Source organism: Psychrobacter sp. NPDC078631 (assembly GCF_050268165.1).
GTDB lineage: Bacteria > Pseudomonadota > Gammaproteobacteria > Pseudomonadales > Moraxellaceae > Psychrobacter.
In genome coordinates this window covers 1-57,671 of sequence record NZ_JBNNGG010000007.1, presented here as the reverse complement: position 1 = coordinate 57,671, position 57,671 = coordinate 1, and the positions used below count along the sequence as shown (strand labels likewise).

At 43.7% G+C, this 57,671-nt stretch carries 46 protein-coding genes and 2 tRNA genes (1 of these 48 running past the window's edge); 21 read left to right on the top strand and 27 right to left on the bottom strand.

Annotated elements, in window-relative coordinates:
• The 7 genes from ACQKCP_RS12930 to rsmH all read right to left on the bottom strand — a co-directional run.
• Nucleotides 1–305 carry the 5' end (the start) of a putative RNA methyltransferase gene (locus ACQKCP_RS12930; protein WP_427612604.1) on the bottom strand. Its footprint begins 643 nt before the window's first position, so only the first 305 of its 948 coding nucleotides appear in the window; the start codon lies at nt 303–305; its stop codon lies off the left edge, out of view.
• Between the two features lie 128 nt (nt 306–433).
• The gene (mraY, locus tag ACQKCP_RS12925; protein ID WP_427612603.1) at nt 434–1,552 is read right to left on the bottom strand and encodes a phospho-N-acetylmuramoyl-pentapeptide-transferase; all 1,119 of its coding nucleotides are present in this window, start codon (nt 1,550–1,552) and stop codon (nt 434–436) included.
• A 3-nt stretch (nt 1,553–1,555) separates the two neighbouring features.
• Nucleotides 1,556–3,004 (bottom strand): UDP-N-acetylmuramoyl-tripeptide--D-alanyl-D-alanine ligase, encoded by a 1,449-nt coding sequence (locus ACQKCP_RS12920; protein ID WP_427612602.1) that lies wholly within the window; start codon nt 3,002–3,004, stop codon nt 1,556–1,558.
• 83 nt (nt 3,005–3,087) lie between these two features.
• Complete coding sequence (locus ACQKCP_RS12915) at nt 3,088–4,800, bottom strand: UDP-N-acetylmuramoyl-L-alanyl-D-glutamate--2,6-diaminopimelate ligase (RefSeq protein WP_427612601.1); 1,713 nt, start codon at nt 4,798–4,800, stop codon at nt 3,088–3,090.
• 66 nt (nt 4,801–4,866) lie between these two features.
• Nucleotides 4,867–6,957 carry a peptidoglycan D,D-transpeptidase FtsI family protein gene (locus ACQKCP_RS12910; RefSeq protein WP_427612600.1) on the bottom strand — a complete coding sequence of 697 codons (2,091 nt, stop codon included), beginning with the start codon at nt 6,955–6,957 and terminating at the stop codon, nt 4,867–4,869.
• Nucleotides 6,954–7,436, bottom strand: coding sequence for a cell division protein FtsL (gene ftsL / locus ACQKCP_RS12905; RefSeq protein ID WP_394125029.1), 483 nt, complete (start codon nt 7,434–7,436; stop codon nt 6,954–6,956). Before ftsL ends, ACQKCP_RS12910 begins: the two co-directional genes overlap by 4 nt.
• 429 nt (nt 7,437–7,865) lie before the next feature.
• Nucleotides 7,866–8,900, bottom strand: a complete 1,035-nt coding sequence (gene rsmH / locus ACQKCP_RS12900; protein WP_427612619.1) for a 16S rRNA (cytosine(1402)-N(4))-methyltransferase RsmH — start codon at nt 8,898–8,900, stop codon at nt 7,866–7,868.
• A gap of 364 nt (nt 8,901–9,264) precedes the next feature.
• Between rsmH and gltX the strand changes: the two genes are divergently transcribed.
• The 5 genes from gltX to ACQKCP_RS12875 all read left to right on the top strand — a co-directional run bounded on the left by gltX (nt 9,265) and on the right by ACQKCP_RS12875 (nt 12,683).
• Nucleotides 9,265–10,791, top strand: a complete 1,527-nt coding sequence (gene gltX, locus ACQKCP_RS12895) for a glutamate--tRNA ligase (protein WP_427612618.1) — start codon at nt 9,265–9,267, stop codon at nt 10,789–10,791.
• Nucleotides 10,792–10,950: 159 nt separating this feature from the next.
• The gene (locus tag ACQKCP_RS12890; protein WP_427612599.1) at nt 10,951–11,316 is read left to right on the top strand and encodes a hypothetical protein; all 366 of its coding nucleotides are present in this window, start codon (nt 10,951–10,953) and stop codon (nt 11,314–11,316) included.
• Between the two features lie 122 nt (nt 11,317–11,438).
• Nucleotides 11,439–11,514 (top strand) — tRNA-Ala (locus ACQKCP_RS12885).
• A 148-nt stretch (nt 11,515–11,662) separates the two neighbouring features.
• Nucleotides 11,663–11,738: transfer RNA gene (locus ACQKCP_RS12880), tRNA-Glu, on the top strand.
• 291 nt (nt 11,739–12,029) lie between these two features.
• Complete coding sequence (locus ACQKCP_RS12875) at nt 12,030–12,683, top strand: LysE family translocator (protein ID WP_427612598.1); 654 nt, start codon at nt 12,030–12,032, stop codon at nt 12,681–12,683.
• A 100-nt stretch (nt 12,684–12,783) separates the two neighbouring features.
• Here the strand turns inward: ACQKCP_RS12875 and ACQKCP_RS12870 are convergent, their stop codons facing one another.
• Together ACQKCP_RS12870 and ACQKCP_RS12865 are read right to left on the bottom strand one after the other, a co-directional pair.
• Nucleotides 12,784–15,621, bottom strand: coding sequence for an aconitate hydratase (locus ACQKCP_RS12870; protein ID WP_427612597.1), 2,838 nt, complete (start codon nt 15,619–15,621; stop codon nt 12,784–12,786).
• A 296-nt stretch (nt 15,622–15,917) separates the two neighbouring features.
• Nucleotides 15,918–16,988: a DUF3025 domain-containing protein gene (locus ACQKCP_RS12865; protein ID WP_427612596.1), complete on the bottom strand. Its 1,071-nt coding sequence runs from the start codon at nt 16,986–16,988 to the stop codon at nt 15,918–15,920.
• Between the two features lie 126 nt (nt 16,989–17,114).
• On the opposite strand from ACQKCP_RS12865, the gene ACQKCP_RS12860 reads away from it, so the two are divergent.
• Both ACQKCP_RS12860 and ACQKCP_RS12855 read left to right on the top strand, forming a co-directional pair.
• Nucleotides 17,115–17,831 (top strand): metal-dependent hydrolase, encoded by a 717-nt coding sequence (locus ACQKCP_RS12860; protein WP_427612595.1) that lies wholly within the window; start codon nt 17,115–17,117, stop codon nt 17,829–17,831.
• Nucleotides 17,832–17,890: 59 nt separating this feature from the next.
• Nucleotides 17,891–18,481, top strand: coding sequence for a YchJ family protein (locus tag ACQKCP_RS12855; protein ID WP_427612594.1), 591 nt, complete (start codon nt 17,891–17,893; stop codon nt 18,479–18,481).
• Nucleotides 18,482–18,505: 24 nt separating this feature from the next.
• On the opposite strand, the gene ACQKCP_RS12850 is transcribed toward ACQKCP_RS12855, so the two are convergent.
• The 3 genes from ACQKCP_RS12850 to ACQKCP_RS12840 all read right to left on the bottom strand — a co-directional run bounded on the left by ACQKCP_RS12850 (nt 18,506) and on the right by ACQKCP_RS12840 (nt 20,989).
• Nucleotides 18,506–19,423: a class II glutamine amidotransferase gene (locus ACQKCP_RS12850; RefSeq protein WP_427612593.1), complete on the bottom strand. Its 918-nt coding sequence runs from the start codon at nt 19,421–19,423 to the stop codon at nt 18,506–18,508.
• Nucleotides 19,424–19,753: a hypothetical protein gene (locus ACQKCP_RS12845; RefSeq protein ID WP_339726770.1), complete on the bottom strand. Its 330-nt coding sequence runs from the start codon at nt 19,751–19,753 to the stop codon at nt 19,424–19,426. It lies immediately after the preceding gene.
• Nucleotides 19,754–19,825: 72 nt separating this feature from the next.
• Nucleotides 19,826–20,989: a homoserine kinase gene (locus tag ACQKCP_RS12840; protein ID WP_427612592.1), complete on the bottom strand. Its 1,164-nt coding sequence runs from the start codon at nt 20,987–20,989 to the stop codon at nt 19,826–19,828.
• Between the two features lie 185 nt (nt 20,990–21,174).
• On the opposite strand from ACQKCP_RS12840, the gene hisF reads away from it, so the two are divergent.
• The 7 genes from hisF to glmS all read left to right on the top strand — a co-directional run bounded on the left by hisF (nt 21,175) and on the right by glmS (nt 28,958).
• A complete protein-coding gene (gene hisF, locus ACQKCP_RS12835; protein ID WP_427612591.1) occupies nt 21,175–21,957 on the top strand; it encodes an imidazole glycerol phosphate synthase subunit HisF in 783 nt (260 codons plus the stop codon).
• Nucleotides 21,958–22,142: 185 nt separating this feature from the next.
• Nucleotides 22,143–22,664 carry a 6,7-dimethyl-8-ribityllumazine synthase gene (gene ribH, locus ACQKCP_RS12830; protein ID WP_075106501.1) on the top strand — a complete coding sequence of 174 codons (522 nt, stop codon included), beginning with the start codon at nt 22,143–22,145 and terminating at the stop codon, nt 22,662–22,664.
• A 216-nt stretch (nt 22,665–22,880) separates the two neighbouring features.
• Complete coding sequence (gene nusB, locus ACQKCP_RS12825) at nt 22,881–23,723, top strand: transcription antitermination factor NusB (RefSeq protein WP_427612590.1); 843 nt, start codon at nt 22,881–22,883, stop codon at nt 23,721–23,723.
• Between the two features lie 8 nt (nt 23,724–23,731).
• Nucleotides 23,732–24,763: a thiamine-phosphate kinase gene (thiL, locus tag ACQKCP_RS12820; protein ID WP_427612589.1), complete on the top strand. Its 1,032-nt coding sequence runs from the start codon at nt 23,732–23,734 to the stop codon at nt 24,761–24,763.
• 3 nt (nt 24,764–24,766) lie between these two features.
• Nucleotides 24,767–25,348: a phosphatidylglycerophosphatase A family protein gene (locus tag ACQKCP_RS12815; RefSeq protein ID WP_427612588.1), complete on the top strand. Its 582-nt coding sequence runs from the start codon at nt 24,767–24,769 to the stop codon at nt 25,346–25,348.
• A gap of 206 nt (nt 25,349–25,554) precedes the next feature.
• Nucleotides 25,555–26,931, top strand: coding sequence for a bifunctional UDP-N-acetylglucosamine diphosphorylase/glucosamine-1-phosphate N-acetyltransferase GlmU (gene glmU / locus ACQKCP_RS12810; protein WP_427612587.1), 1,377 nt, complete (start codon nt 25,555–25,557; stop codon nt 26,929–26,931).
• A gap of 182 nt (nt 26,932–27,113) precedes the next feature.
• The gene (gene glmS, locus ACQKCP_RS12805; protein WP_427612586.1) at nt 27,114–28,958 is read left to right on the top strand and encodes a glutamine--fructose-6-phosphate transaminase (isomerizing); all 1,845 of its coding nucleotides are present in this window, start codon (nt 27,114–27,116) and stop codon (nt 28,956–28,958) included.
• A 379-nt stretch (nt 28,959–29,337) separates the two neighbouring features.
• Here the strand turns inward: glmS and ACQKCP_RS12800 are convergent, their stop codons facing one another.
• Together ACQKCP_RS12800 and ACQKCP_RS12795 are read right to left on the bottom strand one after the other, a co-directional pair.
• A complete protein-coding gene (locus ACQKCP_RS12800; RefSeq protein ID WP_427612585.1) occupies nt 29,338–30,621 on the bottom strand; it encodes a dicarboxylate/amino acid:cation symporter in 1,284 nt (427 codons plus the stop codon).
• 75 nt (nt 30,622–30,696) lie between these two features.
• A complete protein-coding gene (locus ACQKCP_RS12795) occupies nt 30,697–31,392 on the bottom strand; it encodes an aspartate/glutamate racemase family protein (RefSeq protein WP_427612584.1) in 696 nt (231 codons plus the stop codon).
• A 115-nt stretch (nt 31,393–31,507) separates the two neighbouring features.
• Between ACQKCP_RS12795 and ACQKCP_RS12790 the strand changes: the two genes are divergently transcribed.
• Together ACQKCP_RS12790 and ACQKCP_RS12785 are read left to right on the top strand one after the other, a co-directional pair.
• On the top strand, nt 31,508–32,395 hold the full coding sequence (locus ACQKCP_RS12790) for a LysR family transcriptional regulator (protein ID WP_427612583.1): 888 nt from the start codon (nt 31,508–31,510) through the stop codon (nt 32,393–32,395).
• A 148-nt stretch (nt 32,396–32,543) separates the two neighbouring features.
• Nucleotides 32,544–32,708 carry a TIR domain-containing protein gene (locus tag ACQKCP_RS12785; RefSeq protein ID WP_427612617.1) on the top strand — a complete coding sequence of 55 codons (165 nt, stop codon included), beginning with the start codon at nt 32,544–32,546 and terminating at the stop codon, nt 32,706–32,708.
• Between the two features lie 537 nt (nt 32,709–33,245).
• Here the strand turns inward: ACQKCP_RS12785 and ahr are convergent.
• From ahr to recG, 6 genes are all read right to left on the bottom strand, one after another.
• On the bottom strand, nt 33,246–34,247 hold the full coding sequence (ahr, locus tag ACQKCP_RS12780) for an NADPH-dependent aldehyde reductase Ahr (RefSeq protein ID WP_427612582.1): 1,002 nt from the start codon (nt 34,245–34,247) through the stop codon (nt 33,246–33,248).
• Nucleotides 34,248–34,530: 283 nt separating this feature from the next.
• Nucleotides 34,531–35,466, bottom strand: a complete 936-nt coding sequence (locus tag ACQKCP_RS12775; RefSeq protein ID WP_427612581.1) for a DMT family transporter — start codon at nt 35,464–35,466, stop codon at nt 34,531–34,533.
• Nucleotides 35,467–35,555: 89 nt separating this feature from the next.
• A complete protein-coding gene (locus ACQKCP_RS12770; protein ID WP_427612580.1) occupies nt 35,556–36,266 on the bottom strand; it encodes a helix-turn-helix domain-containing protein in 711 nt (236 codons plus the stop codon).
• Between the two features lie 81 nt (nt 36,267–36,347).
• The gene (locus tag ACQKCP_RS12765; protein WP_427612579.1) at nt 36,348–39,440 is read right to left on the bottom strand and encodes an efflux RND transporter permease subunit; all 3,093 of its coding nucleotides are present in this window, start codon (nt 39,438–39,440) and stop codon (nt 36,348–36,350) included.
• Entirely contained in the window at nt 39,437–40,729 is a 1,293-nt protein-coding gene (locus tag ACQKCP_RS12760; RefSeq protein WP_427612578.1) for an efflux RND transporter periplasmic adaptor subunit, read from the bottom strand. Before ACQKCP_RS12760 ends, ACQKCP_RS12765 begins: the two co-directional genes overlap by 4 nt.
• Before the next feature lie 410 nt (nt 40,730–41,139).
• Nucleotides 41,140–43,491, bottom strand: a complete 2,352-nt coding sequence (gene recG, locus ACQKCP_RS12755) for an ATP-dependent DNA helicase RecG (protein WP_427612577.1) — start codon at nt 43,489–43,491, stop codon at nt 41,140–41,142.
• Nucleotides 43,492–43,770: 279 nt separating this feature from the next.
• Between recG and ACQKCP_RS12750 the strand changes: the two genes are divergently transcribed.
• Nucleotides 43,771–44,775, top strand: coding sequence for a patatin-like phospholipase family protein (locus tag ACQKCP_RS12750; protein WP_427612576.1), 1,005 nt, complete (start codon nt 43,771–43,773; stop codon nt 44,773–44,775).
• Between the two features lie 174 nt (nt 44,776–44,949).
• Here the strand turns inward: ACQKCP_RS12750 and ACQKCP_RS12745 are convergent, their stop codons facing one another.
• On the bottom strand, nt 44,950–45,537 hold the full coding sequence (locus tag ACQKCP_RS12745; protein ID WP_427612575.1) for a hypothetical protein: 588 nt from the start codon (nt 45,535–45,537) through the stop codon (nt 44,950–44,952).
• A 398-nt stretch (nt 45,538–45,935) separates the two neighbouring features.
• Here ACQKCP_RS12745 and argA point away from each other — a divergent pair, with 398 nt between their 5' ends.
• The gene (argA, locus tag ACQKCP_RS12740; protein ID WP_057762129.1) at nt 45,936–47,258 is read left to right on the top strand and encodes an amino-acid N-acetyltransferase; all 1,323 of its coding nucleotides are present in this window, start codon (nt 45,936–45,938) and stop codon (nt 47,256–47,258) included.
• A gap of 134 nt (nt 47,259–47,392) precedes the next feature.
• On the opposite strand, the gene ACQKCP_RS12735 is transcribed toward argA, so the two are convergent.
• Complete coding sequence (locus tag ACQKCP_RS12735; protein ID WP_427612574.1) at nt 47,393–48,124, bottom strand: FKBP-type peptidyl-prolyl cis-trans isomerase; 732 nt, start codon at nt 48,122–48,124, stop codon at nt 47,393–47,395.
• Between the two features lie 456 nt (nt 48,125–48,580).
• Here ACQKCP_RS12735 and ACQKCP_RS12730 point away from each other — a divergent pair, with 456 nt between their 5' ends.
• Nucleotides 48,581–50,245 (top strand): mechanosensitive ion channel, encoded by a 1,665-nt coding sequence (locus ACQKCP_RS12730; protein WP_101205998.1) that lies wholly within the window; start codon nt 48,581–48,583, stop codon nt 50,243–50,245.
• A 128-nt stretch (nt 50,246–50,373) separates the two neighbouring features.
• On the opposite strand, the gene ACQKCP_RS12725 is transcribed toward ACQKCP_RS12730, so the two are convergent.
• Entirely contained in the window at nt 50,374–51,825 is a 1,452-nt protein-coding gene (locus ACQKCP_RS12725; protein WP_427612573.1) for a hypothetical protein, read from the bottom strand.
• Nucleotides 51,826–52,123: 298 nt separating this feature from the next.
• Between ACQKCP_RS12725 and ACQKCP_RS12720 the strand changes: the two genes are divergently transcribed.
• Nucleotides 52,124–52,906, top strand: coding sequence for an SDR family NAD(P)-dependent oxidoreductase (locus tag ACQKCP_RS12720; RefSeq protein ID WP_057762139.1), 783 nt, complete (start codon nt 52,124–52,126; stop codon nt 52,904–52,906).
• Nucleotides 52,907–53,084: 178 nt separating this feature from the next.
• On the opposite strand, the gene ACQKCP_RS12715 is transcribed toward ACQKCP_RS12720, so the two are convergent.
• From ACQKCP_RS12715 to ACQKCP_RS12705, 3 genes are all read right to left on the bottom strand, one after another.
• Nucleotides 53,085–53,780 carry a lysophospholipid acyltransferase family protein gene (locus tag ACQKCP_RS12715; protein WP_057762140.1) on the bottom strand — a complete coding sequence of 232 codons (696 nt, stop codon included), beginning with the start codon at nt 53,778–53,780 and terminating at the stop codon, nt 53,085–53,087.
• Nucleotides 53,781–53,945: 165 nt separating this feature from the next.
• The gene (parE, locus tag ACQKCP_RS12710; protein ID WP_427612572.1) at nt 53,946–55,832 is read right to left on the bottom strand and encodes a DNA topoisomerase IV subunit B; all 1,887 of its coding nucleotides are present in this window, start codon (nt 55,830–55,832) and stop codon (nt 53,946–53,948) included.
• Nucleotides 55,833–55,924: 92 nt separating this feature from the next.
• Nucleotides 55,925–56,611 carry a YqiA/YcfP family alpha/beta fold hydrolase gene (locus ACQKCP_RS12705; RefSeq protein WP_427612571.1) on the bottom strand — a complete coding sequence of 229 codons (687 nt, stop codon included), beginning with the start codon at nt 56,609–56,611 and terminating at the stop codon, nt 55,925–55,927.
• Nucleotides 56,612–56,798: 187 nt separating this feature from the next.
• Here ACQKCP_RS12705 and ACQKCP_RS12700 point away from each other — a divergent pair, with 187 nt between their 5' ends.
• Nucleotides 56,799–57,059, top strand: coding sequence for a DUF1289 domain-containing protein (locus ACQKCP_RS12700; protein WP_427612570.1), 261 nt, complete (start codon nt 56,799–56,801; stop codon nt 57,057–57,059).
• Between the two features lie 397 nt (nt 57,060–57,456).
• On the opposite strand, the gene ACQKCP_RS12695 is transcribed toward ACQKCP_RS12700, so the two are convergent.
• Nucleotides 57,457–57,671 (bottom strand): hypothetical protein (locus ACQKCP_RS12695; RefSeq protein WP_427612569.1); only part of this gene is annotated, 215 nt, incomplete at its 5' end.

Genomic DNA, 57,671 nt, shown 5'->3' with positions numbered 1-57,671 from the left:
TCTTGCCTATCTATTAACTCATCGTTAGACAATAACTCTGTCATTTTTTGACTAATTAGGTTTTGGAGCGAGGCATAGTGCCCATGATTCAAAAACCGTTTACGCGCATCGATAGATTCTTGGCTATCCCCAGGTGCTTTAGACTTTTTTTGTTGTACTGGCAGCAGGTTGACATAGCCTTGACGCGCCACATCAAAGGGATGTGAAGTCTGCTTAGGGTGCAAACTACCATCACAGCGCCAAGTGTCTGCGGCAGGCTGTAGTGGTGACTGACAAAGTGGACAAATAAATAACGACACGGGCATCTCAAAGTGATAGCAATATGCTTCGCATTTTAACAAATTTCGTGTGCCTTAAACGATAAAAAGCCACCTCAATAATCATTAAGGTGGCTTCTAAGCAGGAAAGTTAGGTATATTTGAGGATTGTTTTTCTAGCGCAGCTTCAAGGTCATTAGCCCGAGGATGACAAGAATAATGGCAATAATCCAAAATCTCGCCACCACTTGGGTTTCTTTCCAGCCAATTTCTTCGAAATGATGATGCAGCGGTGCCATACGGAAGACGCGTTTTTTGCGCAGTTTGTACGAGCCAACCTGCAACATCACCGATAGCGCTTCGGCGACAAACAAACCACCCATAATCGCAAAGGCAATCTCTTGACGGGTCATCACGGCGATAGTACCTAGCATTGCACCTAGTGCTAGCGCGCCAACGTCACCCATAAAGACTTGTGCTGGATGCGCGTTGAACCATAAGAAGCCAAGACCTGCTCCGATCATTGAGCCACAGACGATGATGACTTCGGAGTTATAAGGAATATAAGGCACATGCAAGTAATCAGCAAAGCGTACATCGCCTGATACATAGGCCATCGCGCCCAAACCTGCAGCGACGAGAACGACTGGCAAAATTGCCAAACCATCCAAACCATCGGTTAGATTGACTGCGTTAGAAGCACCATTAATCACAAAGTAGGTAAAGATGATAAAGCCAATACCAAATGGCACCGCTGAAAATGGAATCATCCAGTCTTTGAATACTGGCAATAGCAGATCCTGCATCTCGCGCGTGGTGTTGATATCGGGTTGTAGCGTGGCGATATAGTACAAAGAAACACCGACAAATAGCGCGCCCATAGATAGCCAAAAATACTTTTTGCGTGCGATTAGGCCTTTTGGATCTTTGTACTTAATTTTTAACCAATCATCAGCCCAACCTACGGCACCAAAGATAACCATAACCACGAGCAAAATCCAAACATAAGGATTGTTTAATCGTGCCCACAGTAGCGTCGATATCCCAATCGCACTTAGGATCAGTACCCCGCCCATGGTTGGTGTGCCAGTCTTGGCTAAATGCGATTGAGGTCCGTCATTACGAATGGCCTGACCATATTTGAGCGATCGCAGGTGCCGAATGACACGGCCACCAAACATCATGCTAAACATAAGGGCGGTAACAACGGCAAGCAATGCTCGCAGCGTCAACGAAGAAACCGCAGAAAACGGCGTATAATACTGGCCAAGCCAGCCAAACAACCAAACTAACACCGCCTACTCCTCTACTAGCGCATGAATAAGTGTTTCCATTCCCATGGAACGAGAGCCTTTGAACAACACAGTACAAGGCTTAGCTTGTTGCGCTTGCAAATATGGCTGTAAATACTGTAATAAACTGTCTTTGTTGGCAAAGGCATGCGCACTGATATCAGACACTTCTTGCGCACCCGCAACGGTATAAGGGGCATATTCGCCAACACAAAGCAGCACGTTGATACCTGTGGTAGCGATAGTACGGCCCAAGCTCTGATGCTCACTAATAGCCGCCTCTCCTAGCTCACCGATATCGCCCAGTACCATGACCTGCGTACCTGTTTGCGCAGCCAATACTTTGGCGGCAGCACGTACTGAATGCGGGTTGGCATTATAAGTGTCATCAATGAGACGATGCATACCAAGTATCTGGCTATTCAGACGACCTTTAGCAGGACGCGCATTTTCGAGCCCAACCACAATGTCGCTTACCTCAATATTTAGCGCATGCGCACAGGCAGCAGCAGCCAAGGCATTATTGACATTGTGTTCACCTGCCAATGGCAAGTTGATAGCATGGATTTGGTTACCGATATGTAGCTTAAATTCGCTACGCTCAGGCTCTACGTCTAGATGGCTTGCGCTTACATCCGTATTACCAAAGCCAATCACATGTGAGGTATGCTTTTCAGCGATACGACGTAGCTGATTGGTAAAATCATCCTTATCAGGAACAATTGCAAACTGCGCGTCTGTCAATGTATGATAAATCTCAGCCTTGGTTTGGCAGATGCCTTCACGGCTACCAAATTCACCCAAATGCGCTGTACCGATGTTTAAGATACAGGCCACATCAGGCTGAACAATTTCAGTCGTATAAGCAATCTCGCCAATATGGTTTGCGCCTAACTCTAAAATAGCATAACGATGATGGTCTGATAGCTCAAGCAGCATCATTGGTACACCCAAATCGTTATTGAGGTTACCACGAGTGATCAAAGTCGGGGCCAATCTACCAAAGATACTGCCTAGCATTTCTTTACAAGTAGTCTTGCCGCTAGAACCCGTAATAGCAATCACAGTTAAATCTGTATGCTGCTGACGACGATACGCTGCCAATTGACCTAGTGCCAAACGAGTATCGCTGACCACTAATTGTGGAATAGCATTTGGGCCGGACAACGAGATAGGACGCGAGACAACAGCGGCAACTGCGCCTTTTGATATTGCTGTCTCGATATAATCGTGACCATCGAAATTATCGCCGCTTAGCGCCAAAAATATGTCACCTGGCTTTATCGTGCGGGTATCGGTGGCTATACGTTTACTAGACAAGGCCGTCTGCTCTGCTGCATGGCCTTGTGGTAGTTGCCAATGCCCATCGATCGACGTGGTCGCTGCGAGCAAATTGTCCATGTGCCAGACATAGAGCCCTTGCGACTGGGCAGTATTATCGGTGTCGGCTGTCATAATGATTACCTTATATGATGACTACTTAATTTTTATATTTAATGATCAATTTTTTACTAATGCATGCATCGCGAGCCAATAAACTATACACGTCCAGCTTGACTCAATGCCTGCTGCAAAACAACACTGTCATCGAAATCATAGCGAACGTTGTTAATCTCTTGATAGGTTTCGTGACCTTTGCCTGCGATGACCACGATATCATCCACACTTGAGTGACTAGCTGCATACTCAATAGCGGTTTGTCGGGCAGGCTCGATATGGGTTCGTTGATATTGCTCAGCTGTCATACCAGCCTGCATATCTTGCAAAATCGTATTGGGGTCTTCGGTACGTGGATTATCCGCGGTCAAAACAACTTGATCAGCACCTGCCAGACCTGCTTGCGCCATCAATGGTCGCTTGCCTGCATCACGATCTCCGCCGCAACCAAATACTGCCCAAAGCTGACCTTTACAGTGGGTCTTTAAGCTTGCCAGCACTTGGCTTAGCGCATCTGGAGTATGCGCATAATCCACGATAAAGCAGCCATCATCTGACGGTACGCGCTGCATACGCCCAACTGCACCTTGCAACTTTGCAACAGCAGGCGCAATACGCTCGATATTCATAGCCAAGTCAACATCGAGTGCTACGACGGCTGCTATCGCTGCGAGCAAATTGGCTACATTGAAGCGACCTAATAATGGACTGAAAATCTCTATGTTGTCAGCTTTGTCATCGCCAAAATCAGTACGCAGATTTATTTTGACGCCTTGTAGACTTGGTGTGATATCAGCGGCAACAAAAGTAGCAGCTTTTGATGAATCCAAACTGTATGTCCATACCGTCAAACCGCTGGCATTTGCCGTATCTAACATAATCTGAGCGTGCTCATCATCGATGTTGATAATGGCATGGGTCAAATTTGGAAAATGGGCTTTATCAAACAGTTTAGCTTTGGCAGCGGCATATTCTGCCATATCAGCATGATAGTCTAAATGGTCACGACTCAAATTGGTATAAATCGCCACAGTGACTGGCATACCTTGTAGACGTTGCTGATCCAACCCATGAGAGCTGGCCTCTAATGCCAATATTTCTGCCTGCTCTGTTCCCATCTGATGCAAGAACTGTTGGACAGCTAACGCATCGCCCGTGGTATGGCTGGCTTGCACCAGAGCGCCAAGTCTACCATTACCTGCCGTACCCATCACCGCGCTACTCTGACCCATCAACTGAGTAAGCTGTGCTACTAATTGGCTGATGGTTGTTTTACCATTTGTACCAGTCACTGCAACCACGGTCGGTAGAGTCACTGACTGCTGATATTGCAGGCGCGCTTGAATTAAGCTACCCAAAAAGTCGCGAATGTTAGGAACGTATAAGACCGGGCATGGCAATGCTGCTATTTGCTGCATACTAGCGATACTATCTGTCTGCGGTTCACTACTGGCATTTGAGGAATTTTTTGCTTCGCTAAGCAAAATACTAGGATCAATTTCTGAGAGAATAAACGCAGCTTGCTCAGCGGCTTGCAGTAGATAATCGCGACTTTTTTGAGGGTTGGCTGTTTGGCTTTTTAACAGGACAAATACGTCGTTCACTTCCAATTGGCGATTATCCAAGCGAAACTGTTGAAACGGAATATGGGCGATAGACTGGGAATGATCTGAACCTACTTGATTGGATGATTCCTGAATCGATGCTGCTATCATCACTGTAAGCTGCTCAGCCATTTTTTGCTGCTGGCTTTTATTGGCATCTATAAGCTGTTGTAAAGTAACAGTAGCGCTATCTAGCGATGATATAGTCATAGATAAATCCTAAACAGTTAAAACGTGTCAGCTCAGTAGAACTGGACATTTAAAATAATTGAACGCTTACTGCGCTTCCGTTTTTAGTGGCTTATCCAAAGGCACATTATACAATCGCAATGCTTCTTTCATCACATTATGGAAGACAGGTGCGACCGTTAGACCAGCATAAATCTGACCGCGCGGGTCTTCGATAAGCATCACACCTACCAGCTTTGGATTAGATGCAGGCGCCATACCAGCAAAGACGTTACGATACTGGTCGGTATAATAGCCACCATCTGGATTGATGCGTCGTGACGTACCCGTCTTACCTGCCACGCGATATCCATCAATGGCAGCGGCTTTTGCCGTACCACCAGGCTCAGTCACGCTCTCGAGCATCTGTACGATAGACATTGCCTGCTCATGCGCCATAATGCGTTTGCTTGGCTGCGACTTGTCATCTTTAATTAAAGTTAATGGATGCATGACTCCACCTGCTGCTAGGGCTGAATACGCCTGTGCAACCTGTGCCAATGTCACTTGTAGACCATAACCATAACTAACCGTCGCACGGCGCGAGGTTTCTTTTTCTTTTGGCGTAACGATTAAACCACTGCCCTCGCCTGGGAACTGCAATGGAGTCTTTGAGCCAAAGCCAAACTGTCGTTGCATATTACTAATAGCATCGGCTGGCAGTGATAGCGCAATCTTGGTAGAGGCAACGTTACTAGATTTCTGTAGTAGCGTGGCCATGTTAATCATGCCCAAATTATTATGATCTCGAATGGTATAGCCACGTACGCGAATCGAACCGGGATTGGTATCAATCAAGGTCGTTGGCGTATATTTACCCGAGTCTAGCGCTGCCGCAACGGTAAAGGGTTTCATCACCGAACCTGGTTCAAACACATCTAACAGTGCGCGGTTACGCTGGTTTTCACCCGTCATCTCATTGAGGTTGTTCGAGTTAAACGACGGCCATGTTGATAGTGCTAATACTTCACCAGTTTGTACGTCAACGATCATACCCGTTGACCAACGTGCTTTTTGCAAACGCCCAGCCTTTTCTAGCTCTTTATATAGCAAATACTGTAAGCGTGAATCAATCGTCAACGCCACATCTTTGCCAGGTACTTCTGGCTCGATCTGCTTAATTTCTTTTAGGCTGTTTTGTTTGGCGTCTTTTAGGACGAGCACTTTTCCGTCATCACCTGCCAGATCTTTTTCGTACTGACGCTCAATACCAGCACGGCCTTCATAACCGCCTTCGGGATCTTTGGCGTTTTGACCCATAAAGCCCAGCAGCTGTGCATTAGACTGTGGCTGTGGATAATAACGCTGAAAGAAATTCTTTTCGTAGACGCCAGGGAAATCAAGCGAGCTGACGCTTTGGGCAATCTCAGGTGTGACTTTATTAAGCAGTGGCAAATAGTGCGATCCTGCGCCAGATGGCAAAGCAGCTTTTACCGCTTTCTCATCGGTCACATCGATACTGTCATCAATTGCCGTGACTTTTTTCAGTTCATCGACCGAGATATTGGCAGCAGCGGCTAGCTTGGTCAGGTCCATATTATCCAGACGCTTTTGCATACGTGCCTGTAATTGGGGACTGCTAGGGTTGGTGATGATAATGCGCTTTAGCTCGTAATATTCACGCGAGTAATCATGCGGACTGAATGAAACCGTCGCGAGCGGTGCACTGACCGCAAGCGGTAGATTATTACGATCGGTAATCATACCGCGATAAGATTTTTGGGTGCGCTCACTGGTAATGAGCTCATTGCCTTTATCCTGATAAAACTGTGCGTTGGCAACCTGAATATAATAGGCGCGGCTAATCAGTAGCGCTAATATGACCAGCGCTAGACCCCAGACCATACGAAAACGGTTTTTGTCTTGTTCAAAACCACCAAGAGCAGAAGCACCTGACGCTTTGCTCGAAAAAACCATTTTGCTTTTGCGGTTTTTTACACTGGTGTAAGCGCCTTGGGTATCGCTTTTTTTGATGCGACCAAACAATTTGGCCTTACGATTGCTTGCAGCTTTATCAGGCTTGCTACTCGTCTGACCAGATTTAGCCGCACTGGCTCGGCGGAGAGGTTTGGTTACCTTGCCGCTGGCTGCTTTCTTGCTGGTGTTTTTTACGGTGGATTTAGGCTTTTTCTCACTCATTGTCCTGCCTCCGTCGCTGGTTCTTCAGGAGAGATGTCGGTAGAGGCACGTGGCCCAATGACGTCATTCAAATCTTCATCCGAGTCTTCAGTAACCACTGGCACCAATGCCGTTGCTACACCAGGCTGGATAATCAGCTTATCCTTTAATGTTGGCGAATACATACCCAATTCAGCAACCGCTCGACTGGCAATCTGCGGAGTGGCGCTAAAGGTTTGCTGCTCAATCAATAGACGCTGATGCTCTACTTGTAGCTTACGTTCTTGTTTTTTCATGTCTTGCAAGGTTTTGTAGTCCTGATGATATTGCTGAACTTCTTCGGCAGTTTTGATACCACTCCATACAATCGTGGCTGCCAATAGCAGTAGCACGACCACATAAATGCTCACCACATTAAACCGGCGCACGAACAGCTCGCCGACATCGGTATTATAAGGTGTAGCAGTGCGGCGATTCGCAGGTTTGTCAGATATTGCCATGACGATCTCAAAAAGGTGAACGTAAACGATAGAGTAGATAACGGATTGCGAAAGATGAACGTGTCATTATTCAGTCATACCATTGATAAATATAAAACTAAAGACACTTATAAGTGTAAAAACCAAACCTAAAAAAACGAATATAAAAATCACATCCGATAGCTAATTTATTCAGGAGCCATAAATCATTACAACTCATGGCTATCAATATGTCATACCACAACCAAACACGTTGCATGGCTATACTACATATAAATCTGTGCAACTATCATGCAGATAAAAACCAACTGCTGAGCCTAACAGACAATATTTACAGATTTTTAACAGTGGCGTAGCCATTAGGACATTTACGCATCATTTAGACAAATATTAGCAATCTTAGACAACTCACTAATCATACTCAGATATAACTTGCGGCGTCATGTTGTTCTATAATGTTGTTGTCTGCTCATAAGCTGTGTCAGTACGCGTTGCCATACGCAGCCATGCACTACGCGCGCGCGGATTCTGACTGGTCTCAGCTTTGCTTGGACCAACACGTTTTGGTTTGCTAAAATAGCGCGGACGATTCGGCGGCATTGGCAGGTTTTCGTCTTCTGGATATTGCCCTTTGCTATGGCGCTGCAAAAACTGCTTGATACGGCGATCTTCTAATGAGTGAAAGCTAATGACCGCAAGCTGTCCGCCTGACTTTAAGATAGGAATGCTTTGCGCTAAAAAGTCGTCAACATCGCCTAGCTCATTATTAATAAAAATACGCATGGCCTGAAAGCTTTGTGTGGCTGGATGTTTGCCGCGCTGCCAGTTGGGATGCGCTACTTTAATCACTTCTGCCAGCTCAAGCGTAGACTCGTAGCTCTCCATCTGTTTGATAGCGCGTGCAATACGGCGGCTATGACGCTCTTCGCCAAACTCATAAAGCACATTGGCCAACGTTTCATCATCGACTTTCTCGAGCCATTCGGCAACTGACTGGCCGCGACTGGTATCCATACGCATGTCTACTGCCCCGTCGCGCATAAAACTAAAGCCGCGACTACCATCATCAATCTGCGGTGATGAAATGCCCAAATCCGCCATCAAGCCATCAACTTCAGTGATGCCCATAGCAGCTAGACTGTCGGTCAACGTCGCAAAACTATCATGAACCACACGTACACGGCTGTCATTGCTTGCCAGCTCTTGCGCCACACTAATGGCGGTCGGATCTTTGTCAAAGACAATCAGTGTTGCATCATCGGCAAGTTGACTTAATAGTAGCCTGCTATGGCCGCCACGGCCAAAAGTTGCATCAACATAGATACCACTTATATTTAAGCTATTTTGGTCGCCTTCTTTTTGCTTGGGCAAGGATTTTACGCCGAGTACTGCAGCGACAGTCTCTTGCAACAGTACCGCATCATGGACAAAACTTAATTCATCAGACGTGATATCGCCCTCATGACGGGCGTGAGTAACATCCAGATCGACATCTTGCGTAGACGCATCCTTTACAGCAGAAGGATTAGGCACTGACTCAGAGAGATCAGCGGCGGCAGAAGGACTGGCTTTCGATTTTGGCTTAGACTTTGATAGGGACACAAACAACTCAATAGATGACGACCATACTGGCCAGTAATTAGATGAAAATAAACAAGTTATGACTTGCTTAGCATTATTATCGCAAGGATACACCTGTAGTCAAGCTCTAGAAGGGCTTTTCATTAAAAATATCACATGTCTCTGTTATACTAGCGCTATATTTTACGCTATTTCTTAACATCGACTTCATATCTTTCATCGCTATTTATACTGATAGCTTATATCGATAGCAAACTTTGAGACTTTTATCATGCAAACCTCTACTGACAGCACGCGCCCTGTACGTACGCGTATCGCCCCATCACCAACTGGCTTCCCGCACGTAGGTACTGCCTATATTGCCCTGTTTAACTTGGCTTTTGCCAAAGCTCACGGCGGCGAATTCATCTTACGTATCGAAGACACCGACCAGACTCGCTCGACTGAGCAATCAGAACAAATGATTTTGGATGCCCTACGTTGGGTTGGTCTAGATTGGAGCGAGGGCCCAGATATTGGCGGCCCACACGCCCCTTATCGTCAGAGCGAGCGTAGCGATATCTATAAAAAGCACGCTGAGATACTCATAGAAAAAGACCATGCGTTCCGCTGTTTTTGTACCAGTGAAGAGTTAGATGCCATGCGCGCTGAACAAATGGCCAATGGCGAAACCCCTCGTTATGATGGTCGCTGTGCCCATCTTGCACCAGAAAAAACTGAGCAATTGGTAAGCGAGGGCAAACCGCACGTGATTCGTATGCGTGTACCGACCGAAGGCACTTGTCAGGTACAAGACATGCTACGTGGCACCGTTGAGTTCCCTTGGACTCAAGTCGATATGCAAGTACTGCTAAAAACAGACGGCATGCCAACGTATCATTTAGCCAACGTCGTCGATGACCATTTGATGGAAATCACCCATGTGATGCGCGGTGAAGAGTGGCTGAACTCTGCGCCTAAGCATCAACTACTTTATGATTATTTTGGTTGGGAAATGCCGACACTTTGCCACATGCCGCTACTGCGTAACCCTGATAAATCAAAACTGTCTAAACGTAAAAACCCAACCTCTATCACCTACTATCGTGATGCAGGCGTGCTGCCTGAAGCGCTGCTAAACTATCTCGGTCGTATGGGCTACTCAATGCCCAATGATGCTGAGCAGTTCACACTAGAAGAAATGATTGCCAGCTTTGATATTCAGCGTGTGTCGCTTGGTGGCCCTATCTTCGATATCGAAAAGCTAAACTGGCTCAATGCAGAATGGCTACGTGCGCTTAGCCCTGAAGAATTAAAGAATAAAATCCTTGAATGGGCTAGCAACAGTGACAAACTAACCGCTATCGCAGCCGCAATTCAGCCACGTATCGAGCTATTATCTGATGCGGTTAATTGGGGTGGTTTCTACTTCCAAAACCTACCTGATATCAATGCTGAGAGCTTCACTCATAAATCGCTCACCCCTGAGCAAATCATCGAGATGCTGCAATTAGCGCTTTGGCAATTAGAAGTCCTGCCGACGTGGTCAGAAGAAAACATTTATGCCACGCTAAAAGGCCTTGCTGCTCACCTGGATATTAAGATGCGTGATTTTATGGCGCCGTTCTTTATCGCTATCGCTGGTAGTACCTCATCGACGCCAGTCATGAACTCTATGGCGATTATCGGCGCTGACATGACATTGACTCGCTTGCGTCATGCAGTTGATGTATTAGGCGGTCTCGGTAAAAAGAAACTGAAAAAACTTGAGAAGCAAGCGGCAGAATTGCCAGATTTCTTAGCTGCTGCTGAATAGTTTAGAGGCTGAATAACTTATCTACTAAACAGTTAACTAGCTAAACTTGTCGAATGTAAAAGGGTCAGGCCATCTCTGGCCCTTTTTTCGTTGTTAATCAGTACAATTACCCTCGTACTATTAAACGTCTTTCGTTAAATATTTTAATTGGAAATAAACATGGCCGCCAAAACCGTCACAATAGAAAGCAAAGATTATGTCTTTAACACGCTTAAAGAGGCACAGAAATATTATGATGCCATCATAAAGGAACTGTTTGATGCAACTTTGACCCTGACCAAGGGTCAAGACTTCGAAGATTTAAAATGGATATACAGCACTTACTGTGGTTACACCAAGCATAATCTAGATAAATTGGGCAAATATGACATCATCGGCGTCAAAGGTATCAGAACGATCCGAGAGAAAGGCGGTCAATATATGCCAACTGAATGCTGTGCGATTATTTTTTCTGATGGCAGCGAAGAAGAGTTTTATACCGATAAAGCCATCAAAGAGATCGCGCTGAAGCAAAATCCACGCTAATTTGGGCTTGTTGAGCCTTTAAAATAGGCTAAATCACTTTTTTTTGCATATTTATGCATTATTTTTAAAATAGTTGTTGACAAGACTGCCGCTCTTACATAAAATACGCACACTCTTAGCGAGGGGCTATAGCTCAGTTGGTAGAGCACTTGCATGGCATGCAAGGGGTCAACGGTTCGACTCCGTTTAGCTCCACCATACTTATTTATAGCAACGCTCAGTATTACTGAAACGTAATAATAAATACTCGCTAGTAGGACGATATCAGCACCTAGGCAATGCTTATTTACTAAGCTATCTGATATTGTGAAGTACCGTTGTAACCACTGGTTATAACACTCTATGCGTCCCCATCGTCTAGAGGCCTAGGACACCGCCCTTTCACGGCGGTAACGGGGGTTCGAATCCCCCTGGGGACGCCACTATTCGGCGTCACTTATTAGCACTTTTGCTTAGCATCAGGTTAGACTAATAAGCGAACAATAAAAAAGCCCAGTCATCATACGGTGATTGGGCTTTTTTATGTCTGTCGTTTCTCAACATCCTCTATTCTATTGTCGTTAGCTTATTATTAATAGCTGCTAGCTTAGTGTTGATAGCGCTATTGCCAACCTATCTAATACTCGTTAATATCGACCTGATAAGCGTATTTATAAAGCGCACCTACCTACTATAAATGATGGGCTTAGCGTAATTAAAGGGAAGTGATTGCGATGTTTGGTATCGAGAATTATCTAGGGTTTATCTTGGCGGCTATTTTGTTAAACCTAACGCCAGGTACGGATAGCATGTACATTATTACCCGTAGTATTTCACAGGGGCAAACAGCAGGGTTTTATTCTGTTCTTGGCATTACTTCGGGTATTTTGGTACATACGTTATTGGCGGCGCTAGGATTGTCCGTGTTACTTGCCAACTCCCCTATCGCTTTCATGATTGTCAAATATATCGGTGCGGCTTACTTGTGCTATTTGGGTCTAAAAATGCTACTGAGCAAAAACTCGAGCTCGATAGCAAACAATTTATCCAAAGATCCGAACGTGACTAGCCGAAAGGCTGTAGATGGTTGGCAAATATATAAGCAAGGTGTGTTGACCAATACTTTTAACCCAAAAGTCGCTTTATTCTTCTTGGCGTTCTTCCCTCAGTTTATCGATGCTAGTTATGCTTATGGCATGCTGTCATTTCTAATGCTAGGGCTGACCTTTGCTACCACTGGTTTTGTATGGTGCTTATGTTTGGCGCTATTGGCGTCAAAGTTCAGCAAAAAACTAAGAGAGAAACCAAAGATTGAATCCATGATGAATAAAATAAGTGGTGTCGTATTTATGGGGCTAGGAATTAAGCTGTTGACTGAGAAGACTTAAAAAGTAAAGTAACAAGAAGAAAAAACGTCTTCCATAAAAAAGCCCAATCCCCTACTTTGAAGGAGATTGGGCTTTTTGTCATATAAAGCTTAACTAATTGCTAGCCTGCTTCTTTGCTCTCAGCAGCCAATTGACGTAGTACATAGTGTAATACGCCGCCATGACGCACATATTCGCGCTCTTTTGGCGTTTGTAGACCGACATTTACCTCAAAGGTTTCTGCCGTTCCGTCAGCACGTGTAGCCGTAACCGTGGCTGTTTTGCTCTCACCATTGTCCAGACCCGTGATACTGAGCACTTCAGAACCATCTAGTTTGTAAGTCTCTGCATTTTGACCGTCTTTAAACGTCAATGGCAATACACCCATACCGACTAGGTTTGAACGGTGAATACGCTCAAACGAGCTAGTTAACACCGCTTTTACGCCTAGCAAGATAGTGCCTTTAGCTGCCCAATCACGGCTCGAACCAGAACCATACTCTGACCCACCCAGTACGACGAGCGGACGCTTATCTTCTTTATACTTCATCGCTGCATTATAGATAGGCATTTCTTCGCCATCTTGTAGCGTAGCGCTGTCATCTTTGAAGTAATAGGTATAACCGCCTTCTTTACCACCCATCATGGTGTTTTTGATACGGATATTGGCAAAGGTACCACGAGTCATGACTGCATCGTTACCACGGCGTGAGCCATAGCTGTTGAAGTCTGCTTCCATCACACCGCGCTCTTGCAAGTACTTACCTGCTGGTGAGTCTGGATCGATATTACCTGCTGGTGAGATATGATCGGTAGTAATCGAGTCACCAAATAGACCTAGGATACGCGCGCCTTCGATATCAGGGATGCCTTCTGGCTCCATGGTCATACCATCAAAGAACGGTGGGTTTTTAATATACGTTGACCCTTCATCCCATGGATACAATTGGCTATCCGCTGAACTAATTGCGTTCCACGCTGCACTACCGTCAAATACTTCGCCGTAGTTTTTGCGGAACATATCAGCATCGATATTATTGGCAATTAACTCGTTAATTTCTTCCGAGGTCGGCCAGATATCTTTTAGGAATACATCATTGCCGTCTTGGTCTTGGCCTAGTGGATGAGTGGTCAGATCGATATCCACGGTACCAGCTAGCGCATAAGCAACAACCAACGGTGGTGATGCTAAGTAACTGGCTTTAACATGCGAGTGAATACGACCTTCAAAGTTACGGTTACCAGATAGTACCGCCGCCGCGACTAAGTCGTTCTCTTCGATGCCTTTTTCAATCTCTTCTGACAATGGGCCTGAGTTACCGATACAAGTGGTACAACCGTAACCAACGAGGTAAAAGCCTGTTTTTTCTAGCTCATCCATCAAATGGGTTTTTTCTAAATAATCAGTAACGACTTTAGAACCCGGTGCCAGTGAGGTTTTGACCCATGGCTTGGCTTTTAAGCCCTTAGCAGCCGCTTTTTTGGCCACTAGTCCAGCGCCGATCATAACCGCAGGGTTTGATGTGTTGGTACAAGAAGTAATGGCGGCAATAACTACCGACCCGTCTCGTAGTTTGTGTTGCTTATCATCGATGCTGACATTTGAGAAGACATTGTTTGCTGGCGCATAACCTGCATTGTCATCACTGGTATCAACTTCGATATTCGGTTCAGCCGCTAAGTGTTCAGCTTGCTCTTGCTCACCGCCTTCTTGATCAAAGCGTACTTTGCCTTCTACTTCTGACTTCCGATCTTTGGTCATTCTCTCTAACGTTTCGCCAAACTTTTCATGCATATCAGACAAATTGATACGCTGCTGTGGCAAGTTTGGCCCTGCTAGTGCTGGTTGTACTGATGACAAATCTAGTTCTAATTTGCTTGAATAAGTCGCCGCAGGTGTATCGGCATCGTGCCATAAGCCTTGCGCCTTAGCATATTTTTCAACCAGTTCAATCTGCTCTTCGTCACGACCTGATAGACGCAGGTAATCAATCGCCATTTGGTCAATTGGGAAAATACCACAAGTCGCACCATACTCTGGTGACATGTTGGCAATGGTGGCGCGATCCGCTAGCGGCATACTGTGTAAGCCTTCGCCATAAAACTCGACGAACTTGCCCACTACGCCATGTGCGCGCAACATCTCAACCACACGTAATACCAAATCGGTCGCCGTGACGCCTTCGGTTAACTTACCTTTTAACTCAAAACCGACTACCTGTGGAATCAGCATCGATGACGGTTGACCCAGCATCGCAGCTTCAGCTTCGATACCGCCCACACCCCAACCAAGTACGCCAATACCATTAATCATCGTAGTATGGCTATCTGTACCAAATACTGTATCTGGATAAGCTGTCAGCTCGCCATCGACGTCTGCTGCCATCACGACACGGGCTAGATACTCAAGGTTGACCTGATGCACGATACCTGTCGCTGGTGGCACCACGACGAAGTTTTCAAAGGCTTGCTTGCCCCAATGCAAAAACTCATAGCGCTCATTATTACGCTTAAATTCAATCTTTTCGTTCAAATCTAGCGCATCTTCGCGGCCATAAGCATCGACCTGTACAGAGTGATCGACGACCAGCTCACTAGGGATAAACGGATTGATCTGCTCAGCCTTTCCGCCAAGCTCGACCACTGCATCACGCATCGCCGCCAAATCGACTACTGAAGGTACACCAGTGAAATCCTGCAATACCACACGCGCTGGCATAAAGGCGATTTCTTTTGATGCCTCAGCCCCTGCATCCCAGTTGGCAACCGCTTCGATATGGTTTTTGCCAACCGACTGACCGCCGTCTTCGTTACGCAATAGATTTTCTAATACCACTTTCATACAAAATGGTAGTGTCTTGATATGCTCATAAGTTTCGGTCAGCTTTGGCAGGCTGTAATAGGCATGTTCCTTGCCAGCAACCGAAAGGGTGTCTTTTACATCAAAAATATCACTCATGATAGCTTCCTTATCGTTGTTATAAATCCTGGACATAAATTATTATAAGTTTATGTATGACTAGTGGCTCAATAAATGATTGATCTGTCTTGGATCAGCAGAGCAGTTTCGCAAAACTGTCTGATAGAAGTCAGTGTTAACAAAAGAGATAATCATATCTGTAGTGATTAACAGAAACTCCCTTTTACCATAACAAACATACAAGGCTTTGTTAACGTCTGGACGTTGTCGAATCGTGGCACAATCGTAAACGTAACAACGGTTTAGCGAGCTATCTTTAAATGATTTATTCCTATTTAATTTTTATCTTTTTTACGTCGTCCACTGCGAAATACGTAGCTGTCCTCATAGAATCCAGTATCGGCATTTTCTGCCCAAAAATGTGGTACCCCTAAAATCGGTAACGGCGCAAGCTGGCGCGGCTTGACGTCATCATTGGATAACAATGTGTCCATGTATTTGGCAACCTTGTCATCCAAATAGCGCATACGTTCAGCTAATGATAAGGTAAAGAATTCTTGTGCAACGTGAATGACAATGCTGTGAGCGCATAATGGTTTGCGAGGATGTACCAACTGCTCAAGCAGAGCATGGCCAAAGATATAGACTGCTGCCTGAGCGCTATTATCAGGCTGGGTTGGGTTGTCCCATTTAGCGCGCGGCTTCACCAAACTTGCCTGCCAGTCAAAATCAACCAACGCCTCACCGATACTAGCATCAGAAGTCACCAGCACTGCGCCATTCTCATCAAAGACAGTAATAGTGTCGCGCACACGCCCTCGACGCTCACTAATACCCTGCTTAGCGATTTCTAGCATATGGTAGTAATTGAGTATAGCTTTAGTCTTCGGAAAGGTCAGCCAAATGCTGCCGTTAAACAAGTCATGTAAGTTATCACGCGTCGGGATATTGCCAGTTGTGCCGATGAAATGCTCATAGGCTTCCCCTTCAGGCAATGCATTTTGAGAGACGAACTGTAGCGTCTGAGATTTGTAATCATGAGCAGGTTTAGTATGAGGTAACGGCTGTTGCAAATATTCAGCCTGCTGCATCATCGCCGTTTTTAAGACTTTGGCAATCGTGTCAGGCGTATTGATGTCAAAAGCATTTATATCGTGCTCATCTAGGCTTTTCACATTATCCAAACCTTCTGAATCATTCGAACCATCCAAGCTATTCCTCTGCGGTTCTGAGCGACTAAGGCGTTCAATCGTATTGCTGATATAACCCAATTGAGTGATATGCGACAACCAAGGCGCTTGCCAATCAATAGCAGCAAAGCTGTGATCAAGCTGACCTTCTACTACAGGCAGCTGCTTAATATTAGTAACGGAGTCAATTGTGGCGGGTAAATCACTGGCAGGCATAGAAGCTCTCTCTTACAGGCTATCTCTATTAGACGTATGGACGGTCTATGGTATCATGGTGCGCTTTTTTACTGCTAGATACGCCGCTCGAAAGGACTTTTTGAGCGCTATGGATGAATGAGTTTTATGGCAAATTTTAATACCCACTTAAATGTCGCTTTTATGGTCAGCGGCACACTGAGTTTGACGGTTTATAAAGCTGGATTGATTGATGATTCAGGGTTTTTGGTGTGCGTGGCGCTTGGTACTATCGGCGGGTTGTTGCCAGACTTGGATTCTGATAATTCAACACCGATTAAGCTCGGTTTTAATATCACCTCGTTTATATTTGCCTTTGGTCTGGTCATGCACTGGCGTAGTGATTTGAGCTTACTGGCATTGATAGTATTGTGGCTGACAGGCTACGGTTTTATGCGTTACGTGGTATTTCATATCTTTACCACTATGACTGTGCATCGCGGTGTCATCCATTCTGTGCCGTATATGGCGATACTGGGATTGGGTCTGACGTGCCTAAGTTATTATGGTTTGCACCTACCACTGACGACTAGCTGGTTTTATGGACTGTTTTTATTTGGGGGCGCGATGGTACATTTGTCATTGGACGAGCTGTATAGTGTCAATTTGTCCAATATGAAAATGAAGCGCTCATCGGGTACAGCGATGAAGTTTTATCAGCCAAAAGACAAATGGTGGTATTTGCTCTTATATACTATTCTGGCGCTACTGGTATATGCCGCTCCGCCTTTTGAGATGTTTTGGTCACGACTAAGTGATCCTTCCGCATGGGCGCAGCTTAAGGTCGGTATATTGCCAGAATTAATAAAAAGCATGCTGCAATAAAGTTATCAAAAGACCATTAAGCCTAAACGAATAAGCTCAAACAAAAATTAGAGTAAAACATGCAATCTTACCCAGATACTTGCCCTTGCCAAATCAATCTAACAGCAGAGACGGCAAACGCTCCGCTATCCTATCAAGACTGCTGTCAGCCCTATCATGATGCTTTTTATAATGGTGCTTTTTATAATAATGAGGTTGACAAAGCAGATGGTATAAAAGCGGAGACAGCCAAACGGCTTATGCGCACGCGCTATAGTGCCTTTGCATTGGTGAAACCAGAGTATATCGTCAAGACCACAGTGCCTGCTCAGCAAGCATTACTTGATGTTGCAGCGATTGAAAGTTGGGCCAAAGAGACAGATTGGGCAGGACTAGAGATTGTAGAGCACACGCCAAAGCTTGGTAAACGTCATGCACAGGTTGAATTTAAGGCTTATTTTAAAAGCCCTGAGGAAACAACAAGTGGTTTAGCAGAAAAAATACAGGCACATCATGAACTGTCTGCTTTCGTAAAGATAAAAGACAAAACTAGTCATGATGCGCGCTGGTACTTCTTAGATCCGACGGTTGCGATGAATATCAGCCAAAAGCAACCGTGTATTTGTGGATCTGGTGAGAAGTTTAAACGGTGTTGTGGAGGGTATATTTAAACGATGTTAAATATCCAGTGACCGTTAAACACTCGCCCCAACCGCGCGTGCAATCGCAATGCCTTCATCAACGGTCAAAAATTTACGCTGGCTTGGGCTGTCTTTATAAATGACATCACCATCTTGAAAGATTAAGCATTCATTGACAGCCAATTGCTGCCATTTCTCATTTTCAGTCAGTGGCACGGTGACTAGAATAGTAACTTTATCCGTGTCTGTGGTCACATCACCAAAGTTAATCGCCATATCATCATCAGCGAGTTTCGCTTCACCAAATGGTGCTTTACGCGTGAGATAAAACAGTAAGCTGCCCGCATAAGCCAGTTGCCACCTGCCATTCGATATCAAGCAATTAAATAACCCATTGGCCGATAGATAACGACATTGCGTGGTCAAAAAATTAAACAGTGTCTTGTCATCAGGGCGTGACTTAAAGCTGCTCTTTAGACGATTGACCAGATAGCAAAATGCCATTTCAGAATCAGTTGAACCAACTGGCTGACAGTGTGAGGCATTGCCATTGTCTTGTAAGCGCTGACAGCGTTTGATAAATTCGCTATTCATCTGTCCATTGTGCGCAAACACCCACTGCTCGCCCCATACTTCACGGACGAATGGATGGGTGTTTGCCAAGCAGTTTTGCCCTTGCGTCGCTTTGCGAATATGCGCAATGACGTTCATGGCTTTGATTGGATAGTTATTGACCAAGTCAGCGACTGGCGACAGATGGCTTGGACGATTATCATGAAACAAACGCAGACCCGTTGAGTCATTTGCCGTCTCATCGGTTTTGTCATTATTGCTGCATTCGCTGCGCTCAAAAAAGGCAATACCAAAGCCATCTTCATGACTGTCCGTCATCCCGCCGCGCTTGCGAAATCCTGCAAAGCTAAAGCCAATATCCGTTGGGGTATTACAGTTCATTCCTAAGAGTTGACACATTTAATCATTACCGCCGTTATTGTCGTCTATTATCGAGTTACCTTGAGTAGGATTGCTTTGAGCAGCAGATAGCGCATCAAAGTCAGCATCACTCATTTCATCTAGTAAGGCCGCACCATCAGTTGGGATGGTATCCAAAATGCGCTGAGCTTCTGCCAGATCGGTACTTTCTACCCAAAGAACGATACCCGAGTTCATCCCAGGGATAGCGCTTAGCGGCTGCAAGGACACGGTAATGCCATTATTACGTAATAGGTTGGCGTGCAGCTCACCTTGCATATTGGTATCGTAGCGCGCCAGTTTGTGCCAGTTATCAACTTGATCGGTCATAGGGTCGCCTCTAAGGTTTCGGTACTAAAATTAGTACTAGCATTGATACTAGAATAAATGAATAGGCAATGCTTACGATAATTGATCTAGCATATATTCTTTGATTGCAAACTCACTACTATTTAATGTTTCCTGTGCTTGTTCGGCTTGGGTGATACTGCTAAACACGCCGACTATTTGATTATCTGGTTTGTTTAATAGTACAAATACGGTATTTTGCGACTTTTCAACATGCGCCCAATGGTAAGCGGCCAGACGTTTCATCAAGTCAGGGTTTTTGACCATGATATTATCACCCGTACGGCCTTCGGTACGGTTGTAGTGAATCACATTTAGACGTAACAACCAGAAAATCACCGCGGCCTTTGCTAGCATAACAGGTAGTGCACGGTTTTCATCACTGTTTAGCGGGCGTATCGATTCATAACCTTGTAAGAACGCTGCCATTTTACTACGGTCAAAGTTAACGGATTCGCCTTGCTCTGCAACGCCCCACGTGGTACAAAAATCATTGATAGTGATCGCAATATCCATCACGTAATGCTCAACGCTGACTTCAGTAAAGTCTAGTAGACCCGTCAAACGCGCTTCGCCTTTTTGTAGATTCCATAAGGTATTGTCGGCAAACATATCTAAATGACATAGGCCTTTTGGCAAGGTTGCCAGTGGTAATTCTGAATAAGAGCGCCAGATATCGCTCATCAGCTTGGCTTCGTCACCTGGCATAAACTGCATTTCACGGTCGCGCACATCTGCCCATGGGTACAGAGGCACGCCATATTGCTCACTTGGTTGTAGTGCTTGTAGCGTTTCATGCAGCATCGCTAATGCCGCGCCAATGTCATGACACATCGCTTGCGTGGTTTGATCAGGATGTGAGCCTGCTAAGCATGGTACTAGCGTAATGGCTTTGTCTTCATAATGGATAACATAACGTTTATCATCGTTATCCGTTTGCGAACCATTTGATTCAATAACGGCTAGCGGCGCGGCAACGGGTAACTTGCCATTTAACTGATTGAGGATAACGGCCATTTTTTCGATATCAGCAGGCGGACGCTCTTCAAATAAAGTGAACACGTAAGAGTATGTGCCATCTACATCGTCAGTCGTTTGAATAAACCAGTTTGAGTTTTTAATACCTTGAGTGATCGGAATCGCGCGGGCAAACGACACGCCAAAGCTTTGGCAAAAGGCGGCAAACTGATCATCGGTTAACTGGGTATAGACGGACATGACATCTCACTTATAGCAATTGGATAAGAAGTTAAATAGGATAAATTTATGCGGTAATGACAGCAATTGTACCGCGCATGATAAAACTATGGTGAAAAGCGTAATAATCTTGCGAAAACCTGCCTGAAATAGCAGTGATTTTGCTAGACTAGCGCCTATGAATTGATTATAAGGTGAAAGACCCTATGTTAGCAAAGCGTATCATTCCTTGCTTGGACGTTGACAATGGCCGCGTGGTCAAAGGCGTGCAGTTTGTCGATATAAAAGACGCAGGCGATCCCGTTGAAGTAGCCAAACGCTACAACGAACAGGGCGCTGATGAGATTACTTTTTTGGATATTACTGCGACCAATGATGAGCGCGATACCACTTATCATACTGTTGAGCGCATGGCAGAGACGGTATTCGTTCCGCTGACTGTTGGTGGCGGCGTTCGAAAAATCGCTGATATCCGCAATTTGCTCAATGCTGGCGCGGATAAAGTGGCGATTAACTCAGCAGCCGTATTTACGCCGGAGTTCGTTGGTGAAGCCGCGCAGAAATTTGGTAACCAGTGTATCGTCGTTGCTATCGATGCCAAACGCGTCGCTGATATCGACATTGACGGTATTAAAGTACCACGTTGGGAGATATTCACCCATGGTGGCCGTAAGCCAACGGGTATCGATGCCGTTGCTTGGGCGAGCAAAATGGCAGAGCTGGGCGCTGGTGAATTACTGGTCACCTCGATGGACGGTGATGGCACCAAAAAAGGCTACGACTTGGCGCTCATGCAGCAGATTACGAGCCGCGTCAACGTACCCGTTGTCGCTTCAGGCGGCGTTGGTAACCTGCAACATTTGGCAGAAGGTGTACTAGAAGGCGGCGTAGATGCCGTACTTGCCGCCAGTATTTTTCACTTCGGTGAGTACACGGTATTGGAGGCCAAAGAGTATATGGCAGCGCAAGGAATACAGATGCGGCTTTAGCACGCTCGTAATATACAAATAAAACCCAAAAAAATGCTATCATAGCGCTAACCATTTATTTTCGTTCAATTAACTAGGGCAACGCCAAAATAATAGGCGACCGAATCGATTGAACGCATCAGACTATTTAGCTATTTATTGACGCCTATATTTCAATTGAACGCTTATTAAGCAAAGGATTTTTTATGTCGAATTTACAACAGCAGCGTAACGACGTGACTCATATCGATGGTAACCTACATCAAAACGCTGATGCTCGCATTGGTATCGTTGTCGGTCGTTTTAACGGTTTTGTCGTTGAGTCATTGGTTGATGGTGCAATCGATGCCCTACTCCGTCATGGTGTATTGGGTAGCAACATTACTGTTATTCGTGTGCCTGGCGCATTTGAGCTACCACTTGTGGCCCAACGTGCTGCTGAATCAGATCGTTTTGACGCGATTGTGGCATTGGGTGCAATCATTCGTGGCAGCACGCCGCATTTTGATATTGTAGCTAGCGAGTCGGCCAAAGGTTTGAGCGCTGTGGCAATGGATTATAATATCCCTGTTGCTAACGGTATCATCACTACTGACAGCATCGAGCAAGCTATCGAGCGCTCTGGTACTAAAGCGGGCAACAAAGGCTCTGAAGCTGCGATGGTCGTACTAGAAATGATCGCTGTTTTGTCACAGCTAGATATTGATGACAGCATCGATGAAGCGTAAGCTTCAAAGCTCAAGTTTATTAGTTTAACTGGTGCTGCTATTTAGTAATAACAGCACCTCATAGCACTAGCCAGCTATCAAAACAATTGGCTACTTTTTGAATTTTCGCCGTATTTCTATACCCTTTAAAGCTTTGAATCAGCATAGCTAAAAAACTACTTTGCTAATTTATATTTTGACTGGGTATCATCTCAAAAATTTAGGTACAGACCCCCTATGACTGACCAACTCAAGCGCGCTATTAGCGCTGCGAAAACCGCACAAGCCAATGATGGACAAGCTGAAGCTACCCGTATAGCGAGCAGTAGTGCGGGTGATCAAACATTCGATATGAGTGAGTCTTCTTACAAGACCAGTCACACTGCTATCCGTAAGGCACGTCGCTTTGCGATGCAAGGCCTATACGAATGGCTCGTCACTGATCGCCGCTTTGATGTAGATGGTAAGCTTGGCTGGAAAGCCAATGCTCCGCACGATATTGCTGCTCGCACGCGTGCAACCAATGCCATGCATACCGTCCATATCGGTTATTATCATGAAATGATGCGCGACATCCCAGAACAAATTGAAGCACTCGATGCGCTTATCAGTCAGCATCTCGATCGTGAGGTTGATAAGTTAGATACTGTTGAGCACGCTATATTGTTGATTGGCGCGTATGAGCTACAAAACCGTGTAGAGATTCCTTATAAAGTCGTGCTTGATGAATCGATGAAGCTAAACAATCATTTTGGGGCGACTGATGCTCACAAACTGATTAATGCGGTACTGGATAAAATGGCCGGTGAGCTGCGTGCTTTAGAGGTACAAGCAGATACTAATGCCAATCTACGTACGTCACAAAAAGCGGCGGCTAAACAGCCTGAAGAAAATCCAGTGGATAGCATCGAAACTGCTGCTGAAACAGAAAGCACGATCGTCGATGAACCGACTGCATCAAACAAGCCGCGTATCAGTGCTAACAAAGCCAACGTTAAACGCAGTAGTGCCAGTAAAGCCAGTGCAAATATCAGTGACTTTAAGGCGAGCAAGAAAAACGCTAACGATACCAAAGACTAAGACTAACCATGAACGAGTTTGAGCTGATTGAGCGTATATTCTCACAGATGCAGGCCACGCATGCGCCATTAACTGGTATCGAAAAAGGTATCGGTGACGACGCGGCTGTGATGGCATTGCCAGCAGGATCACGCTTGGTTAGCTGTATTGATACACTGGTTCAAGGTCGTCACTTTCATGCTGATTGGCAAAAAGTTGATGAACTAGCATTTGCGATTGGCTATAAGGCAGTCGCCGTTAATGTCTCAGACATTGCTGCTATGGGTGCGACGCCGCATAGCATTATGCTAGCGTTGGCATTACCTGAACGTTTAGCAAATCACGAATGGCTCACTGAATTTGCCAAAGGGCTGTTTCATGCGTGCCAGCTGTTTGGCGTAACGCTGATAGGTGGTGACACCACGCGTAGTGAGCGCTTAGTACTTAGTATCAGCGCGCAGGGGTTACTGTCCGCAGATACACCTGCCATTTACCGCTCAGGTGCGCAAGTTGGTGATAAGATTTATGTATCAGGCACCCTTGGTGATGCCGCTTTCGCCTTAAAGTATCCTGAAAGCGTACAAGGTATCGAGTTGGCGCATCGTCTACATATGCCAACGCCGCGTATTGCACTAGGTGCAGCGTTGGCAAAGCTCGGTGCAACAGCGATGATAGATATCTCCGATGGTCTTTACCAAGATCTTGGCCATATCTGTCAGCAAAGCTCCGTAGGTATGCGCATCCATTTAGACAAGCTACCGAGTAGCGAGTCATTATCTACTGTCGATTTGTCTGATCGCTTATTAGGTCAGCTAGCGGGCGGTGATGATTATGAATTGGCATTTACTTTGCCTGCACATATCAAGCCGCCTACTGGCAACACACCTGTCACTTGTATCGGCGAGGTAATTGCACTAGCAGATCCGATAGCGACAAATACCAAGTCTGCTGACAATCCGCGTCTTGAACTGTTTTATAAAAATCAGCCAGTGACGCCAACTCAGCCCGCACCGTTTTTAACGTGGCCCAATCTTACTGGCTACCAACACTTCACAGGCTAATCCATGACTGATCACGACTTATCTAAGCCTGACATCCGTAAAGCAAATGACTGCCCACCATTACCGGTCGGTGCCAGCATGCTTGACCGTGTGGTTTATTGGCTTGGGCTAGGTTTAGGTAGTGGTCTGCCGCGCCGTGCACCTGGCACTTGGGGTACCGTTGGCGGGTTAATCATTGCAATACCATTGTTGAGTTTGGGCTTTATACCTTTTCTCATTCTGATAATTCTATCTTGTATTTTGGGCGTTTGGATTTGCGGACGCACTGCTGAGCTGATGCAAGGTCATGATGATCCGCATATCGTTTGGGATGAGTGGGCAGGTATTTGGATTACCCTACTGCCTCTTTCTTACATGGGGATTGCTGACGATAACTTTTGGCAAAATGTATCTCAAGAACTTTCTATTTTCGCCATTGTTTTCGCTTTTATCTTATTTAGATTTTTTGATATCGTTAAGCCGCCACCGATTGGATGGGCTGACAAAAGAGTTGCTGGCGGGTTAGGCATTATGCTCGATGACATCATCGCAGGTATCATGGCAGCAGTAGTATGGGTAGTTGTTATGTTTGGTGTGCTGTTATAAGTTACCCTAACTACTACGATACTGAATTGGCTATTCTACAACCGCTTATCCTAGCAACGTTATCAATTCGAAGGCTACTCTCCTGTATAAACAATTGATCTATTGTTAGCAGGTTGTATTACAAAGCCTGCACATCACAGCATTTTTATAAATGAACATTTGCGCTATAATCCAATATTATATTTTGTTACATTTGCGAGCCTATTATGACATCTCCTCTTTCTGTAATTATTTTAGCTGCCGGTAAAGGCACACGTATGCAATCGGCAAAGCCAAAGGTATTGCAGACATTGGCTGGGAAGTCTTTATTAGGTCATGTGCTAGATACTTGCCATCAGCTAACTGTTGATGAAACCATCATTGTTCATGGCTTTGGTGGTGATCAAGTAAAATCGGAGATTACCAATCAATATACACAAGCATCGATTACTTGGGTTGCTCAAACTGAGCAATTGGGAACTGGCCATGCGGTCAAGGTGACACTGTCTGATTTACCCAAGTCAGGACAAAGTCTCATTCTTTACGGTGATGTGCCATTGGTCAGCTGTGAGACACTAACAGCCTTAAAAACTGCTAATACTGATGGCATGTCTATGCTGACGCTGACAGTCGATAATCCATTTGGCTTGGGTCGTATTAAACGCGACCAAGCAGGTAATATTGAAGCCATCGTTGAACAAAAAGATGCCGATGCTGAAGAGCAAAGTATTAAAGAAATTAATAGCGGTATTTACTGTGTCGACAATGCGCTACTGCACAAATACTTGCCTGAGCTCTCTAACGACAATGCACAGCAAGAATATTATCTGACAGATATCGTTAAAATGGCGGTTGCGGATGGTATTACTATCGCGGCGATTGAGCCTGAGCATACGTTTGAGATTGAAGGGGTTAATAACCGCCAACAGCTTGCTAGTCTAGAGCGTACTTGGCAGCGCAAGCTAGTTGCTGACTTACAAGAAGCTGGCGTACAGTTTGCTGACCCTACCCGTGTCGATATTCGTGGTACGTTAACCGCTGGTCAAGATGTGTTTATTGACGTTAATGTGGTATTTGAAGGTGACTGTACTTTGGGTGACAACGTCTATATCGAAGCGGGCTGTATTATTAAAAATGCCAAGATTGGTAATGCCTGCTACATCAAACCTTACTGCGTGATTGATCGTGCTGATATTGGTGCTGGTGTTGATATCGGGCCTTTTGCGCATTTGCGTCCTGATACCGTACTATCTGATAACAGCAAAGTTGGTAACTTTGTCGAAATTAAAAAATCGACTATTGGTCAAGGCAGTAAAGTAAATCACTTAAGCTACGTCGGTGATGCAACCGTTGGCACAGGCGTTAATATCGGTGCTGGTGTCATTACCTGTAACTATGACGGTGCTAATAAATCGCAAACCATCATTGAAGACAATGCGTTTATCGGCTCCAATGCTAGCTTAGTCGCGCCAGTGACGATTGGCGATACTGCTACCGTTGCTGCTGGTTCTGTGATTACCAAAGACGTTGACAGTAGTGCGTTGGCATTTGGTCGTGCGCGTCAAGTACAAAAAAATGACTTTCAACGACCCACAAAAAAATAATTGCTCATTGGTAATTTAATCGACCACAGTCATTGTTGAACCAATTTAAGCAGTACGGCAATCTTTGTGGTGCTGCTTCATCATATTTATCTGTTGATGACTCATCATTAATGACCAACCAAATTATTTGATCTTGCAACATTATATATTGAACTAATAAAATTTGAATCTAAGGAATAGCCATGTGTGGAATTGTAGGCGCCGTTGCTGAGCGAAATATCGCTAATATCTTACTTGAAGGCTTAAAGCGTTTAGAATATCGCGGCTATGACTCAGCTGGTCTGACGGTTATTCGTGATGGTGAACTACACCGTGAGCGTCAAGTAGGTAAAGTACAGGCACTGGTCAATGCCGTCGCTATCAATCCAGAGTTTTTTGATGGTCATATCGGTATTGCTCATACGCGCTGGGCAACCCATGGTGAGCCAGCACAACGTAATGCGCATCCACACGTATCAGGCAAAATTGCGGTCGTGCATAACGGCATCGTCGAAAACTACGCTGAACTAAAAGAAGAGCTAATAGCCAAAGGCTACGTGTTTACTTCACAGACAGATACTGAAGTTGTGGCGCATCTAATCCATGATATCTACAAAAAGACACCTGACTTGTTGGAAGCGGTCCGCACCATCATTCCGTTATTGCACGGTGCTTTTGCATTGGGTATTGTACACGTAGATTGCCCTGATGAGCTCATTACTGTACGTCTAGGCTCACCTTTGGTTATTGGCGTCGGTATCGGTGAGAATTTCATTGCGTCAGATCAGTTGGCGTTGCTGCCGGTGACTAACCGCTTTATGTACCTAGAAGAAGGTGATATCGCCAGATTAACTCGCAATAGCATTCAAGTTTATGCAGATAGTGTTGAAGTCCAACGTCAAATACATGAAATTGATGCAACCCAGCACAATGCCGATAAAGGCGAGTTCAAACATTATATGCTCAAAGAAATTTACGAGCAGCCAGATGCCGTCGCTCGTACGATAGAGATGGCTTTGGATAATGGTGAAACGACTAAACTACGCGACGATTTTTTACAGCGTCATGAGACACTGTTATCAGGTGTTCGTCATGTACAAGTGATTGCTTGTGGTACCAGTTATCACGCCGGTATGGTCGCAAAATACTGGTTTGAGAGCCTTATCCGTATACCTTGCTCGGTCGAGGTTGCCAGCGAATTCCGCTATCGTAATCCTGTTGTCGTCGATAACACTTTGGTCATCTGTATTTCTCAATCTGGTGAAACGGCTGACACCTTATCAGCGTTACGTGATATCCAGAAGCAAACACCAGCAGGCTTAGTCAGCTTGGCACTATGTAATGTACCGACGTCATCGTTGGTACGCGAAACAGATATTTTCTTGCCAACGTTGGCAGGGCCTGAGATTGGCGTTGCCTCTACCAAAGCATTTACCACTCAGCTTGTGGCCTTGATATTGTTGATATTAAAAGTTGGTGTCACGCAGAAGCGCATGACTGACGAACACTTAAATACGTTATTAAGTGAGTTACATCAATTACCAGGACAACTCTACGCCAGCTTAAACCTTGATGCTCCTATCAAGACCATGAGTGAAAGCTTTGAAGATAAGAAAAGCTGTCTATTCTTAGGTCGCGGGCTACAGTTCCCGATTGCTCTAGAAGGCGCGTTAAAGCTAAAGGAAATCTCTTACATTCATGCAGAAGGTTATGCGGCAGGCGAGCTCAAACACGGTCCATTAGCATTGGTCGATAAAGACATGCCCATCGTCGTACTAGCGCCCAAAGACAGTATGTTTGATAAATTAAAAGCCAACATGCAAGAAGTGCATGCGCGTCATGGCGAGCTATTTGTATTCGCTAGCGAAGCCAGTCAAATGGTCGCTGAAGATAGACTACACTTAGTATATGTACCCGATGTTTGCGAGACGCTTGCCCCTATCGTCTACAGCGTGCCTGTGCAGCTGTTGTCATACCATGTAGCAGTAATGCGTGGCACAGATGTCGACCAGCCACGCAATTTGGCAAAATCAGTCACGGTAGAATAAGAAAATTACTCTACGACAGCTCTTGTGTCTGAGAGTAATAAAGTATCATACTAAGTAATAAAGATTCATACTGAGTAATAAAGTATCATACTGTTGACTCCATTATTACCCCCTGCTAAAGTTGATGTAACTTTAGCAGGGTTTTTTTATGCTCTCAAAAAAACAAGAGAAATGGCTTAGAGAAGGTAGATGTCAGTCAATCTTAGCAAGATTATAGTTATATTCGTAAGAATGAATTTTATAACTACAATTGTCATCATGAATATAGTTATTGAAATTGAAATAACTAAAATCTATTGAGCACATAACCTAGTCTTTGTGCTCAACTTGACAACTATCTATTAAAATTAATACATTTACATTCCAATTTATAATACTTTTATAAAATTTTATTGATAATTGATCCTTGTCCAGAATAGTTGTAAATTGACTCGTCTAACTCTTTCTCACTCTTACCGACTAGAACAGAAACCATCAAATCACCGCAAACATTCACACTAGTTCGTGCCATATCGAGTATACGGTCAATACCGGCGACTATGGCCAGACCTTCTAGTGGCAGACCTACAGTAGTGAGAACTAAAGATAGCATGATAAGACCAGCACCAGGAACCCCAGCTGTTCCAATGGACGCCAAAGTCGATGTCATGATAATTAAAATATAATCAGAAAAGGCAAGGTCAATACCGAATGCTTGAGCGATAAAAAGTGCACAGACACCCTGATAAAGCGCTGTACCGTCCATGTTTATAGTAGCTCCCACCGGAAGAACAAAGCTAGATACGCCTTCCGATACACCCAAATCTTCACGCGCCGCCTTGATAGTAGCTGGTAAAGTACCTGAACTGCTAGTTGTAGTAAAAGCAATTACAGCTGGGTTAATTATTCCTTTCAAATAACGCATAGGATTAAGGCGTCCCAAGATACTCAATAAACTAGTACAAAACACGAGCACATGAATTAAGCAACCAATGTAAACTAAGGCAATCACTTTGATTAATGGCACTAGGACATCTAAACCATACTTACCAGCCACCCAAGCCATTAAACCAAAAACACCATAAGGTGCCAGTTTCATAACTAGCTCGGTTAGTTTATACATAGCTTCAGCCAAACTTTCAAACAGTTGTATAGCAGGTTTGGCTTTTTCACCGCAAAGCACTAATGCCACACCTAAGCTCAGAGCAAATACTATTATTTGTAAAATGTCGCCCGCCGCTAGTGCACCCACTGGGTTCTGCGGTACTAGGTTAAGCAAAGTTTCAATAAAGGTCGGCGCTTCTTCACTCGCAGAAGCAACGTCAGTTACAACCATATTAAGCCCTTTCCCTGGTTCAAATAGGAAGCCTAAGCCAAGACCAATAGTGATCGCTACAGCAGTCGTTCCTAAGTAAAGAGTGACTGTTTTTATAGCTATACGACCCATTTTGCGAATGTCCTTCATTGAGGTCACACCTACGATCAGCGAGAAAAACACTAGAGGCACAATTAGCATCTTAATGGCGTTGATAAAGAGTGTTCCGATTGGTTTTAATATTTCAGCATCGGGACCTAAGATCACACCGGCAACTATTCCTAATACCATGCCTATCAGGATTTTTTTCCAAAGTGAGAGTCGACCCCAAAAATTGGAACGGCCTTGTTTTATGTTAGTATCATTCATTATTGTTTCCTTCCATTTCATTAACTCTGTCCATAATATTTCCATTATTCAAATTGATATAATTAACACGTTTTTTTAAACATATTCCTTAGCCCAGTTAACACATTGCTGAGCAAGTATATCTAATGAGTCTAAACATTGATTTGGCATGTCTTTTTCAAGTTGAGCTAATGCAATTGGAATTTCTGTACATCCTAATATCACTGCGTCAGCTTTCTGAAGTATCATGGCATTGAAAATAGGCTCTATTAACTTCGTACCATTTTCAATATTCCCAGATTTGACTTCATTAATTCCATTCATAACAGACGTTTGTTGTTCTTCATCAGGAATAAGAACATGAATACCTTTGGCTTCCAAAGCTTCCTGATAGAGCTGAGCTTTAATTGTTGCATTAGTTGCTAATACCGCAATATTTTTATAACCAATGTCACAAATTTTGTTCACGACGCTATCAATGATACTTATCGTATGAATGTTGCTGTCTTGCGTTAATCTTCTATACCAAAAATGAGCGGTATTACATGGAATAACGATACAGCTGGCTCCGGCCACAGTAAGCTCTTGAAAGCCATTTTTTAATTGTTCAAAAGGATCATTCTCTCCAGTCATGATAAAAGTCGTTCTATCTGGTACTTGAGGTATATTCCTTATAAGCATGGGTATATGCTCTTGGTCTGTTTTAGCAGGAGTAAGAGTAATCACTTTCTTCATAAATTCAGCTGTAGCTAAAGGTCCCATACCACCTAGCACGCCCAATATTTTATTCATTTTGAGAAACCAGAATATAAACGATAGGGACTAATCTATATGATTACTTGTCTTTTGATAAATGCTATTATCCTTAACCATATGCATAAATTGCATAATGTCAAAGGAAGTAGTTATGAATATTGAAAGTAAATGGCTAGAAGATTTTCTTATTCTTGCAGAAGTTAGAAGCTTTTCAAAAGCAGCACAAATCCGAAATATGACGCAGCCGGCATTTAGTCGTCGAATTCAATCACTCGAAGAAGCAATAGGCTCGCAACTCATTGATAGAAGTAATGTGCCAATCAGCCTTACTCCTGTTGGTAGTGTATTCAGAACATCAGCTAGAAACTTAATGGGACAAATAACAGAGACGATAAACCATTTGAAGGGGCTATCAAATCTTGATGGAAGAGTAATCAAGGTTGCTGCGGCGCATTCACTAGCTAATAGTTTTGCCTCTAAATTGCATGACATTGCATCAGATATCATAGGATCTTCAATTTTGAATATTGAGGCTATCGATGTAGATCGTGCGATCGAAGCTTTGCAAGATGGTGAGTGTGACATATTGCTTTCATTTCATAATGAATTATTGAACCTACCACCCTACTTATCATTACTTATTGGTGAAGCAAAATTATTACCGGTATCCGCCTGCGACAATAAAGGTTTACCACTATATAAGTTTTCAGAAGAAAAGCCCTGTCCTTATTTATCGTATAGTCGCAATTCTTATATGGGTAGACAAATTGAAAAAGTTAGGTCGAAAGTAAATCTTAATATTGTGTTCTCTTCATCAATGACAGATTTGTTGAAACAACAGGTAATAAACGGAAAAGGTATTGCTTGGCTACCTGACTATGCTATAGAAAAGGAACTTGAAACAAAGCAACTAACAATTATTGGTAATTATGAGTTGGTCTTACCTATTTCTTTTTATGCATATCGCTATCAGGCCCGTTTACATGAGTCAGGAGAACGGTTTTGGAATGAATTGGCAAAACTACAAGTAGGTGAATGATGTCTGTAGAATTAAATCACCTATGTTATTAGTTCAGCAAGACTATTGATTAGATAGGAGATGTCTTTCTTATGAATACTTCTACAACCAATGGCCAACCTACAATTATCTATTTTAGGTTCACTGTATAATGTAGAAAGCGGAAACAATTACAACCTCTAACTTCGATTTAGCTATTATGAGTGGTGATAAGATTGTGATTTCAAAAAATAAAGAGTTCCCCGCTACACGCGATAACACTATATTTGAATTAGAGTTATTCATGGGGTTTCTTGGAAAACAATGTACTTTGATAGCTATTCTTACAGGTTAAGAGTCAAAACTTGCAAATGATCTACAAGGCCTGACCCCACTGAACTACACAGATAAAGTAAAGCATCTCGACACAGGTAACTTGGTAACTAAACTCATAAAAATCATTAAAGAACAATGGGTTAAATAATGGTCGTTCAAATTACCCATTTAGTGGACAGTTAATAACGGGCTTTTTTAGCATCAAACTAAAAACATTGATTTTAAATTAACTTTTCGAAATAGTAAGTATGATACTTTATTACTTGCTGACAGCTCTGAAAAGACAAGTATTTACCCCTGCTATTGTAAACTCAGTAGCAGGGGTTTTTTACGATTTTAAAACGACCTACTAGCAGTTTAGAAAAAAGTAGTAATAATTGCATGAGCAAAAATTAAATAAAAATATTTAGACCCATCTCCAAATAATCCGCATATTTTAAAAACTGGTGAAAAGCAGAATTTTAATACAAAAAAATAGTGACACTCTATCTATTAATTAGAGTATCACTATTATTGTGCTTATTTAGTGGCTACATTTAGTCGCCTGTAACGATATTTAGTCTCTTTCTAGCACCACTCTATAGCGAGCATTACCACTCTCTAGTCGCTCAAACGCTTCATTAATCTCAGACATTTTGTATGTTTCAGTCACTGGCTGAATATTATGGCGCGCAGCAAAATCTAACATTTTGCGTAGCGTCGCTGGTGAGCCAACTGGCGAGCCTGATAGACTATTCTGAGCCATAATCATTGGTGCAGCCGATATCTCTAGTGGTGCTTCTAGCAGTCCAACAAAATGCAGCTTACCTTTTGGTCTTAGCGTCTTGATCACAACATCCCAGTTCATATCAACGTTCACTGTTGAGATGATTAGATCGAAAGAACCTGCGGCTTTTTCAATTTCGCTATCGTCTCTTGAGTTTAGTGAATGGTGAGCGCCCATCTCTTTTGCTTCTTCCATTTTTGATTCACTGGTAAATGCCGTCACTTCACAGCCCCACGCATTGGCAAACTGCAATGCCAAATGACCCAAACCACCAATACCAATTACAGCCACTCTAGAAGTTGGTTTGATGTCGTACTGCATAAGTGGGTTAAACACTGTGATACCGCCACATAGCAGTGGTCCTACCGCGTTAAAATCAAGCCCTTCAGGTATCTTGATGACGCTAGTATCTTTTGCGCGTACTTTATCTGCGAAGCCGCCGTGGTTACCAATGATCGTACCTTCTTGCTCAGGGCATAAGTTATGATCCCCATCGATACATAGATCACAAACGTTACAGTATCCTTTATGCCAGCCAAGTCCGACTTTATCGCCCAATTCTAGATGCTTGACGTGTTTGCCCTTGTTAAGGACTTTACCTGCAACCTCATGTCCACCGACAAACGGATATTGAGTCATACCCCATTCATTTTGCCACATCGATAAATCACTGTGGCAGATACCGCAGCTATGTACTTCGATTTCTACTTCGTGATCGCCTAGAGCACCTGGATCATATTCATAAGGCTCAAATTTGCCACCTTTCTCTTTTGCTGCATATGCGTTAATCATAGTTATTCCTTATTTTCCAGTTTTTTAAAGATTAGTTTGTAGAGATTGGTTTATCGTTCTAGAAGCTATTAATATGTTAGTAAAATTAAAATAGCGCTATAAGAGATAAACAATTTCTTCAATAGATTTGATTGGACAGACTATAGCAAAGACTGTCCCAACTAATCCATTCAACTTACCAGTTTTAGACTAACGTCATACAAAGAGTCATACTTAGCAGGCGGTAACTCATCAAAAGACTGCTTATCGTCAGAAATATTGCTTGGTTACTTATATTGTTTGGTTATTTATATAGTGCACGTCTTCTTCGATAACCTGTCAGTTTTGGCGTCTTTATTACCTGCAGTAAAAGACAGATTATCATGAGTGACATTCCTAGCCAGCCGATAGGAGAGAATGTTTCACCGATTATAATGATAGCCAATATAGTGGCTACAATAGGTTCTAATAACGTAATAAGCGTGGCTTTGCTCGCCTCAATCACTCTCAACGCTTGACCAAAAAGTAAATAACCAAAGAACATCGGCGCAATTGCCAGATATAGTGCAACGCTTATATGTTTTGCATCCAAAAACAGGTTTCCCCCTGTCAATAATAATGATGGCAACAATAAGATTGCCGACAGACCAAACATACTGGCCATCGCTGATTTCGAGTTTACCCCGTTCTCTATCATCTGACGTGCTGTCCATGAGTATGTGGCATAGGTCAATCCTGCAACTAATCCTAATAAAATGCCTAATATTCGATTATTTGCTTGTGCGTTTACATCTAAATATTGGGTTTTCCCTAAAGTCAGCAAAATAACGCCAACCACACCAAATATAAAACTTACCACCCATCGACTAGTGACTCTTTTATTGCTAATCAGACGCTCCATGATAACAGTGAAAAATGGTGCGCTAGCAATTGAGATTACTGTACCAATAGCGACACCTGCCAATCTCATAGAGGAATAAAAAGCTAAAGGATAGATAGCAACACATAGGCTACCAATGAACAAGAGACTGGGTTTAGAAAGTAGTTTCTGTCTATCGCTTAATAAATTATTCTTAGCATTCAATACTAGCAATACACCGCCTATCCCCATCGAAAACGCACCAACGGCTAATGGACTAACGTCAGGTATAAAAGCAGACGCTGTACCTGTCGTTCCCCAAAGGACACTGGCAGCTATCACACATAAAATAGCACTTAGACTAGATTTATTCTGCAGCATAGTAGCTACCTCTGACGTTATAATGAATAACATTATTATAGAGAGTTATAAACTACTTTTTTTGCAGATTAGACGGTTTGCATGTCTGGTTAGACGTGTTTTAATTTGGAAGGGGCAATACCGAAATATTTAGAAAAGCGGCGGCTAAAAGCGCTAACATCCGTATAACCAACCAGTTCGGCTATGATAGCGATAGGTGAATCAGTATGTAGTAATAAAGCTTGCGCCTTTTGCATCCTGATCTTTGTGATGTACTCAGTGACAGTTTGGTTTGTTTGCAGTTTGAAGTTCTTTTTGAACTGCGTAGCACTGAGACAAGAGATATCCGCCAACACTTCGACAGAAAGGTTTTTAGCAAAATTGTGGTGAATATATGCGACGACTTCTCTAATTCGAGCATCATATTGCACAAATAGATTTTGTTGTTCTAGGAGCTTATAAAAGGTATCAAACATCAGTCTCTCAACTTCAGGATTGATTTGATACCTTAACTGATTTTCTGAAAACTCCAAAAATGCCAACAATGGCGAACTTATGGAGAAGAGAATTTGTGATGAATGAAGCACATTTTCTGGCAATAAATCTGTATCCACAACAATAAACTTTGCATTCTCCTCAGCGCTAAAGTAATGCTTTTCATTTGTCTTAACCACAACACATTCGCTCGGGATAACTTTTCCAGTATAGCTCCCAACTTCGATATTGATTGCCCCTCGCAAAGGCAAAACAATCTGATGAAAGTCATGAGAATGTCCTCGAGTTTGACGGGTATATGACCTAATTGAGAGCGTGTTAATCATGCATAATTTTCCAGATTGTTACTATCGTGTCGTGTCTTGGCTCACTATTGGGTTAGCTATTTGGCTCTCTATGAGAAGTAACTATTGGATGTCACTAGGTTTACCATGTGGAGCTAACCATTTAGCAAACCATCCTGATAGGTCATCCATCAAGGTATAAACGACAGGAATGACAACCAAGCTCAATAGCGTAGAGGTCACCAGACCACCCAGTACCGCTGCTGCCATCGGTCGCCTAAAGGTAGGATCTGCATCACCCCAACCAAATACTAGAGGCAACATACCTGCGCCCATTGCAATGGTCGTCATGATAATAGGCCGTGCACGCTTGCGACATGCATCTACGATAGCCTCAAAACGCGCCAGCCCTCGGCGCTGGGCAATCAACGCGTAATCGACTAGCAGGATTGAGTTTTTGGTCGCGATACCCATGAGCATAATAAAGCCAATCATCGAAGGCATCGATAAGCTGCTATTGGTAATAACCAAGCCAACAAACGCCCCACCGATTGATAGAGGTAACGCCATAAGAATGGTAAAAGGCTGCAACAAACGGCCAAAAAGCAGAATAAGTACGCCTAAAATACAAACTACCCCGACGGACATCGCAATGATAAATCCACTAAAGAGGTCTGCCATGTTTTCTGCTTGGCCCTGATCAATGATGGTAATCGAAGGCGGAAGTTGCTGCATGGTCGGAACCGCTTTGACCGCTTGTACCAAATCGCCAAGCTCGCCACTCGCAGGTTGTACCGTGATACTAATGGCACGCTCTCGATCCAGTCTACTAATCTGCGCAGGTCCAGTGCCAAAGTCTAGCGTAGCAACCTCACCGACGCGTACGCCTTGACCGGCAGGCATAGTACTCGGCACGTATAAACCTTCTAGCTGGCTAACATTTTGCTTAGCCGCGTCAGGTAGACGTACCACGATTGGTACTTGGCGCGTATCAAGATTGAGCTTTGACAATTGCTGCTCGTAGTCGCCCACCGTAGCCACACGTAGAGTCGTAGCGATATCTTGCGTGGTGACTCCTTTGTCAGCCATTGCCAATCTATCTGGGGTTACCGTTAGCTCTTGGCGTGGCAGACTGCGATCACTGGTCACAGCGCCTGCACTTGGCAGACCTCGAATCTCAGACATGATTTTTTGTGCAATTTGTTCAAGCAGTTGCGGGTTAGTACTAGTCAATGAAAAATTATAGCCGCTCTCACCACCACTCGATAAGCCAACAGTAAACCGTGCTCCTGGCACTTCTGTCATCAGCTTACTAATTTTGCGTTCTATCTCTTGCTTGGTGCCTCGTTCTGCACGCGGGGCAAGTACGATATCCAAGCCAGCGATGTTTTCAGCCTTACCGCCGCCGCCATCCGACGCACCCATCGACGCCTGCGCCTCTCCCACTGAGGTAAAGATATTGGTCACCTCAGGCATGGCCAAAATACGAGCACTTGCTAGTGCCGCTACGCGCTCAGTATCCGCCAACGACACGTCAGGTGTCAGCTCAATAGCCACTCGAGTTTGATCGATATCATTATCAGGGATAAATGACGTGGGTAACAGCTTAACCAGAGCTAGCGATGCTACAAATAAAACAAGCGTTGCACCCATAGTTATCCAGCGATGATGTAGGGTCCAAGACACAATCTTAAGATAGTACTTCATCATCGCGCTTTGTTTTTCGACGTGCTTTTTCTCAGGTCGCAAGATATAAGCTGCCATCATCGGTGTAATCAGGCGAGCTACCATCAGCGAGGCAAAAATTGATAAGGCAGCCGTCCAACCAAACTGACGGAAAAACTGTCCAACGATACCGCCCATAAAGGCCGTTGGTAAAAACACCGCAATCAAAGTAAAAGTAGTGGCGACAACGGCGAGACCGATTTCATCAGCGGCTTCCATCGCCGCTTCATAAGGCGTCTTACCCATACGTAGATGGCGTATGATGTTTTCGACTTCAACAATTGCATCATCGACCAGCACCCCAATAACCAATGACAACGCCAGTAGTGAGATGATATTCAGACTAAAGCCAAACAGATACATACCCAAAAAGGTTGGAATCACTGATAACGGCAAAGCGACCGCGGCAACGATAGTCGCGCGAATATTGCGCAAAAACAGAAATACTACCACTACAGCCAACAGCCCACCTTCGATGAGCATTCTTAACGAAGCTTCATAATCTTCTGCAATGGGTGTGGCTCGGTCATAGACTTTCTCAATACTGATATTACCGACATCAGCAGTCAGCTTGGCAAGCTCCTCATCAACCAGCTCCATCACGTCGACCTCACTGGCACCGCGCGATCGAGTGATGTTAAATGCCACCACTGTTTGACCGTCTAGCTTAGCAATCGAGCTTGGATCTGCTGCGCCGTCAGTGATTTCTGCCATACGACCTAAAGCTTGTGTGCCCCCCGTAGGGACAGCCACTTGCAAATCGTTTAGCTCATTTGCTCGCTCAACAGCACCGAGAACACGGATTGTCTGAGTCGTATTACCAACTTCCGCCTCCCCACCAGAACTGTCTTGCTGGATACCAGCGATTTGCTGCGATAATTGTGAAATAGAAAACTTCAGACCACTTAACGCAATTGGGTCAGCAGCAACCGTGATTTCACGCTGCAACCCACCAACACGGCTCACGGTACTAACGCCTGGTATATCAGATAGCCGTTTGGTAACGGTATCATCAACAAACCAAGATAAATCCTCCACGCTCATATTTTCAGCAGCGACAGAGTACGTAACCACTGGAAACCCAGCAGTAGATACTTTAGTAATAATAGGATCGTTGGCTGCAGCTGGCAGATCACCACGTACTTCACCGACTGCTGAACGCACATCGTCTACCGCTTCTTGAATGTCTTTTTCTAGGGTAAATTCAGTGGCAATGGTCGCCGCACCCGTCTGTAGCGTGGTGCGAATATGACTCACGCCTTCGATACTGGTCAGTTTGTTTTCAATCTTTTTGGCAATATCGTTTTCGAGTTGTAAGGGCGCAGCACCCGGTAGCGTCACCGTGACCACCACCGCTGGCAAGTCTATATCCGGAAACTGCTGGACTTTCATTTTCATGAAACCGTAAATGCCGCCCAACGTCAGCAGTACAAATAGCAAGATAGCGACGAGAGGATTTTTGATCGAATAAGCGGAGACGTTTAAGCTCATGGTTGTGCCTGCACTGGCTTACTGGTTTGAGACACACCATTAACAACACGTACTAGGTCACCATCATTTAAGAAGCTGCCGCCCTGCTTTACGATACGGCTGTCACTTGGCAAAGGCTCTAGCACTGCTACACTCTCGCCCAATCGCTCACCCAATGTCACTCGCTGCTGCTTGATACGTCCCATCGATCGATCGTCTCGAGTAGTCGATTCGGTAACGAGCATCACATAATCATAACCATCATTACTGACCACTGCGCTATTAGAAATCGTTTGCGTACTGGTACTTCCTAACAGGAATTCGCCTGTTTGATACATGCCTGCACGTATCTTTGAGTTGGCAGCTAGGCTGGCATAAATCGTAATTTGGCGGTTGTTGTCCGCGGTTGGTGCAATGCGGTTTACTTGCCCCATCACTGTATCACCACCCGGTAGACTGACTTGTACAGGCGTACCAACGTTTATATCACCGATAAGCTTAGGATCTATATCTGCTCGCCATTCCAAAACCCCGCCTTTGATAATCGTAAATAGCGGATCCCCGCCTGCCACTTGACCGACTTCTACCATTTTTTCACTGATAATACCGCTGACAGGAGCGACGACTTTTGCGTTCTCTAATGTCAAACGCTGATTGCTCAAACGGGCTTTAGACGCTTGCAAAGAAGCTCTCGCACGGACTTCCGAGGTACGATAGCGATCGGCCTCTTGTTTGCTAATGGCATCGATATCGATCAATGGCAGCACACGTGCAGCATCAGCGCTGGCATTGGCAAGGGTGGCTTCCGCTTCTGCGACATCTGCTTGCGCCTGTAGCACTTGCTGCTCCATAGCATCAGTATCGAACACGGCTAAGACTTGACCCGCTCTGACGCGGTCGCCTTCTTCGACCAAAATACGCTCGATAGCCACACCATTGACTTTTGCACTGACGTTCGCAGTATCCTTAGCATTGATGGTTCCATCGGCACTGAGCGTGCTGCCGATATCATCTTGGCTTGGACTGACTGTTTCTACTGAGAGTACTGATTGCTCAATACTGGCATCGCTACCAGTTGCCTGATCGTTTGCGACAGAATTAGAAGTTGCTGACTCATCTGTAGCTGCACTACTATCATTGCCCCAATACTTGCCAAGCAGCACCCCAATCACTAGTACGGCTGCCAACACGGGCCACAACCATATTGGTGGTTTCGCAGATGGCCTTTGAGATACAGTGTCAGTTTGACGATATGGCGGCAGCTCAGATTCAGCTGACGGCTTAGAATGGGTTTCTTCAAAATCGCTCATGATAACTCTCTGTAGGTACAGTCAATATTGAAATACTCGATATAGAATGACTAAAAATATCAATCAGTCACAGCAATAATAAAAAGTGGCACGCAATCGAAGCAATGTTTGGATAGCCTGATATAGGGCTATGAGCGTTACTTACAGAGAGTATTACGATGTTCTCTAAAGCACTGTTTATTATTATAATAGTCCATCAAATTATCGAGAATAGCATATATTTAGTCATCATCTTATTTTTATATATAGCGTCTAGCGTTCATAAACTTAATTGAAACTTAGACCGAATACATGTGCAATGTTCAAGGCATATCGACCGGTTTAAAGAAATAAGATCGCGTGCAGCCAGCTGTTGAATATCTGATTTATTCAACGACTGACTATGGATACTAAGCACTGATTATTAAATACTAAGCATTGGTATAGCGACTTGCCTCAGGCATCCAGCGATGAATCAATTGACTGACATCTGCTTTTCGCGCAGGGTCTGCTATCAAGTGCTTGGCTAACCGCTGAGCAATGGCAAATAATTGCTCATCACGGATCAGATCAGCCAGATAGTAGCCAACGTTGCCCGTTTGACGTTTGCCTAACAGCTCTCCTGGCCCACGTAGCTCTAAGTCTTTTTGAGCAATGACGAAGCCATCGGTACTATCGCGTAGGACATTCAGTCGCTCCGTACCTGTCTCCGATAGTGGCTTTTGATATAGCAGTACACAGAAACTTTTGGTCGAGCCACGTCCGACTCGCCCGCGCAGCTGATGCAATTGTGATAGTCCCAAACGTTCCGCATTTTCGATAACCATCAATGATGCATTGGGCACATCGACCCCTACCTCGATGACAGTCGTCGCAATCAGCAAGTCCAAATTACCTGCTTTGAACTCTTGCATGATGGCTTGCTTATCAGCAGACTTCATTTTGCCATGCACCAGTCCAATACGAATATCTAGACGTTCATTTAAATCCTCATAAGTAGCTTCAGCTGCCTGCGCATCCAATACGCTAGACGCTTCTACCAGTGAGCATACCCAGTACGCTTGCCTGCCCGCTTCGCAATTGATCGCGATACGTTCTATGACCTCATCGCGTCGATTGCGATCGATGGTTACCGTCGTAATTGGCGTACGCCCCGGTGGCAATTCATCGATGATTGAGGTATCCATATCGCCATAGACACTCATTGCTAAGGTTCTTGGAATCGGTGTTGCGGTCATGATTAGCTGGTGTGGGGTACTATTAGCGACGCCCTTATTAGTCAATGCCATACGCTGCTCAACACCGAATCGATGTTGCTCATCAATGATAACCAAGCCTAATTTAGCAAACTGAACTTGCTCCTGAAACAGTGCATGAGTACCAACGACTACTTGCACGGTATTTTCTGCGACTGCTTCCAATGCTTCGCGGCGTTGTTTGGCCGTTTGCTTACCTGCGAGCCAACCGACACCAATACCTAATGGCTCAAACCATTGCTTAAAATTCAGTAGATGCTGCTCTGCTAAAATCTCAGTCGGCGCCATTACCGCGACCTGCCAGCCACTATCGAGCGCATAGCCTGCCGCTCCTGCTGCCACCAACGTCTTGCCAGCACCCACATCTCCCTGTACCAATCGTAGCATCGGAATTGAGGTCGCCATATCCGCAGTAATGTCTTTCATCACTCTTTTTTGCGCACCCGTTAGATCAAAAGTCAATGCAGAAAACAGCTTGTCAGCAAGAGGACTGTTGGTAGTGCATTTGGGTGCTTTATGCTGATGTAGCTGCTGGCGACGATATAGCAAACTGAGCTGATGCGCAGTCAACTCTTCAATAATCAAGCGCTGGCAAGCAGCATGCGTGCGGGCACTGAGTTGAGTGAATAATTTGTATTGCTGAGACGCGCTGGTATAAGTAGGTGGCGTATGCAGCAGTACCAATGCTTCAAATATCGTTAAATTATAGACATTGTGCTGAGCAATACTGGCAGCGACGCTATGTATGTCATTATCTGCCTGATAGTTAGAGGGACTGGGCTTGTATACGCTATTGCCAATCACATTATCAGGCACGCTGCGTGCTAACGTCGAAAAAATATCTTCGGTATATTCGGCCTCTGACACCGCTGATTTGGATGGCTCAAAAGGCACTAATGGCAAATCGGATACAACTGCAAAATCTTCAGCCGTAAACAATGTCATCGGCAGACCTTGGCTCCGAACCGTTTGCAATGCTAGCTTAATTAAAGTGCGCAGCTTGTTTTGATGTAAGCCTTTAACTGTAGGGTAAATAGGCTGCAATCCCGTATCGGTCATGACTGTGTTATCAGTGATAATCTGATATTCAGGATGATGTATCTGCTTGCCGTAGCGGCTGACTTTGACCTCACCAAATAGCTGTAAACGTGTTCCTAAATTCATAGTCTGTACCAGACCACGATAGACCTTAAAAAACCGTAACGATATCGTACCCGTATTATCATCCACCGTCACAGTCATCCCACTGCGCTTGGTATCGACATGGACGATGTGACCAGTAATTAGCGCTGATTGTCCATGCTCTACATCGGCGATTGATACCAGTCGACTACGATCCTCATAATCACGGGGCAAATGTAACAGCAAATCGAATATCCGCTTGATATTCAATTGCGCCAACTGCTCTGCGACTTTTACCCCTACACCTGCTAGCGCAGACACTGGCATATCTAGTGCTGACAGCGGCATATCAGATCTAAAGTGATCTAATGAGTTAGATGAAGCATGACTCTCCGATATTGGCATTAAAGATCCTAACAATATTATTTTTAATTTTTGTATGCTAAATCGAGCATTTTTAGTAGGCTGCACATGATGACTTGTACCACAGAATAGCGATAACGATAGTACGTATAAAAAGTCGGTTCATTTCATTATAGCTGACAATACAATTGCTTATACTAGGCTATTTAGTAAAATAGCATCTATACAGTCTAGCTACTATAGATAAACCGCTTCTCCTCATCATATCAATAACTGATGTCTTATTTTTTGAATTCTGGCAATTTCGTAAGGTGTTTTTCTATGCTTATTTCTATTTTGCCTCGTCAGTTTCGTCACAATCTGATTCGTCATAATCTAAAATTACTGAGGTTGAGCTTAATACCATTTCTCGGTTTTTATATTAGTGCGTGTAGCACATTGCCATCGACTATTCCTGCAACGCCAGAGCCTGTTATTAAGACTCCTACTGTCGCACTGGTATTGGGTGGTGGTGGCGCAAAAGGGTTTGCCCATGTAGGTGTCATTAAGGCGCTAGAAGAAAACGGTATCAAACCAACATTGGTGGTCGGTACGAGTGTGGGTAGCTTGATTGGCAGCTTATACGCCAGTGGTTACACGCCGGCACAGCTTGAGCAATTGGCATTGACCACTACTGATAGTCAGCTCACAGACTTTACCTTGTCCAATCAAGGTTTTATCGACGGTATTAAGTTAAAAAACTTTATTAATAGCAAAGTGAATGCGCGTGCTATAGAGGATTTCCCCATTGCTTTTGCGGCAATCGCAGCAGAGAAACACACTCTGAAGAAAACAGTCTTTACCACTGGCGATGCAGGGCTTGCCGTACAAGCGTCCTGTAGCGTACCTAATATTTTTATTGCCCCGCGCATTCCTGAGAAGGTCGGTAAAAAATATGTCGATGGTGGTGTGATCAGTTTAGTACCAGTAGATAGCGCCTATGACTTAGGTGCTGATATTGTCATTGCTGTAGATGTAACGGGAGCTCAAGGCAGTGATAATACTAATAATCAAATACCGACTATTAACTCATTGAGTGATTTTTGGGGCTTTCTAGAAACCAATATTCTAGCTACTAACCTGACTGCTAATCGCTCCGCGTCAAATCAGAGCGAGCGGGATCGAGCGGATATTGTTATTACTCCCAATGTCGGTCGTAACAGTTCAATAGATACTAGGCAGCGACGCAGTCTAATACAAGCAGGCGCCCAAGCTACAACGCCACAAATCAATGCTATCAAACAACTTATTCAAGAGAAATCTAGTAGCAAATATGCCACGCTGTAGCTGAGTATTATTAATTACTTATCAGCAAAAATATCAAACGTCCTGTCACACCATAAAAAAGCACCGCAGCTATAAACTGTGGTGCTTTTTTATTAATAGCTTTCAGTACTAAATGGATAGTTTTCAGTGCTAACTACATCAATGCTAGCTAAATTCTAATCCAAAAACTCAGGACTATTTGACACGAGCACGGTATTTTACAGCGACGGTATCATTTAGGCCTACACCTTCTAAGTCCCAACGTACCGCTTTATAGTACTTAAGCGCGACGTCTTGTAGCTGATTATCTACCTTGGTACGTAATGGCATACGAGCAAAATTGCTGCCATCTACACTGCCATACGGAAATTCAGGAGCAACGGTCTTTAGCAGCTCTACCTGCTCTGGGATACTCATCGTAACGGTCATTTTACGGACGCGATCTGCATTGGTATTGGTAAAATATCCTTGATACTCCAGTACATTACCTGACTGCAAACGCGTGTTGGTATCTACAGGGACGAGCACTTCTTGACCATTGGCATCAACACTAACCAATGACGCTGTGATTCTGCTATTAACGGCCTGAGCACTTGAGTTGCTGCTCTTATTAGGATTTGCTTGAATAGCCATTGAGCTATCAACCGCTTGCTCTGGTGTTGGCAGCATCGCTGAGGCTTGTGTAACGACCATTGCACCGATAAGGGTACCGGCAACAACGTGAAATAAGCGGTGGCCGCTCCAAGCACTGAACGGGCTAGCAAACTGGTTACTTTTTTTCATGATTTTCATTATCCCTGGTTGATATATCGGTAAAACACAGATGGTGCAACTTAAGTTATTTTTATAATTTGTTCAACAGATAAAACGCATTACGATGTACACAAGATATCGCTGTGAAATAGTCCATACAATCTATCAAACACATGAACTCACTTATCTAACCTGATTATCTTCGCTCAGCATCTGTAAAGCAATAGCGCTTAGCATAACAAAAAGCATTTGTACGTACATTAACCCAGTGTTGAGGTTGTGTATATCAGCGATTGGCAATTAGAATGCTTGAATACAGCTGAAATAAAAGATAGCTCATAACCGCGTTTTTTGCTATGGTAAATCTTTAGCGTTAGGCATTTTTTTGCTGCGCCCCTTTTCTTATTCTAACGACTACTGCTCCCATTATGACTACTAGCTCCATGCCCCAGATTAACCCTGAATACGTCCATTGGTTCCGTAACTCTGCACCCTACATTAATACCCATCGCGGCAAAACTTTCGTGATTATGTTTGGTGGTGAAGCGGTCAATCATGCGAACTTCAGCACACTTATTCATGATTTTGCCTTGTTGCATAGCTTGGGTATCAAGCTGGTACTGGTACACGGGGCACGACCGCAAATCGAAAAGAACTTAAAAGACGCTAATATTGAATCGCCACTACATCAAGACATCCGCATTACGCCACGTGCGGCGATGCCGTCTATCTTACAAGCCGTTGGTGCTATTCGTTTACAGATTGAAGCTCAGCTATCAATGGGACTGGCCAACTCTCCGATGTATGGTTCGCGTATCGATGCGATATCAGGTAATTTCGTGACAGCGCGCCCATACGGTATCCGTGAAGGTATTGATTACCAAATGACAGGCGAAGTGCGTTCTATCGATGTGGAAGCCATTAAAAACAACCTACTTCATGACCATATCGTTGTACTAGGCTCGATGGGCTACTCTGCAACTGGCGAAGTATTTAACTTATTAGCGGAAGATGTTGCCCTAAGCGCTGCCGTAGCACTGGGTGCTGACAAACTTATATTCTTAGGTGAAGAAGCGGGTATCAACGACGACGATCGTTTATTACGTGAAATGATTCCAAATGAAGTTGATCGCTTCTTACGTGACCGTGATTTAAATTGCGAAATTAATTATTTCTTGAACTGTGCAAGTTTGGCCTGTCGTCAAGGCGTCCATCGCACGCACATTATCTCGTATGCCAAAAACGGCGCATTACTAGAAGAGCTATTCACACGTGATGGTTCTGGTACGCTGATTAGCCACGACCCTTATGAAGAAATTCGCCGTGCCAATATCGATGACGTGGTTGGTCTGATTGAGCTGCTGTCACCTCTAGAAGAGCAAGGCATCTTGGTCAGTCGTTCACGCGAGCGCTTGGAGCAAGAGATTGATAACTATAGTGTGATTGAGCGCGATGGTATGATTTTGGGCTGTGCAGCATTGCACACACTAGATTCAGAATCAGCGGAAGTTGCCTGTGTTGCCGTACGTCCTGAGTACCGTAGTGGTAGCCGCGGTGCAGATTTACTAGCGTTTCTAGAACAGCAAGCGCGTAGCCATGGTTTGTACAAGCTGTTTGTTTTGACCACTCGTACCGCACACTGGTTCGTCGAGCAAGGCTTTGCTGAAGTTGAAGCCAGCGCTTTACCTGAAGCACGTTTAGAGAAGTACCATAACGGCCGAAACTCTAAAGTCTTTCAGAAGAATCTATAATTTATCACCAACTTGATATCGGCTTTGTAAGGTCAATATCAGTCTGAGATAAGACGTTTAATCACAAAAAAGCCTTCATAATTATATGAAGGCTTTTTTAGGTTAATTACCTAAACAATATTTGCTTTAAATGCTTATTTTACTTTTAATAGCTCAACAGTAAAGATAAGCGTGCTGTTAGGCTCGATACCAGCGTTACCCGCTTCGCCATAAGCGATGTCTGATGGGATATAGAACTCGTATTTTCCGCCTTCTTTCATCAACTGTAGACCTTCAGTCCAGCCAGCGATTACTTGGTTTAGTGGGAACTCGATTGGCTCACCGCGCTCATAAGAGCTGTCAAATACCGTGCCATCAAGCAATTTACCTTCGTAGTTTACCTCAACCACATCAGTTGCTTTTGGTGATTTACCAGTACCTGCTTTGATAACTTTATACTGTAGACCAGACTCTGTTTGCTTCACGCCTTCTTTTTTAGCGTTTTCTGCTAAGAATGCAGTACCAGCGGCTTTATTTTCTGTCGCTTTGGTTTCCATATCTTTAACAAACTGCTCTTCTTGCTCTTTTTGATAGTCCATCAATACTTGTTGCATTTGCTCTTGGGTCAATGCTGATTCATTGCCTTCGTAGCCATCACGGAAGCCTTTTTCAAAAGTATTTAGGTCTAGATCTTTGACAGCGTCTTTATTGCCTTCTGCCATCATGAAACCTAAGCTATAACCTACTTTTTCACTAGCTGAGCTTTGTTCAGTAATGGAAACGCTTTGAGTGGCTGTTTCTTGATTACCATTGTTGGTGCTACAGCCTGTTACTAACAACATAGCGCTAGCAAGTGCACTAACGCCTAAAGTAGTGATTTTTTTCATAAAGTACTCTCTAATTGTAAGAATAGTGGCGAGATGTCACATTCCTCTATAATAACAAATCTTAGTTTTGGGAACTACGCTTTGCACGAAATTATCGGGCGAATGTATAGTCTATGTTAATATCTTCTATCATAATAACAAGTTATCACACAAATATAGTAACAGGTAAAGCTTTCTGTCTTTAAATCCATTAATACATCAGCTAAGCTGAATTAGTTAAGGGGATAAGTAACCGAGCGTTAATTTTTATCAAAAATAAGCAGATATCGATAGCGAAGTCACTGTAATATAAATAAGAGATACTGCTGATAATAGTTTATGCTCAAAAACGATAATATCTCTATATAACTGATTCTAAAAATACTATTTATGACAACCATCTGTATGTCTTGCTCACTAATCGCTGTATGAACATTGTTTTTGGCGAGTTATATAAGATGCTTCAAGGAGGATAAGATGAACCCAATGTACACATCTTTTAACGGCTATCTTGGTGGACCTATCGGTTCCATCATTGGTGCTATTCTGATATTCGTTATTGGTTGGCTAGTAGCCCTTGGTATCGCAGCACTGGTACGCGGCGTACTCTCTAAAGTTAATCTCAATCAACGTATGAACTCTTCAACTGGTAAGACCTACGACCTTGAAGGTATCATCTCCAAAATTGTTTTCTGGTTTATTTTCATCATTGCTATCTCAGGCGCACTTAGCCAATTAAACTTAAACTCTATCTCAGCACCATTCGCAAATATGGTTAATCAAGTATTGGCATTTATCCCTAATCTTATCGGCGCTATCGCACTTGGTGTAATCGGTTGGGTCGTGGCTACTGTTGCACGCACAGCGATCAACGCAGCACTCGCAAAAACCTCTATGGATGAGCGTTTAAGTGCACAAGCTGGTGTAAAACCAATGAGCAGTACAATTGCTGATATGGTTTACTGGTTCATCTTATTGGTTGTGTTGACCATGGTACTTGGTCAATTAGAGCTTGATGGTTTGTTTGCACCATTAACTAATATGGTCGACAAAATCTTTAGCTTCATCCCTAATATCTTGATTGCTGGTGTGGTCTTCGTCGTTGGTTATATCATTGCCAAAGTCGTACGCGGTATCGTAACCAATCTTGTTTCTACTTTTAATGTACAAGAATTGGCATCAAAAGCAGGTTTAAGTGAGCAAAACAGCTTGCCTAACATTGCAGGTTCATTAGCATTTCTTGTGGTTATCATTCCAACCATTATTGCTGCTCTAAACGCATTAAAAATCGAAGTGATTGCTCGCCCTGCGACCAATATGCTTAATAAAATCATGGAAGCACTGCCAAACATCTTTATGGCAGTCGCTATCTTAGTAGTAACTTTTTATGTTGTACGCATGGTTGCCAACATCATCAAAGGTCTGATTGAGAACACTCAAATCAACCAATTGCCTGCGAAAGTGGGTCTACAAGAAACAATGGGTGATAAGAAAATCTCTGACCTAGTTGGTTATGCGATTATCTTCTTCGCTATGCTATTCGCCGCTATTGCAGCTGCTGACTTGTTAGGTTTCGAGCCTATCTCAGCTATTATTACGATGTTTATCGCATTCGGTGCAAACATCATCCTAGGCGCAATTATCCTATTCATCGGATTCTGGCTTGCCAATATTATTGCAGGTGTGGTTGAACGTTCTGAGCAAGGTTCACAATTCCTAGCAAACATCGTACGTGTATTAATCATGGGCCTAGTATTAGCAATGGGTCTAAAAGCGATGGGTATTGCCGATTCAATCGTTAACCTAGCATTTGGTCTGACACTAGGCGCGGTAGCCGTTGCCTTTGCCCTATCATTTGGTCTTGGTGGTCAAGAAGCTGCTGCTCGCTTCCTACGTAAAATGCAGGATAAGATGGATCATGAACGCACTGAAGCGAAAGCAAAATCTGCGCTACAGCCAAGTTCATCAACTCAAGAAAAGGTTGCTGATTCAGTTCGTGAAAACACGCCCTCTGCTGCTAGCACACCTACCACTGATTTACGTACCGACGTAGTTGATACACCACGTGTTGATACTAATGACATCTACAACAGTGATAACGTACTTCCTGGTAGCGGTCTCAATGACGATATCAATAAATAAGTATTTTTGATTGTTTAATTTAGATACGAAAAAGACAGCCTAGGCTGTCTTTTTTTATGTCAGTAAATATATTAATAAATCCATGGTTCTTCTTATTAATAAACGGGTAGAAAACTAACTACGTCTATCTACTGCTTATCTTTACGCGCTGGAATCGTTAAGCTCATCTGTACTTGAGGTAGCTTCTCTTTTTGCGCCTTCGCAGGTTTACCACCTTCCACGCTACTAGCAGTTGGCGTATTTTGTTTATCTAATTCTTGTTGCTTTAGCTTCTGCATTTGCTTAGTAAGTTGGCGCTCCCTTTGAGTCATCGCATCAACTGGCTGAATCCACAAATCAATATCGAAAAAATTCTCATTATTCTCAGTGATAAAGTCGATACCAAGCACGACTACATGATGAAGCTCAATAATTGGCAAACGTGTGGCAACGTCCTGTGCGATTTTTGCTAGCTTTGGTTGGACAGCGGCTTTACTATTAGGCCCTTTTGAATCCTGACCATAAAAAACCAGTACATAATGTCGTCCCAAACTCTCATAAGAGTGTTGATGTACCACATAGCCATCTTTTTGCAACGCTGCACTTTGTTTAGGGTGTCTATATAGCGTACGGATAAGCTCGTGACGTGAAAACAAAGACTCATCTAGTAGTTGTTGTTGCCAGTGAGCGAGCGGCGTTTCTAACTGTTCGTCGTTATTAGTTACGTGCTTTTTACCATACGTATCTATCATCTGCATACTTAGCTGAGACCATATCGTGGCCGCTTGTATCATATGCTGATGGTACATTTGAGCAGTTGAACTTTGGTTCTTGTAGGCAAGCGTGATGGCGACCAGTGCTGAGTTAGGTTCGTCTTGTACTTCATTTTTGATGAGCGCATTGTCGACTACAATGGCAGGGGCAAACAGGTCTGGGCTTTGTAAAAAGCGCTCAGCCAAAGCATCTTCCGATTCAAAACTTGGAATATGATTTACAGCCGACTGCTGTAGCTGCTCCAGATGATAAACTAAGAAACGCCATAACTCACATGGGGTTCGTACTGCTGCTGCTATCGAGTACCAGTCATCCCAGCTAAAGACTTGCAGCTGCTGCATGCTTTCGCTCATGTCGACAACTAAGTCTTCTAAAAAGTAACGAACCCCGAAATTGTGTTTAAGTCGCTGTAGAGCACTGTTTGAATTATTTGCATTGTCACCGCTATCATCTTGATTGAGACTGCTACTTCCTCCGACAAGCTGAATGTCAAAGATCATAGCTTCATAACCAATTGAAGCATTGGCTTCATTTTGAGTCGATAATGACTTGTACCATGTAAGTGCCGACTTTACCGCAGTCATACGTACAGCCTCAATATCAACTGATTCTGTATCATAGGGTAGATATAGTGTCAGCTCCAACAGCTGCAGCTTGCCAAGTGGCAACTGATACTGGTAGTGACGAGCGATATACTGAGCATTGTATTCATGTTCAATCGTATGCATACCTGCTAGAGTCACTGCCATAGCATCTGCTTGTAAATAACTGACTAGCTCAGTCGTCAGATAGCCCCAGTCGGGCATAGTAGTAATCGAATGGGACACAAGTTCCAACCTTCTATTATCGTATGGTGAATATCGCACATGCCAGCTTGTAATAATAACAACATCATTATCGCGTATTACAAATATCTGAATGATGCAAAATTATGCTACATAAGCACTATCAGAGACAGTCGCTTTCAAAGCGATCACTTGTTATGATGATATCAAAGCAGTATTGCTTGCGTGCAAGTTTATGGATGACAAACTGTACTTAGTTGTATGTATCGAAACCGTAGTCATTGAAATTTTAATCATCGAATTTTTAATGACTATTATATAATAATAAGGATTAAACATTATGAAGCGTTTTAAAGAAAAGACCGTCGTTGTAACGGGTGCAGGCTCTGGTATTGGCCGTGCAACTGCTATTCGCTTTGCCGAGGAAGGCGCTAGCGTGGTTCTAGTAGGACGTACGGCAGCAACACTAGAAGAAACTGCCAAAGAGTTGCCACAAGATCGTACTTGGATTCATACTGACAATTATCTCATTATTACATGCGACATTAGCGTTCAAAGCCAAGTACAAGAGATGGTTGAGCGCGCTATCGACAAATTTGGCAAAATTGATATCTTGGTAAATAATGCTGGTAAGGCAACTCAAGGTAAAATTACAGAGCTATCTGCTGATGATTGGCGCTCTGCTATCGATGTGAATCTAAACGGGACCTTCTATGTCTCTCAAGCTGCTATGCCTCATTTGATTGCATCAAAGGGTAATATCGTCAATATTTCATCGCTTTCAGGTGTGGGTGGTGACTGGAATATGGCTGCTTACAATGCTGCTAAAGCGGGTGTGACTAATTTAACCCGCACATTGGCATTAGATCATGGTTCGGATGGTGTTCGTGTTAATGCGGTTAATCCAAGTGTCACCAAAACTGATATGACTACGGCTATCCAAGACAATGAGTCTAAAACGGATAAGTTCTTAGCTCGCTGTCCGCTTGGACGTTTGGCAACTCCAGAGGATATCGCCGCTGCCATTACCTTCTTAGCAAGTGATGATGCCTCCATGATTACCGGTGTCAACCTACCTGTCGATGGTGGTGTTAGCGCTTCTAACGGACAGCCACAGTTTTAAATTGTTAAGCTGATAGACATACAAATATTATTCAAAAAAAGCCCCTGATACCATCATATCAGGGGCTTTTCAAAATTAATTATTAGAACTTAGTTGTAGATATCTTTGATTCTTCGCACCTGTAATACAACCAGTGATTTTAACTTAACTAATTGAACTAATATTTATACCATTTAACTTATTCAGCTGCATTATTGATGTCTTGTAGTGGCTGTGACAAACGCTCAAGGTGTCTTGGCAACACCCCTTTATACTGAGAATATATTTTTGGCAAATCTGCTTCGATATCACCTGTAGGATAAACCAGTGACATAAACCGTATTTCTTTAGTATTGTAGTCCATCGCTACTGGCAAAATCGGTACACCAGCACCCACCGCTAAATAATAAAAACCTGTCTTCCACGACTCAGTATATTGCCGTGTCCCCTCTGGTGATAATCCCAAAAATAATGGTTCACCAGTTTTGAACTTATCAATACTGGCTTGCAGTACAGAGCCTTTATTACCACGATCGATAGGAATAACCCCTATCCAATTTAATAACTGTGCAAACACAGGAACTTTAAATAGCGTGTGCTTGCCCATAATGCTGATTTTGATATCTAATGCAAACAGACTTGGAATCGCATAAATACCATCCACATTAGAAGTATGGGGCAGCGCAAGCACTACAGCTTGTGAGATATTTGGAATCTCGCCTACAGTACGCCAACCTGACGCCTTTAACAGCGCGGATGCAATAACAGGCGCAAACTTGTTGCCACGCTTTGGAACCTTGTCTCCCAAATGCTTCTTGCTAAGTTTTGGGAGTACTTTGGAACGCGCAGGTTTAGAAACAACAGACTTAGAACGGTTAAAAATCTTCGGTATCATGACAGCACAATATAATGAAAGGTACTGACATAATACCATTAAGCCTTTGTGGCTAGGCTGAATTTTGCGTGCTTTTATTATGTGATAGATCGTTTAACCATAAATATAAGTAATGACCTATTTCGATATTCTGTACACTTACTTCTTTAAACTTATTGCTAAGTGTTAAGAAATATCGGCCAAATCACCTTTACTCTCAAGCCACGACTTACGATCAGAGGCACGCTTCTTAGCCAGTAGCATATCCATCACACTATTGGTCAGTACCATGTCATCCATATCTAACTGTACTAAGCGGCGTGTATCACGGCTCATCGTCGTCTCACGTAGTTGCTCAGCACTCATTTCACCAAGCCCTTTAAAACGTGTAATCTGAGCTTTTTTATTGCCTGGTACGTTAGCCAAGATATGTGCAAGCTCCGGCTCATCCAATGCATAATGAACTTCTTTACCTACATCTACTCGGTACAATGGCGGCATGGCCACAAATAAATGACCCGCATCCACTAGCGCAGGAAAATGCTTCACAAACAAAGCGCAGATCAATGTCGCAATGTGCAGACCATCAGAGTCAGCATCCGCTAAGATACATATCTTGTCGTAACGTAGCTCAGACAAGTCATCAGAGGCAGGATCCACACCGATAGCAATGGCAATATCATGAATCTCTTGGCTTGATAGCACCGTATCTGATGATACTTCCCACGTATTTAAGATTTTGCCACGCAGAGGTAAGATTGCCTGATAATGACGATCTCTTGCTTGCTTAGCACTACCACCCGCAGAGTCACCCTCTACTAAGAACAACTCAGCACCATCACGCAAATCACCACGGCAGTCTGCCAATTTACCTGGCAATGCTGGTCCCTGAGTAATCTTTTTACGAGCGACTTTTTTGGCCGATTTTAGACGGCGACCTGCCTTATTGATGGCCAACTCTGCAATTTGAGTACCCATGTCTGCATTTTGGTTTAACCATAAACTAAAAGCATCTTTCGCCAAGGTCTGAACCGCTCCAGCAGCTTCGCGACTAGATAAACGCTCCTTGGTTTGACCAGAAAACTGTGGCTCAGAGAATTTAAGAGACAGGATATAGTTCACCCCGTCCCAGACATCTTCTGCGGTTAGCTTCACACTACGTGGTAGCAAATTATGAATATCGCAGAATTCACGCAGAGCTTCTAAAATGCCCGTGCGTAGTCCGTTGACGTGCGTACCGCCCTGAGCTGTCGGAATAAGGTTCACATAGCTTTCTTGAATCGGCGTACCACCATCAGGCAACCAAGACAAGGCAAAAGTAATAGCAGCTCGTTCGCCCGCTTTCGCATCATAATTATAATAAAACGGTGCTTTAGGCAATGTTTCCAAACCATCTAATTGTTCGCTTAGATACTCGACTACCCCATCCGTAAACTGCCAAACGACCTTTTCATCATTGATATCGTCAGTGAATTCAATCGTCAGTCCAGCGGCCAAAACAGCCTTTGCTTTTAAATTGTGTTTGAGCTGTTTTACATTAAATTTGGGCGTATCGAAGAAACTACCATCTGCCCAAAAGTGCACTCTGGTGCCACGTTTGCGTTTATTTGAGCTGACTGCTTCCGTCAATGGCGTAACTGGTGCACCATTTTCAAATGCCATATCAAACTGTGTGCTATCACGCCATACCGTAACCTCAACGCGAGTTGATAGCGCATTGACAACGGAAATACCTACACCATGTAGACCACCTGACACTTCATAATTAGAGGTCGAAAACTTTCCACCTGCATGTAAGCGGGTCAAAATCAGCTCAATACCAGATTGACCAAACTCAGGGTGAATATCAGTTGGCATACCGCGCCCGTCATCTTCGACAGACAACGATCCATCACTATGCAATTGCACCTTGATGGTTTTAGCATAACCAGCTAACGCTTCATCAACTGAGTTATCAATGACCTCTTGCGCCAAATGGTTCGGGCGCGTGGTATCGGTATACATACCTGGACGACGACGGACTGGCTCTAGACCTTCTAAAACTTCTAACGATTGCGCATTATATTGACTCACAAATGCATCCTTAACTGTTCGCGTGCGTTTAATTCTATTAAACCATTATAACGAAAAATAGCGACGTTAACGTCAATACTCCATCGCTTACGTCATATAATGTCGTCTATTTGAGGTTGTACTAAACTCTGTAAGATATTCATTACCATCGGCAGCTGCTTATCAAAGTCACTGAAGCGATGATCGCCACCTACTTGCACTGTTACCGATGCGCCCTTACTTTGATAAAAATCTTTAGACAATTCAGAATTCAACAACTCATCGCCTTCTTTTAGTAGCACAGCAACTTTATCGGGATAATTTACTGATAACAGCTGATTATCTGCAAACCACTGTAAATCAGCAGGCGTAATACTCCAGCCGCCCGCTGTTGTATGCAGGACTTTGCTAGTAGATAACTCATTTAAATTATCTTGACTTGATACTGGTTGATTAGAGAAACGCTGTAAAGTGATATGGGGCTGGATACTGGGGTTAAGCAATAAAACTGGGCAGCCTATCTGATTGCTTATCAAAGTAGAAAAATATCCTCCTAGCGAGCTGCCGATTAATACCGTATTTGATAACTCAGTCTGCTTATCTGCTGATTTTCTATCTGCACTATTATTTAGTGCTTTGATTAAAGACAGTAATTGCTCACACACTTGTGCAGGGGTCTGATTTAAATCAGGACGCAGCACATTAATATCAGGATAATGAAGCTGGCAATATTTTTCTAGCAACACTCCTTTGGTCGAGTTGGCATCACTGTCCAATCCATGGATATAAATCAAGTTCACGTATCATCTCACTTATTAATTTTGTTATGATTATATTATAAAGGCTATCAAAGCTAAGCATAGCACCCGTTAGACGGAAATAATAACAATAAAATGGCACACTATTAGTCAGTATTTGCGACATAATAATGTTGTACAGTGATTTTATGCAGGTCAAAGGAATGACGGTAGTCATTATGGAGGAGTCATGAATCAACAGTTTGAGCTGTTCAAGATTGCCAATCCATGTATTGGTCTTTGCCAAAGCAATAAGAAGGGTTATTGCTTTGGTTGCCTGCGTAGTCGAACTGAGCGCCAGCGATGGCATGATATGACGACAGAGCAGCAGCGCGAGGTGCTAAGGCTTATCGCTGGACGTAAGCTGCGTATAGAACAAATGAGACAGCGTAAAGATGAACAGTTAGGATTTGATTTTGAAGAGATACCTGAGATAGGTCAATTATTTTAAGAAGTAATTAATCAGGCCAGACATGCCAATAACATCCTCAGAATGCATTAAATTTGGCTACAATATATGCCCAATAACTTAACAGTAAAGTCAGTAATCCCCACGGTATGGCGAAACACCAATAATATAAATTGCTAGTAGTAAATACGTAAAAATAGACAGCCATTCCAACACTAATTACAAGCGAAGCTGCATATCCGATCAGTAAGGTAAAGAGAATATTATTCTCAATTTTGGTTAAGCTTGGGCTTCCCTCCGCACACATATAGAAAAGAAAACCAAAAGAAAAAGCCCCGCCAATAGTAATATGCAAAGATGATATTAGAACTAGCAACCAAATTGACACGCATACTTCCTTATTAGTCTAATGACGGCTTTGTCTTTAATACAGTGCTTTTTACGAGTTAGAAGCGCTTTCAATAGAAAATAGCATACCTTCAAATTTTTCTATAATCAATACTGCAATACGCTTGCTAGAATAAATTAGACTGAAATCAATAGATCCGTCACCAAACCGCGCACAAAGAAAAGCCCCCAACGCGTTAGCGTTGGGGGCTTTATCTAGAATAGAGAGCTGACGATGACCTACTCTCACATGGGCGAACCACACTA

Bases quoted from the DNA above. Each gene is read 5' to 3' on its own strand.
- ACQKCP_RS12920 (WP_427612602.1), bottom strand. From the start codon at position 3,004: ATGACAGCCGACACCGATAATACTGCCCAGTCGCAAGGGCTCTATGTC.
- ACQKCP_RS12915 (WP_427612601.1), bottom strand. From the start codon at position 4,800: ATGACTATATCATCGCTAGATAGCGCTACTGTTACTTTACAACAGCTT.
- ACQKCP_RS12910 (WP_427612600.1), bottom strand. From the start codon at position 6,957: ATGAGTGAGAAAAAGCCTAAATCCACCGTAAAAAACACCAGCAAGAAA.
- ftsL (WP_394125029.1), bottom strand. From the start codon at position 7,436: ATGGCAATATCTGACAAACCTGCGAATCGCCGCACTGCTACACCTTAT.
- ACQKCP_RS12890 (WP_427612599.1), top strand. From the start codon at position 10,951: ATGGCCGCCAAAACCGTCACAATAGAAAGCAAAGATTATGTCTTTAAC.
- ACQKCP_RS12875 (WP_427612598.1), top strand. From the start codon at position 12,030: ATGTTTGGTATCGAGAATTATCTAGGGTTTATCTTGGCGGCTATTTTG.
- ACQKCP_RS12870 (WP_427612597.1), bottom strand. From the start codon at position 15,621: ATGAGTGATATTTTTGATGTAAAAGACACCCTTTCGGTTGCTGGCAAG.
- ACQKCP_RS12865 (WP_427612596.1), bottom strand. From the start codon at position 16,988: ATGCCTGCCAGTGATTTACCCGCCACAATTGACTCCGTTACTAATATT.
- ACQKCP_RS12860 (WP_427612595.1), top strand. From the start codon at position 17,115: ATGGCAAATTTTAATACCCACTTAAATGTCGCTTTTATGGTCAGCGGC.
- ACQKCP_RS12855 (WP_427612594.1), top strand. From the start codon at position 17,891: ATGCAATCTTACCCAGATACTTGCCCTTGCCAAATCAATCTAACAGCA.
- ACQKCP_RS12850 (WP_427612593.1), bottom strand. From the start codon at position 19,423: ATGTGTCAACTCTTAGGAATGAACTGTAATACCCCAACGGATATTGGC.
- ACQKCP_RS12845 (WP_339726770.1), bottom strand. From the start codon at position 19,753: ATGACCGATCAAGTTGATAACTGGCACAAACTGGCGCGCTACGATACC.
- ACQKCP_RS12840 (WP_427612592.1), bottom strand. From the start codon at position 20,989: ATGTCCGTCTATACCCAGTTAACCGATGATCAGTTTGCCGCCTTTTGC.
- hisF (WP_427612591.1), top strand. From the start codon at position 21,175: ATGTTAGCAAAGCGTATCATTCCTTGCTTGGACGTTGACAATGGCCGC.
- ribH (WP_075106501.1), top strand. From the start codon at position 22,143: ATGTCGAATTTACAACAGCAGCGTAACGACGTGACTCATATCGATGGT.
- nusB (WP_427612590.1), top strand. From the start codon at position 22,881: ATGACTGACCAACTCAAGCGCGCTATTAGCGCTGCGAAAACCGCACAA.
- thiL (WP_427612589.1), top strand. From the start codon at position 23,732: ATGAACGAGTTTGAGCTGATTGAGCGTATATTCTCACAGATGCAGGCC.
- ACQKCP_RS12815 (WP_427612588.1), top strand. From the start codon at position 24,767: ATGACTGATCACGACTTATCTAAGCCTGACATCCGTAAAGCAAATGAC.
- glmU (WP_427612587.1), top strand. From the start codon at position 25,555: ATGACATCTCCTCTTTCTGTAATTATTTTAGCTGCCGGTAAAGGCACA.
- glmS (WP_427612586.1), top strand. From the start codon at position 27,114: ATGTGTGGAATTGTAGGCGCCGTTGCTGAGCGAAATATCGCTAATATC.
- ACQKCP_RS12800 (WP_427612585.1), bottom strand. From the start codon at position 30,621: ATGAATGATACTAACATAAAACAAGGCCGTTCCAATTTTTGGGGTCGA.
- ACQKCP_RS12795 (WP_427612584.1), bottom strand. From the start codon at position 31,392: ATGAATAAAATATTGGGCGTGCTAGGTGGTATGGGACCTTTAGCTACA.
- ACQKCP_RS12790 (WP_427612583.1), top strand. From the start codon at position 31,508: ATGAATATTGAAAGTAAATGGCTAGAAGATTTTCTTATTCTTGCAGAA.
- ahr (WP_427612582.1), bottom strand. From the start codon at position 34,247: ATGATTAACGCATATGCAGCAAAAGAGAAAGGTGGCAAATTTGAGCCT.
- ACQKCP_RS12775 (WP_427612581.1), bottom strand. From the start codon at position 35,466: ATGCTGCAGAATAAATCTAGTCTAAGTGCTATTTTATGTGTGATAGCT.
- ACQKCP_RS12770 (WP_427612580.1), bottom strand. From the start codon at position 36,266: ATGATTAACACGCTCTCAATTAGGTCATATACCCGTCAAACTCGAGGA.
- ACQKCP_RS12765 (WP_427612579.1), bottom strand. From the start codon at position 39,440: ATGAGCTTAAACGTCTCCGCTTATTCGATCAAAAATCCTCTCGTCGCT.
- ACQKCP_RS12760 (WP_427612578.1), bottom strand. From the start codon at position 40,729: ATGAGCGATTTTGAAGAAACCCATTCTAAGCCGTCAGCTGAATCTGAG.
- recG (WP_427612577.1), bottom strand. From the start codon at position 43,491: ATGCCAATATCGGAGAGTCATGCTTCATCTAACTCATTAGATCACTTT.
- ACQKCP_RS12750 (WP_427612576.1), top strand. From the start codon at position 43,771: ATGCTTATTTCTATTTTGCCTCGTCAGTTTCGTCACAATCTGATTCGT.
- ACQKCP_RS12745 (WP_427612575.1), bottom strand. From the start codon at position 45,537: ATGAAAAAAAGTAACCAGTTTGCTAGCCCGTTCAGTGCTTGGAGCGGC.
- argA (WP_057762129.1), top strand. From the start codon at position 45,936: ATGACTACTAGCTCCATGCCCCAGATTAACCCTGAATACGTCCATTGG.
- ACQKCP_RS12735 (WP_427612574.1), bottom strand. From the start codon at position 48,124: ATGAAAAAAATCACTACTTTAGGCGTTAGTGCACTTGCTAGCGCTATG.
- ACQKCP_RS12730 (WP_101205998.1), top strand. From the start codon at position 48,581: ATGAACCCAATGTACACATCTTTTAACGGCTATCTTGGTGGACCTATC.
- ACQKCP_RS12720 (WP_057762139.1), top strand. From the start codon at position 52,124: ATGAAGCGTTTTAAAGAAAAGACCGTCGTTGTAACGGGTGCAGGCTCT.
- ACQKCP_RS12715 (WP_057762140.1), bottom strand. From the start codon at position 53,780: ATGATACCGAAGATTTTTAACCGTTCTAAGTCTGTTGTTTCTAAACCT.
- ACQKCP_RS12700 (WP_427612570.1), top strand. From the start codon at position 56,799: ATGAATCAACAGTTTGAGCTGTTCAAGATTGCCAATCCATGTATTGGT.